Genomic DNA, 57,671 nt, shown 5'->3' with positions numbered 1-57,671 from the left:
TCGCGCTGTGGCAGCGGTCGTCACGCAGGTCGTCGTAGTAGAGCGGCAACTGCATCGTCGTGAGCATGCCCTTGTAGACGATGGTGCGGCTCGACAACGACGGGAAGTACAGCCCGGTGCCCGCCTCCTCGATCTCCGGTGTCATGCGTTCGGCCTGCTTGCGGAATCCGAAGATGTGGCGGTCGAGGTCGAGGCCGCCGATGCGCTGCCCGCCGGCGGCGGGATCGACGGTGACGAAGAGCTGCATCATGAACGGCATGCAGCCCGCCGCGGTCTCGCCGATGTCGGCGCGCGCTGCGTCGACCGGGAGTTCACGCCAGCCGAGGATCGTGATGCCCTCGGCGTCGGCAAGAGCACTCACCCGCTCGATCGCGCGCACGCGCAGGGCGGGGTCGACGGGCAGGAAGCAGGTACCGGCGGCGTAGGTGTTGTCGCCGGCGGGAGTGGGCGCCGGAAGATCGAAATCGACCACCGCGCGCAGCAACTCGTCGGGCAGCTGGATGAGGATGCCGGCACCGTCGCCACTGTTGACCTCGGCGCCCGCCGCCCCTCGGTGTTCGAGATTCTCCAACGCCAACAGTCCGTCGGCGACGATCGAATGCGATCGACGACCGTGGACGTCGGCGACCATGGCGACGCCACATGAGTCGACCTCGGCCTCGGGGTCGTACAGACCCTGCTTGGCCGGGAGCGCAGAAAACAACATCTCGAACCTCCACTCGACTCGGTGACGAATCGCAATGCTCGATGTCCTCAGGGACAACGCTGGCCCGTGGAGCAGTGACGATGCAGGGGTCGAAGGGGCTGATCCCGTGCACCGCGAATCTTCATCGTATCCGACCGAATCCGCTGGTGCGCTCTGGTCGGATGTGATCGATGTCCGATCATGGTGTGAACCGGCCGACCTGTCTGGGCCGGGCGTTACTTGTCGTCGGCGGGGTCGTCAGTGCCCTCGGCGGGGTCGTCAGTGCCCTCGGCGGATTCGGGGATGCCGTCGGCGGGTTCGGGTTCGGGGTTGTCGTCGGCGAGGTCGGGGTTGTCGTCGGCGAGGTCGGGGTTGCCGTGGGCGAGGTCGGGGTTGCCGTGGGCGAGGTCGGGGTTGCCGTCGACGGGAGAGTCGGTGTTCTCGGCAGCCGGGGGGTCTGTGCCCTCGGCGGCGGGGTCGTCGGTGCTCTCGGCGGGATCGGGGATGCCGTCTGCGGGCTCATCGTCCGATTCGAGGACCCAGGCCTCGCCCGACGCGTCCGAGGACACCGGTTCGCCGTCGTCGGTGCGCGGGGTGTGCCGCGCGATGGCCGCGGCCAACGCGGCCTGTGCGACGCTACCGGTGTCGGGCGCGTCACCGTCGGCGCTGTGTGAGGAGGGTACGGATGCCGACCCGACTGCCGGTTCGGACTCCGGGACGGAATCGGTCGTGGTACCGGCGCCCTCGTCACGACCTCGGGCGTCGTCCCGTTCCATGTCGCGGTTCGTGTCGCGGTCGGCGTCGGCCCGGTCGGCATCGGCGTCGAATCTGTCGTCGACGTAGCCGAGCTCTCCGAGTTCTTCGAGTTCCTCGGCGCGTGCGTGGTGATAGATCGACAGACCCTGTTCCCGCCCCTTCGGCGCGAGCACGAAATAGGCAGCAGCGCAGGCGAACACGACGATGGCGGTGAAGACGTTGATCCGCGTGCCGAAGATGTGGGTGGCCGGGTCGGAGCGCATCAGCTCGACACCGAACCGACCGACGCAGTAGCCGGCCACATAGAGCGCGAAGAGTCGCCCGTGTCCGATACGGAACCGTCGGTCGGCGACGACGAGGAGGATCACGACGAGCATGTTCCACAGCAGTTCGTACAGGAACGTGGGGTGCACGATCGCGACGACGGTGCCGTTCGACGAACCGGTGATCAGTCCGGGATCGGCGAAGCCGTCGGAGTCGACGCGCTCGTAGATCTTCAGGCCCCACGGCACGGTGGTCTCCCGGCCGTAGAGCTCCTGATTGAAATAGTTTCCGAGTCGGCCGATCGCCTGGGCGAGCAGGATCGGCGGAGCGAGCGCGTCGCCGAAGGGTGGCAGTTTGATGCCGTGTCGTCGGGCGCCGATCCATGCACCCACCGCACCGAGCAGCACGGCACCCCAGATGCCGAGACCGCCGTCCCAGATCTTCAGGGCGTCGATCGGATCCTTCGGTCCGTCGCCGAAGTAGGTGCGCCAGTCGGTGGCGAGGTGATAGAGCCGGCCGCCGACGAGGCCGAACGGGACCGCCCAGATCGCGACGTCGAGGACCTCGCCCTCTTGTCCGCCACGAGCTTTCCACCGGCGGTTGCCCCACCAGACGGCGATGATGATGCCGGCGATGATGCACAGCGCATACGCACGCAGCGGAAGCGGGCCGAGGTACCACACTCCGGCCGGTGGGCTGGGGATGTAGGCCAGGATCGTCGAACCCGTTTGAGGCGTCGGCACCGTCACGCCTGCCACCCTAACCGACCCGCGCGGACGTCCCGCTCACCCGCCGGGCGCCGGCCCGACCGCGGTCGTCGGCACGGTCGTGGCCGCGTCACCTACGATGCGGCGGGTGCCGCCGAACGGACGCCGTCGGCCAGTTCACCGACGAGTGCCGCGAGGTCCCGGCTACTCTCCTTGGCCGCGCTGACCAGCGCAGAGCCAACGATCACTCCGTCTGCGTACGCGGCGATCTCGGCGGCCTGCGCCTTGTTGCGCACGCCGAGTCCGACGCCGATCGGGATGTCGGAGTGTGCCCGCACACGCGCGCAGAGTTCCGGCGCGGCGTCGGAGACCGCGTCACGGGCCCCCGTGACACCCATCGTCGACGCGGCGTAGATGAACCCGCGCGACGCGTCCACGGTCATCGCCAGGCGCTCGTTGGTCGACGACGGCGCGACGAGATAGATCCGGTCGAGTCCGTGCTCGTCGGAGGCGGTGTGCCACGCGGCCCCCTCCTCCGGGATCAGGTTCGGGGTGATCAGGCCGGCGCCCCCGGCGTTCGCGAGGTCGCGGGAAAACCGATCGATGCCGTACTGCAGCACCGGGTTCCAGTAACTCATCACGACCGACTGGCCACCGGCGTCGGAGATCGCCTGAACGGCGGTGAACACGTCACGCACCCGGACACCGCCGGCGAGCGCCGTGTCGGCGGCCTCCTGGATGGTGGGCCCGTCCATCACCGGGTCCGAGTACGGGACACCGACCTCGATGATGTCGCAGCCCGCCTCGACCATCGCGCGGAAGTACTCGACCGACTTCTCGACGGTCGGATAGCCGACGGGCAGGTATCCGATGAGGGCGCTGTGTCCTTCCTCGCGGCAGCGGGCGAAGGTGGGTCCGAGCTTGGACGGCGTGGTGTGGGTGACCGTCCCGGATGTGGTGGCGCTCATACGGTCTCCCCTGTCTGCTCGCCGCCGGCCGACGCCTCGTCCTGTGATGGCGGCTTGTCGAACAGGTCGAACCACCTGGCCGCGGTGTCGACGTCCTTGTCACCCCGTCCGGAGAGGCTGACGATGATGACCGCTCCGTCCCCGAGTTCCTGCCCGAGTTTCAGCGCACCGGCCACCGCGTGGGCCGATTCGATTGCCGGGATGATGCCCTCCCGTCGGCTGAGCAGCGCGAGCGCGTCCATCGCCTCGGTGTCGGTGATGGGCTCGTAGGTCGCGCGACCGGTGTCCTTGAGGAAGGCGTGTTCGGGCCCCACACCCGGGTAGTCCAGTCCTGCGGAGATCGAGTGCGACTCGATGGTCTGTCCGTCCTCGTCCTGCAGGAGATACGAGTACGCCCCTTGGAAGGCGCCGGGCGTACCACCGGTGAAGGTGGCGGCATGGCGACCGGTGTCGACCCCGTCCCCCGCGGCCTCGTAGCCGACGAGGCGGACCTCGGTGTCGTCGATGAACGGATGGAAGATCCCGATCGCATTGGATCCGCCGCCGACGCACGCGACGACGGCGTCGGGGAGCCGGTCTGTCTGTTCGAGGATCTGCGCCCGTGCCTCCAGGCCGATGACACGTTGCAGATCGCGCACCATGGCCGGGAACGGATGCGGCCCGGCGGCCGTGCCGAAGCAGTAATAGGTGTTGTGCGCGTTGGTGACCCAGTCGCGCATGGCCTCGTTGATCGCGTCCTTGAGGGTGGCCGACCCGTTGTCGACGGCGATGACCTCGGCGCCGAGCAACCGCATCCGAGCCACGTTGAGCGCCTGGCGGTCGGTGTCGACGCGCCCCATGTAGACGACGCAGTCGAGCCCGAGGAGCGCGCAGGCGGTCGCGGTGGCGACGCCGTGCTGGCCGGCGCCGGTCTCGGCGATGACGCGCGACTTGCCCATCCGTGCGGCGAGCAGCGCCTGACCCAGGACATTGTTGATCTTGTGGGATCCGGTGTGGTTGAGGTCTTCGCGTTTGAGGAAGATTCGTGCGCCGCCGGCGGATTCGCGCAGTCGCTTGGCCTCGTAGAGCGGTGAGGGACGACCCGTGTAATCGCGCTGCAGCCGGTCGAGCTCGGCGAGGTAGTCGTCGTCGCGCCGGAGCTTCTGATAGGTGGTGGTGACCTCGTCGATCACCGCCATGAGGGCTTCGGGGACGTGCCTACCGCCGTAGACACCGAAATGACCGCCCTCGTCGGGTTCGATGGACGTGCGGGTGGTGAGGCCGACGCTGGCGGCGGGATAGGACGTGTCTGGGGAATCGGTATGCGCGGTCACGGTCTCTTGTTCGCTATCGGGGTCCGCAGGCGGAAAAGGCTGTCAGCGAACCGGTTTCGGGCAGGACGGGTGGGTACCCGCGGTGACCAGCTCGGAGACGGCGGCCCGGGGGTCGCCGCTGGTGACGAGCCCCTCTCCGACCAGTACGGCGTCCGCGCCGGCTCCGGCATAGGCCAGCAGATCGGCGGTGCCGCGCACCCCGGACTCGGCGATGCGGATCACCTTCGTCGGCAGGCCGGGGGCGATGCGGGAGAAACAGTCGCGGTCGACCTCGAGGGTCTTGAGGTTGCGGGCGTTGACGCCGACGACGGATGCGCCGGCCTCCAGCGCGCGGTTCGCCTCCTCCTCGGTGTGCACCTCGACGAGCGCGGTCATGCCGAGGCTCTCGGTGCGGTCGAGCAGGGAGGCGAGCACGTTCTGTTCCAGCGCGGCGACGATCAGCAGGATGACGTCGGCGCCGTGCGCGCGCGCCTCGTGGATCTGGTACGGACCGACGATGAAGTCCTTGCGCAGGACCGGGATGTCGACCGCGGCACGGACACTGTCGAGGTCGTCGAGCGATCCACGGAAGCGGCGCTGTTCGGTGAGCACGCTGATGATCCGCGCACCGCCGGCCTCGTAGGCGCTCGCCAGTTCGGCGGGATCGGCGATGGTGGCGAGATCTCCCTTGGACGGGCTGGCCCGCTTGACCTCGGCGATGACCCCGATGCCGGGCAGCTGCAACGCCGCCATCGCATCCTTGGGGTCCGGGGCCTTCGTGGACGCCGCCTTGACAGCCGCGTAGTCGACCACGGCTTCGCGCGCGGCGACGTCAGCTTTCACTCCCTCGATGATGGAGTCGAGGACAGTCGGCGAGGTCACGACCGTTGGCCCCCTTTCGATGTTCGTGTGGTCTCAGGGTAGCCGGAGGGCCGAATCGTCCTGTGGCCGGGTTGGCTGCTCAGCGCTGGTCTCCTCGGCGTCGTTCTTCCCCGTGGTCGTCGGGGACGTCGGTCGGATCGATCCCGGTGTCGAGTGCGTCCCACAACATGCGTTCGTTCGCGGGAGGCGCATCGTTACCCGTGCTGCTCGGGCCGGTCGAGGTATCGGCGGCGTCGTCCGGCGACACCGGCTGTCCGGTCGCCTCGCCGGACACAAACGGCGAGCCCTGCGCCGCCCCCGACTTCCGCTTGTCGTGGTCGGCGAAGATCTGACGCTCGATTTCCTCGCGCCGGGCCCCGGGGGTCTTGTACTTCGACGACATCCCCGAGACCCCGCCGGCGACGCGCAGGAGCAGCACTCCCGCCAGCACCGCGCACACCGTGCCGGCCAGCACGACGACCGCCGCCCAGGAGTTGGTGGTGATGAGGATGATCTGGAAGCGGCCGGGGATGTCGGCGGCGTCGGACGCGTAGTCGGAGTCGGCGCCGCCGGTCACGAGGGAGATCGCCGGGATCGCGGCGAGCACACCGGCGGCGGCGACCAGCAGCGCGATGATCCGAAGGCCCCAGCCGCGGACCGAGAACGCCGCGAGGATGGCGGCGAGCAGGACGAGGGCCAGCGGGGTGAGCCAGGGACTCCAGTCCGATCCCCTGACGTCGAAGTCACGCGGTGGGGCGAGGCCGTCGGCGGCCAGCACCCGACACCAATTGAGCCGGGACGCCGTCCAGTACGCCAGCGCGGCCAACGCCAACAGGACTGCGGCGATCATCTGACGACGACGCAGGTAGGCCTTGACCGCGACGGCCGTCTCGTCGCCGGACGGGTTCGGCGTGGTCATGACGGTCCCTTCGTCGTCGCCGGGGCCGCGCCGCCGACGCGACGCATCGTCGCGGCCGCCGCGACCGCGTTGAGGACGGCCGTCGCCTTGTTGCGTGCCTCGTTGTACTCGTATTCGGGTTCGCTGTCGGCGACGACGCCACCACCGGCCTGGACGTAGGCGCGGCCGTCGGCCATCAGGGCGGTACGGATGGCGATGGCGGTGTCCGCGTCGCCGGCGAAGTCGAGGTAGCCGACGATGCCGCCGTACAGTCCGCGCCGGGTCAGCTCACGCTCGTCGATGAGTTCCATCGCCCGGACCTTCGGCGCGCCGGTCAGGGTGCCGGCGGGAAAGCACGCCGACACGGCGTCGAGCGCGTGTTTGTCGTCTCGCAACGTCCCCGACACCGTCGAGACCAGGTGCATGACGTGGCTGTAGCGCTCGACGTGACGGTAGTCGCTGACCTTGACGGTGCCCGGCCGGCAGACGCGTCCGAGATCGTTGCGCCCGAGATCGACGAGCATCAGGTGCTCGGCGTTCTCCTTCTCGTCCTCGACGAGCCCCTTGGCGAGGAGCTGGTCCTCCTCCTCCGTCGCGCCGCGCCAGCGGGTGCCCGCGATCGGATGGGTCGTCGCGACGCCGTCCTGCACGGTCACCAGAGCCTCGGGGCTGCTGCCGACGATGGTGAACGGTCCGCGTCCGGTCCCGCCTGGCATGCGCAGCAGGTACATGTACGGACTCGGATTCGAGGCGCGCAACACGCGGTAGACGTCGACGGGGTCGGCGTCGGTGTCCATCTCGAATCGCTGCGACGGAACGACCTGGAAGGCCTCACCGGCCTCGATCTCGCCGACGAGGTCGACGACGATCTCGCTGTACTCCTCGAGCGTGCGTTGTGACGTGTACTCCGGCGTCGGACGGTCGAAATGGGACACGGTCGACGGTGCCGGTGCGGCGAGCGCCTCGGTCATCGCGTCGAGTCGTGACACGGCGTCGGCGTAGGCCTCCTCTGCGCGCTCGTCCGAACCGTCCCAGTTCACGGCGTTGGCGATCAGCGTGATGGTGCCCTCGTGGTGGTCGACGGCGGCGACATCGGTCGCCAGCAGCATCATCATGTCGGGCAGACCGAGGTCGTCGACCGGGGTTCCCGGCAGCCGTTCGAGCCGTCGGACCATGTCGTAGGCGAAGAAACCGACGAATCCGCCGGTCAGTGGCGGCATCCCGGGGAAGGGGTCGGTCGCGAGCAGGCGCAGCGACTCGGCGAGCGCGGCCAGCGGATCGCCGCCGTCGGGCGCGCCGCTGGGCACCTCCCCCCACCATCGGGCCTCACCGTCGACGACGGTGAGCGCCGACGGCGACCGCGCACCGATGAACGACCACCGCGACCACGATCGGCCGTTCTCCGCCGATTCGAGCAGGAACGTGCCCTCCCGGTCGCCGGCGAGTTTGCGGTAGGCCGACAACGGTGTCTCCGAGTCGGCGAGGACCTTGCGGGTCACCGGAACGACGCGGTGGTCGGCCGCGAGATCCAGGAACTCCTCGAGTGTGGTGGTCGCGCTCATCCCAGCGGCTCGCCGCCCACGCCCCAGTGCTGTCGCGGTACCTCGGTGATGGTCACCCAGACCGAATCGGGGTTCTTCCCGGTCGCCTTGGCGTACGCCTCGGTGACCGCCGCGATGGCCTCGCGTTTGACCCGGTCGGACAGGCCGGGGGTCTGCGAGATCTGGATCAGTGGCATGGACGCCGTCACCGCCTTTCTGCTGGAGTGGTCGGGTTCATTCTCCCCCGCCGTCGGCCGCGGGCAGCAGCGACGGGGTGTCGAAACAGCTGTGGTTGCCGGTGTGGCAGGCCGCACCGACCTGGTCGACGACCAGCAGCACGGTGTCGCCGTCGCAGTCGAGCCGCACGTCGTGCACGTACTGGGTGTGCCCGGACGTCTCGCCCTTGACCCAGTACTGCTGTCGGGAGCGCGAGTAGTAGGTGCCCTGCCGGGTCGCCAGGGTGCGTTCGAGCGCGACGTCGTCCATCCACGCCATCATCAGGACGATGCCGGTGCCGCGCTCCTGGGCGACCGCGGCGAAGAGCCCGTCGTCGTTGCGTTTGAGCCGGGCGGAGAGCTCGGGATCGAGGGCCATCACGGGTGTCCTGTCCTGCTCGTCGGTCTACGGAGATGATCGGGGGGCGTTCGGTGGGGCCAACGTCGCATCAGCGGACGATGATTCCGTCGGCGGCCATCGCCGACTTCACGTCGGGGATGGTCAGCTCACCGAAATGGAACACCGAGGCGGCCAGCACGGCGTCGGCACCGGCCTCGACCGCAGGGGCGAAATCGCCGATCGCGCCGGCGCCGCCGCTGGCGATCACCGGCACGTCCACCTCGGCGCGTACCGCCGCCAGCATCCGTAGATCGAATCCGCGTTTCGTGCCGTCGGCGTCCATCGAGTTGAGGAGGATCTCACCGACGCCGAGTTCCTGGCCGCGGCGCGCCCACTCGAGGGCGTCGATGCCGGTCCCCCGGCGTCCACCGTGCGTAGTCACCTCCCACCCGGAGGGGGTGGGCGCCTCCCCGTCCGGCACGGTGCGGGCGTCGACCGACAGCACGATGCACTGCGAGCCGAACCGCCGGCTCATATCGGCGAGGACCTCGGGTCGGGCGATGGCGGCGGTGTTGACGCTGACCTTGTCGGCGCCGGCACGCAGCATCGTGTCGACGTCCTCGACGGTGCGGATGCCGCCGCCGACGGTGAGCGGGATGAAGATCTGATCGGCGGTGCGCTTGACGACGTCGATCATCGTCGAGCGCCCCGAACTCGACGCGGTGACGTCGAGGAAGGTCAGTTCGTCGGCGCCTTCCCGGTCATAGCGGCCGGCGAGTTCGACCGGATCACCGGCGTCACGCAGATTCTGGAAGTTGACCCCCTTGACGACGCGGCCGTCGTCGACGTCCAGACAGGGGATGACTCGAACGGCAACCGTCATGACCGACCTCCTGGGTTCGCGGGGGGTGTCGTCCCGACGTCACCGGCGGCGCCCCACTCGTCGCCGACGACGTCGGCGATCACCGCCATGATCTCCTCGTGTACCCCGGGGGCGGCGCACACCAGCGACGGCGACGACGCCGTCCACGGCGCGCCGCTCAGGTCGGTGGCCACACCACCTGCCGCCCGCACCAACGCCGCGCCCGCTGCGTTATCCCAGGCGTGACGTCCGAAAGCGATTGCGCCACCGAAGATCCCAGCCGCGGTGTAGGCCATGTCGACGCCGGTGCTGCCGGTCATCCGCAGGCGCGCGACCCGCGAGCTCAGGGCCCGGATGACATCGGCGCGACGCGCCCCCGGGTACCGGCCGCGGCCCGCGGCGTTGAACGGCCCGTAGGCGATCGCGGAGGCCTTCAGGTCGAGTGGTGCCAGCGCGGGCGCGGGCGCGCCGTCGGCGAGCAGCGGACCGTCGACGTGAGCGGCATAGCGTCGACCGAGCAGCGGCAACCAGGTGAGACCGAGCACCGGATCGCCGTCGACGAGCAGGCCGAGCAGGATCCCGGCCATCGGCACGCCGGTCGAGTAGTTGTAGGTGCCGTCGACGGGATCGAGGACCCAGACCGCGCCCTCGGTGACCGGCGGACCCCCGAACTCCTCACCGTGCACCGGGATCTGCGTGCGGTCGGCGAGCTCGGCGGCGAGGCGGCGTTCGAGATCCAGGTCGACCTGCGTGGCGAAGTCGGTCACGCCCTTCTCGACGGCACTCGGGGCGCCGAGGCCGGCGACGAACTCGTCGACGGCGGAGTCGAGGACGGCGCTCGCGATATCGAGCAGACGCTGGTGATCCATCACGTCCCGGCGACGGCCGAGAGTGCCTCGGGCAACGTGAACCGGCCGGCGTAGAGCGCCTTACCGACGATCGCGCCCTCCATGCCCCGGTCGACGAGCCCCGAGATGGCGATGAGGTCGTCGAGCGCGGAGACCCCGCCGGACGCGACGATCGGCGCCGACGTCGCGTCGGCCACCTCGCCGAGCAGTTCGAGGTTCGGGCCGCCGAGCGTGCCGTCCTTGGAGACGTCGGTGACCACATAGCGCGAGCAGCCGTCGCGGTCGAGCCGGGTCAGCACCTCCCACAGGTCGCCGCCGTCGGTGACCCAGCCACGCCCCCGCAGACGATAGGACTCGCCCTCCCTGATCACGTCGAGACCGACGGCGATCCGATCCCCGTACCGATCGATCGCGCGTGCGCACCAGTCGGGGTTCTCCAGGGCGGCGGTGCCCAGATTGACGCGGGTGCAGCCGGTACCCAGAGCCGCGGCCAGCGAATCGTCGTCGCGGATGCCGCCGGACAGTTCCACCTTGACGTCGAGTTCGCCGACGACGTCGGCGAGGAGCTCCCGGTTGTTCCCACGGCCGAACGCGGCGTCGAGGTCGACGAGATGAATCCATTCGGCGCCGTCGGACTGCCACGCCAGTGCGGCCTCACGGGGCGACCCGTAGGAGGTCTCGGTGCCGGCTGCGCCCTGCACCAGTCGGACGGCCTGCCCGTCGGCGACGTCGACGGCCGGGAGGAGTTCAAGGGTGTTACCCATCGGTGGCGGAGTTCCTGTCTGTCGGTTCGATGGTGCGTGGGTCGAGGCTGCCCGGAGGAGCGGTGCCGTCGGGACGCGCGGCGGGTGGGCGGGCGGTCCGGTCGTGTTGCTCGGCGGCGCGCGCAGCCAGGATCTCACGCTCGGCGGTGGCGATCATCCGCCGGGAGACGGTTCCGATCGCGGCGATCATCGCGAGGACCGCGAGGAGTGCGACGACGAGGCCCGCGATCGGCGACCAGTGCGCGATGGCCAGGATGATCGGGATCGACACCACGAGCACGAGGACGCCGGCGCCCAGTGCATAGAACACCAGTTTGCCGAGCGAGAAGCGGGTGCCGTCGACGTTCATCCGAGTGACCGCACCCAGTTGCGCAGCAGGTGTGCCCCTGCGTCGCCGGACTTCTCCGGGTGGAACTGGGTGGCGGACAGCGCGCCGTTCTCGACCGCGGCCAGGAACGGCCCCCCATGGTGGGCCCAGGTCAGTTTCGGCGCGGCGAGAGGCGTGCCGTCGCTGTCCATCTCCCAGCTCTGCGCGGCGTAGGAGTGCACGAAGTAGAACCGCGTGTCGGCGTCGAGACCGTCGAACAGCGCCGTCCCCTCGGCGGCCTCGACGGTGTTCCAGCCCATGTGCGGCAGCACCGGCGCGGGCAGCCGGCTGATGGTGCCCGGCCATTCGCCGCATCCGTCGGCCTCGACACCGAACTCGACGCCGCGATCGAACAGGATCTGCATGCCCACACAGATGCCCAGCACGGGCCGGCCGCCGGCGAGACGCTGATCGATGATGCGGTGTCCATTGACCGCCTTCAGACCCTCCATACAGGCGGCGAAGGCCCCGACGCCGGGTACGACCAGGCCGTCACACTCGGTCGCGGCGTCCCGGTCGTCGGTGACGGTGACGTCGGCGCCGGCACGCTCGAGCGCGCGCTGCGCGGATCGGAGGTTGCCCGAGCCGTAGTCGAGGATGGTGACCGCAGGGGCGCCGGTCATCGGACGCACCACCCCGCGCCGGACAACAGCTTTCCGGAGAAGCGACCCCGGGATCCGCCCTCTGGACGGGTGCCGTCGACGATATGTGCGCGCGTCCTCTGCGCGGGGCGCATCCCCGGGGTGCTTTTCCGGAGCACGCTGCCGGGGATGCTGCCTGCGATCACCGGCCCCATCAGAGCGCACCCTTCGTCGACGGCACGCCGCTGACCCGGGGGTCGTACTCGGTGGCGGCGCGCAGCGCGCGGGCGACGGCCTTGAACTCGGCCTCGGTGACGTGGTGCTGATCGCGGCCATAGAGCACGCGGACGTGCAGTGCGATGCGGGCGTTCAGGGCGATCGACTCGAACACGTGCCGGTTGATCACCGTCGAGTACGGCACCCCCGGATAGCCACCGATGACCGCGGTGAGGAGATGGTCGGGTTCGCCGGTGTGCACGCAGTAGGGGCGCCCGGAGACGTCGACGACCGCGTGGGCCAGCGTCTCGTCCATCGGGATCCACGAATCGCCGAACCGGCGGATGCCCTTCTTGTCGCCGAGGGCCTGTCCGAGCGCCTGTCCGAGCACGATCGCGGTGTCCTCGATCGTGTGATGCCCCTCGACCTCGACGTCGCCCTTCGCCTCGACGGTCAGGTCGAAACTGCCGTGCTGACCGAAGGCCGTGAGCATGTGGTCGAAGAACGCGATACCGGTGGAGATCGAGGTGACGCCGGTACCGTCGAGGTTCAGCTCGACGGTGATCGACGATTCCTTGGTGGTGCGTTCGACACGAGCGATCCGCGGGGCGGGTGAGGTGGTCACCGGGAGTTCTCCAGATCTGTGGGCGCAAGCGTTCGGCTGACATCGAGGAAGGCATCGTTCTCGGCCGCCAACCCGATGGTGACACGCAGATGACCGGCGATTCCGACGTCACGGATCAACACGCCGTGGTCGAGGTAGTGCTGCCAGGTCGCCGACGCATCGCGGAACCGTCCGAACAGCAGGAAGTTCGCGTCGGAGTCGATCACGTGGTGGCCCATGTCGGTCAGCTCGCCGACGACACGCCGGCGTTCGTCGATGATCGCGGCCACGCCCGCCAGCGTGTCGTCGCGGTGGCGCAGGGCCGCGCGCGCCGATGCCTGGGTGAGCACCGACAGGTGATACGGCAACCGCACCAGCTGCAACGCGTCGACGACCGCCGGGGCGGCGGCGAGATAGCCGAGCCGTCCGCCGGCGAACGCGAACGCCTTGCTCATCGTCCGGCTGACCACGACCTTCGTCGGGTACTGCTCGATGAGTTCCACGGCGCTCGGCTGCCGGGAGAACTCTCCGTAGGCCTCGTCGACGACGACGATCCCGGGCGCCGCCTCGACGATCGCGCGCAGGCCGTCGTTCGGGATCGACCCGCCGGTCGGGTTGTTCGGCGACGTCACGAACACCACGTCGGGTCGACGGTTGGTCACCTCGGCGACCGCGTACGGGATGTCGAGGGAGAAGTCCGAGGCGCGGACGGCGTGCAGCCACGTGGTGTCCGTGCCGTCGGAGATGATCGGATGCATCGAGTACGACGGCACGAAGCCGAGGGCACGACGTCCGGGCCCGCCGAACGCCTGCAGCAACTGCTGCAGGATCTCGTTGGAGCCGTTGGCCGCCCACACGTTGTGCACCGACAGCGTGGTCCCGGTGGCCTGGGTCAGATACTCGGCGAGGTCGGCGCGCAACGCGACCGCGTCCCGATCCGGGTAGCGGTGCAGCTCGGCCGCCGCCTCCCGCGCCGAGTCGGCGACGTCGGCGATCAACGCGGCCGACGGCGGGTGCGGGTTCTCATTGGTGTTCAGGACCACGGGCACCTTGAGTTGCGGTGCGCCATAAGCACTCTTGCCCCGCAGGTTCTCCCGCAGGGGGAGATCGTCGACGCAGATCTGTCCACCGGGCACGCCGGAGGTGTCGAGGTCCACCGAATCCGGGGCGCTCACGAGGCACCCGCTTCTGTCGCCGCCCCGCTCGTGACGAAGCGCTGCTTCACCGCATCGCCGTGTCCGGGAAGGTCTTCGGCGTCGGCGAGGGTGACGACCTTGTCGGCGACGGCGCGCAGCGCGTCCTCGTCGTAGTCGATGACGTGCACACCCTTGAGGAACGTCTGCACCGACAGACCCGATGCGAAGCGGGCCGAACCCGAGGTCGGCAGAACGTGATTGGAGCCCGCGCAGTAGTCGCCGAGACTGACCGGCGCATACGGTCCGACGAAGATCGCGCCCGCGTTCTGCACCCGGTCGGCGACCGCGGCCGCGTCGCGGGTCTGGATCTCGAGGTGCTCGGCAGCGTAGGCGTCGACCACGGTCAGACCGGCGTCGAGGTCGTCGACGAGCACGATGCCCGACTGCTTGCCCGACAGCGCGGTCATCACGCGTTCGCGGTGCTTGGTCGTGGCGACCTGCGCGTCGAGGGCGAGGTCGACGGCGTCGGCGAGGTCGGCGCTGTCGGTCACGAGGACCGAGGCCGCGAGCACGTCGTGCTCGGCCTGGCTGATGAGGTCGGACGCCAGGATGCCGGGGTCGGCGCTGTCGTCGGCGAGGATCGCGATCTCGGTCGGCCCGGCCTCCGAGTCGATGCCGACGACGCTGCGGCACAAGCGCTTCGCCGCTGTCACGAAGATGTTGCCGGGTCCGGTCACGAGGTCGACGGGATCGAGGACGGCGCCGTCGGAGTCGGTGCCGCCGTAGGCGAGGAGGGCCACGCCCTGGGCACCACCGACGGCCCACACCTCGTCGACCCCGAGCAGGGCGCAGGCGGCGAGAATGGTCGGGTGGGGCCTGCCACCGAAGTCCTTCTGCGGGGGCGAGGCGATCACCAGGGAGCCGACGCCGGCCTCCTGGGCCGGCACCACGTTCATGATCACCGACGACGGGTACACCGCGTTGCCGCCGGGTACGTACAGACCGACACGTCGGACGGGAATCCACTTCTCGCTGACGACGCCGCCGTCGACGACCTGGGTCCGGGACGTCTCCCGGCGCTGATCGGCGTGCACCTTGCGGGCACGCACGATCGATTCGCGCAGGGCGTCGGCGACCGCGGGGTCGAGTTGATCGAGTGCATCCGCGATGACCGACGGCGGCACCCGTACCGAGTCCGGACGCACGCCGTCGAACTGCTCACCGAACTCGAGGGCGGCGTCCGCGCCGCGCTCGGAGACCTCATGGACCAACGGCGCCACCGTGTCGAGGACGGCATTGACGTCGGTTCCCCCGCGGGGCAGCGCACGTCGCAGTTCAGCGAGCGTGGGCCGGGCACCGCGCAGGTCGGTTCGGGCGAGCATCGGGTTCTCCTGTGAGCCGGGAACGGCGCACTTCGTGCGCACACATCACCCACGAGTTTATGGGGTCCGGCGAAGTGGTTTTCCACACGGTCGGCGGGCGTCTCCGACCACCGGCGGATCCGCGTCAGGAACCGGCCGGCGGCGCGGGGATGTCCAGCCCGAGGTCCAACACGGTGACCGAATGGGTCAGCGCACCGACCGCGAGGTAGTCGACGCCGGTGCGGGCATAGTCGGCGGCCATGTCCAGCGACAACCCGCCGGAGCTCTCCAGCTTGGTCTCCGGGGACCGCGCGTTGCGGCGCTGCACGGCCATCTGCGTCTCCCAGAGCGCGAAATTGTCGAGCAACACCAACTGCGGTCCGAGCGCGAGGACCTCGTCGAGTTGGGCCAACGAGTCGACCTCCACCTCGACCGCCAGACCCGGCGCGGCGGCACGGACCGCCGACAACGCGGCACTCACCGAACCGGCGGCCGCCACGTGGTTGTCCTTGATCAGCGCCGCGTCGCCGAGGCCGAGGCGATGATTCACGCCGCCACCGGCGCGGACGGCGTACTTCTGCAGGTACCGCATCCCCGGCAGCGTCTTTCGGGAGTCACGCACCTTCGCATCGGTGCCCTCGACTGCCTGCACCCACCGCGCTGTGGCAGTCGCGATCCCGGACAGATGACAGACGAGGTTGAGCGCGGTGCGTTCGGCCGTGAGCAAGGCCCCGGTCGGCGCGTGGACGGCCAGGACGACGTCTCCCGGACCGACGTGAGAGCCGTCGGCGACGGACGACGTCACCTCGTAGCGTCCGGCTCCGATCACCTCGTCGAGCACCGCGAGGACCACCGGCAGGCCCGCGATCACGCCGTGTCCGCGACTCACGATCGCGGCGTCGGTGACCGCGTCGGCGGGCACCGTCGCCTGGGTCGTCACGTCCGGACCGTGCCGGAGGTCCTCGTCGAGCGCCGTCCGGATCAGTGATCGGACCTCGTCGGTGACGGTGAGATCGAGGTCGTCGGCCGCGGCGATCTGGCCGACGAACGCCTCACTCACCGGAACCGGGGTTGCCGATCGCGATCATGCGCTCGACGCTCGTGCGAGCACGCTCGGCGACGTCGGGGGCGACGTGCACCTCGTCGCGGCCCTCACGCAGCGAACGCAGCAACGCCGCAGGCGTGATCATCTTCATGTACGGGCACGACGCACGGTCGTTGACGGCCTGGAAGTCGACACCCGGAGCCGCCTTGCGGAGTTGATGCAGCATGCCGATCTCGGTGGCGACGAGCACCTGTTTGGCGCCGGTCTCCCGTGCGGCGTCGAGCATGCCGCCGGTGGACAGGATCTTCACCTTGTCGGCAGGGACTGCGCCCTCGCCGGCGAGGTAGAGAGCCGATGTCGCGCAACCACATTCGGGATGGATGAAGAGGTCCGCATCGGGGTGGCTGCTCGCCTGATCGGCCAGCTCGTCGCCGTTGATCCCGGCGTGGACGTGGCACTCCCCCGCCCAGATGTGGATGTTGTCTCGCCCGGTCTCACGCTTGACGTGCGCGCCGAGGAACTGATCCGGCAGGAACAAGACCTCACGGTCGGGGTCGATCGACGCGACGACGTCGACCGCGTTCGACGACGTGCAGCAGATGTCGGTGAGACCTTTCACCTCTGCCGTGGTGTTCACGTACGACACGACGACCGCATCCGGGTGATCGGCCTTCCACTCACGCAGTTCGTCGGCGGTGATGGAGTCCGCGAGCGAGCACCCGGCGCGTGCATCGGGGATCAGCACGCGCTTGTCCGGGCTGAGGATCTTGGCGGTCTCCGCCATGAAGTGCACGCCGCAGAAGATGATCTCGTCGGCGTCGACCTCCGCGGCGATCCTCGACAGCGCGAGAGAGTCGCCCACATGGTCGGCGATGTCCTGGATGGCGGGCAGCTGATAGTTGTGCGCCAGCAGCGTCGCATTCCGGGCGCGCGCCAGTCGGCGCACCTCGTCGGCCCATTCCCGGGTCGGCTCGACGCCGGTGTAGCCACCAGGGCCGTCGACCCATTCGGCGTCGATCAGACCCAGGGGTGCGGTGTCTGTCGCCGTTGCCGGTCGGTCACTCGTGATGCTCATCGCCACTCCTCTTGCGGTCATGCTCTCCGACACGGGGTCGTATCGGACGACACGAGTTTTCGACTGATGGTCGAAAACGCTGTCCATCGTAACACCGGTCACATCTGCGGCATTCCCGCCGCGATTCGAGTAGTCCACTACGCGTTTGCGCGGGCCACCGGCTCCATACCGTCGAAGACGTACCGAACAGCGTCGATGACGTCTGAGACCCGCCGAGCCGACCGCGGCCGCTGAGAAAGATTGCGAGCATCGTGATGACCGTCTCCCCGCACGACAGCTTCACCCCCGACAGCCTCATGCCCGGCACCGTCACGCGCGGAACCGCCGCCGCCCGGGGCGTCCCGACGCCGTCCTCGCCGGGCGTCGCACGGTCGGCGGCCGCAGCCGCCCGGCGGGAGGCCGCGTTGGCCAGTCTCGCGGCGCGACGCATGCCCCTGCCCGGGATGCCGTCGGCCGGGCCGGCGCATTCCGACGCACGGTCGCACACTGCGCCGGTCTGCGCCGACCCCCGGGCGGGGACCACGCGCCCGCATATGCGGCTGGTGCACAACGCCGAGCAGGTCGTCGCCGGGACTGTGTCGCGCCCCGCCCCACCACGTGCCGCACCCCGACCGGCGACGACAGCGGAATCGACGGCGCGCCGGACACCTGGCGCGCGAAACACCGACGGCGACGTCGCACCCGAGCGTCGGCGGCCCGGACTCACCGACCGGGAGATCCAGGTCCTGCGCACGTGGCTGCTCACCGACTCGAAGATCATGGTCGCCCAGGAACTGTGCATCTCGATCGGCACGGTGAACACCCACCTCACCCGCATCCGCGCCAAGTACACCGCGGTCGACCGGAGCGCACGCACCAAGGCCGCCCTTGCGGCACGCGCGATCCAGGACGGGCTCCTGTCACTCGACGAGCTGTAGGCGGCGCGGGCGGGCCGGCGTCACTGCTCCCCATGGACGTGTCGCGTCGATCCCGGTGGGGACGCCCATACAATCGACGCCATGTCCACGCCCCCGCCGCGCCCGTCCTCGTCCGACGGGGCGTCCGCGGCGCTCCGCGTGGAGGTGCTCGCGGCGGTGTTCCAGGTCCGTGAGGTCGAGCCCGAGGTCGCCCCTGCGCTGTGTGTCCTCCTGTGCCGCACGCCGGATGGGAGCGGGTGGTCGCTGCCAGGTGGTGACGTCGTCGCCGACGAGACGCTCAAGGCGACCGCGCGGCGGCTCGTGGCCGACACCGTCGAGATCGAGAAGATCGCACACCTCGAGCAACTCGCGGTGTTCTCCGCGCCGAACCGTGTGCCCGGCGTCCGCACCATCGCATCCACGTATCTGGGCCTCGTCCCGTCGGATGCCATGGCGACGCTCCCGTCGTCGGCGTCCTGGCAGCCGGTCGACAGCTTGCCGGAGGTCGCGTTCGATCACGCCGAGATCATCGACGCGGCCCGCCATCGTCTCGCCGCGAAATTGTCGTACACGAACATCGCGTTCGCTCTCGCCCCGGAACGCTTCCCGATGTCTCAACTCTCGGAGATCTATTGTGCAGCATTGGGTTACCCGGTGGATACCACCAACCTCCTGCGCATCCTGAGTCGTCGCGCAGTGGTGGTGTCGACCGGAACCGTCGGGAAGACCGGCCGTTCCGGCGGTCGCCCCCCGGCGCTCTACGCGTTCGCCGACACCCGACTGCGCGTCACCGACGAGTTCGCGACCCTGCGCCCGCCCCTCTGAGCGGCCGCACGATCAACGGAGCGTGAGGATCTCGGCGTCGCCGTCGGTGATCGCGATGGTGTGTTCACTGTGCGCGGTGCGCGAGCCGTCCGCGGACCGGATCGTCCAGCCGTCGGGGTCGTAGACGATCTGCGCGGTGTGTCGCGCCAGCCACGGCTCGAGCGCCAACGTCAGCCCGGGACGCAACCGCATTCCCTTGCCGGCACGGCCCACATTCGACACGTGCGGGTCCTCGTGCATGGTGCGTCCGAGCCCGTGACCGCCGAACTCGGTGTTCACCATGTAGCCGCGGGAGATGCACACCTCGCCGATCGCGGCCGAGATGTCGCCGAGCCGGCGATCAGATCGCGCCGCATCGATGCCGGCGGCCAGCGCCAACTGTGTGGTCTCGACCAGGTGCGCATCTTCCGGTCGCGGGTCACCGACGATGACCGTGCGTGCCGAATCGGCGACCCATCCGTCGATCGCGACGGCGATGTCCATACTGAGCACATCACCGTCGGTGAGCACGAGGTCATGCGGAAGTCCATGCAGGACAGCGTCATTGACGGACAAGCAGATCACGTTGCGGAACGGCCCCCGACCGAAGGACGGGGCATAGTCCCAGTAGCACGAGACGGCGCCGCGCTGTTCGATCAGCTCACGCGCCCGCAGCTCCAGGTCGAGCAGGTTGACCCCCGGCTCCGCCCGCGACGACACATCGTCGAGCAGTTCGGCGATGAACCGGCCGGTCACCCGCATCGCGGCGACCTCATCCGGGGACTTCAGTTCGATCACACACACCTCCTGGTGGTCACACCTGGTATTTAAATACCAGCCTACGACACGGTGCCGGTATTTTCATACCGCTGCCGGTAAGGTGTGGACATGGTCCGTTCTCCCCTGACCCCCGAGCAGATCGCCGCCGGACGACGCCTGGGTGCGCTCCTGCGTGAGCTCCGCGCCGAGCGGACGGTCATCGACATCGCCGGAACCGCGGGGATCTCACCGGAGACGTTGCGCAAGATCGAGAGCGGGCGGTTGCTGACACCGTCCTTCGCCACCGTCGTCGCGCTCAGTCGTGCTCTCGACGTGTCGGTCGAGACGCTGGCCGACGCGGTGGTCGCGGACGTGCCCGCTCAGATCGGCTGAGCCACAGGAGGTTCGGCAGCGCGCGGATCGTCGGTGACGAGATCACCGACCCCGAGGTCGGCCGTGCGTGATGCCAGGGCGAAGCCAAGGTAGAAGAACGCCGCGGCGAACGGGGCGCACAGGAAGAGCACCCAGGACCCGCCGGTGCCGCCCCGGACGGCTCCGTCGAGCCAGAGGTCGGGAACGAGGTCGAACGTGGCACCGACCGGTGCCGATCGCGGGTCGTCGAACCGCCAGTCGGCGACACGGGTACCGATCCATGCCGCGAGGAACGATCCGAGCACGGTCGCGACGGCGACCACGCCGAACCCGCCGGGCCCACGCCAGGAGCGCGCCGTGAACCACGCGACGATCACCGACGCGACCCCGTACACAAGCAGGAGCACCGCGAAGGTACCGACCGCGGCGAACTCCTCGGGGAACTCCTGCGCCGGGATGATCGCGGAGTCCGCGCCGACGACACGACCCGACATGGCGGGGGTGACGACGGCCCAGACCATCCCGACGACGGCGCCGGTCAGCACGATCACCGCGAGGACCGCCACCAACGGACCCGCCGGACGGGCCGCTCGGCGGCGGGGTGACGGCACGGGGGTGGCGGTCGTCGGAGCCCCTGAGGTCTGCGCGACCGGGGCGTCGGGTGACGACGGCCCCGTCACCGTCGGCCCAGCTCCGTCGAATCCACGGTCCCGTGCCGAGAACACCGCGCACCCCAACCGTCCGGCCGTACCTGCACGACCATCCGCCGCCCGCACTGGCCGCAGAACCGTGGCGGCTCGAGTCCCATCTGGGCCGACGTCGGGATGGCGTCGGCCGCCTGGAGTTCGAGCTCGATGCCCGTGTAGACCCCGTACCGGCAGGGTTCGGCCAGCGGCCCGGGGATCTCGGATTCTGCGCCGGCCGTGCGCGCCGTGTCCGCGGAGAACGGCGACTTGATGGTCACACTCACGCTCCCGAGCCTAGATGCTGTCGTTGAGTGCCTTGATGGGCATCGACAGATCGGTCAGCAGATCCAGGTCCTCCTCGGCGGGGCGCCCCAGCGTGGTCAGGTAGTTGCCGACGATGACGGCGTTGATGCCGCCGAGGATGCCCTGCTTGGCACCGAGGTCGCCGAGGGTGATCTCGCGTCCGCCGGCGAACCGCAAGATCGTTCGCGGCAGCGCCAGGCGGAACGCCGCCACCGATCTGAGCGCCTCGGACGCCGGCAGGACGTCGAGGTCACCGAACGGGGTCCCGGGACGCGGGTTGAGGAAGTTGAGCGGGACCTCGTCGGGCTCGAGTGACGCGAGGTCGGCGGCGAACTCGGCGCGTTGCTCCAGGCTCTCCCCCATACCCAGAATGCCGCCGCAGCAGACCTCCATGCCGGCATCACGGACCATGCGCAGCGTGTCCCACCGCTCTTCCCAGGTGTGGGTGGTGACGACGTTCGGGAAGTGGCTGCGGGCGGTCTCGAGGTTGTGGTTGTAGCGGTGTACACCCATGCCCTTGAGCTGATCGACCTGCTCCTGGGTGAGCATCCCGAGGCTGCAGGCGATCTGGATGTCGACCTCGTTGCGGATCGCCTCGATGCCGGCGGCGACCTGGCTGAGGAGCCGCTTGTCCGGTCCACGCACGGCCGCGACGATGCAGAACTCGGTCGCCCCGGTCTTCGCGGTCTGCTTGGCCGCCTCGACGAGCGAGGGGATGTCGATCCATGCGCTGCGAACCGGAGACGCGAAGAGTCCGGACTGCGAACAGAAGTGGCAGTCTTCCGGGCACCCACCGGTCTTCAGCGAGATGATGCCCTCGACCTCGACCTCCGGACCACACCACCGCATCCGCACGTCGTGGGCGAGTTGCAACAGTTCGGTGAGCCGGTCGTCGGACAGGCGCAGCACCTCGAGGACCTGGGCCTGATCGAGGGCCTCGCCACGTTCGAGGACCTGCGCGCGGGCGGTGTCGAGGATGCCGCCGTCATGGGCGGGATCGCGCTGCCGGTCGGGTGCGACGGGTGCCTGGGTCACGAGAGAGCTCCTTCTGTGGGCTGATTGTCGAGGTCGATGTCGGTTGCCATCGGCGGGATGTCGGTTGCCATCGGCGGGATGTCGGTTGCCGTCGGCGAGGATCGGGTTGCCGTCGGCGAGAAGCCGGTCTCGCGGGCGAGCCAGTCCGCGTCGATCCAGGACGGCGCCGCGCGACGGAACTCGGCCGGCGCGAGGGCGCCCGCACCGGTGGGGACGACGCCGACGATCGGCACGCCCGTGAGGCGGGGCAGATCCGTGCGGTTGCACTCCATCGCGAGATCCGGGCCCTCGGGCCAGGAGCCGATGATCAGACCGGCCGGGCGCAGGCCGTGGGCGCGGACGGCGTCGACGGTCAGCTCGGCGTGGTTCAGGGCGCCGAGTCCGGCCGGGACCACGACGACGACTCCGGCGTCGGCCACGGTCGCGACGTCGAGCAGGGTGAGATCGGACGCCAGCCGCACGAGCACGCCACCGGCCCCCTCGACCAGGGTGAGGTCGTGTGCAGCCGACAGGCCGGCCACCGCCGACGTCACCGTGGACAGCGCGAGAGCGGGTAACCCGGCACGGCGCGCTGCGGTCTCGGGCGCCAATGGCTCAGGGTAGCGGGCACATTCGGCGGTCGCCTCTGGTCCGGCGAGGTCCTCGACCACGGCCAGGTCACCCGGTTCGCCGGCAGCCATGCCGGTCTGCGCGGGTTTGCACACGGCCACTGTCGATCCGGCGTGGTGCGCTGCTGCGACGAGTGCCGCGGTGACGATCGTCTTGCCGATGTCGGTCGAGGTGCCGGTGACCGCGAAGACACGTCCGGGCGCGCTCATCGGGCCCCCACCCGCACGAGGGCGTCGTTGACGACGCCGGCGACGTGGTCGACGACCGACGTGTCGAGATCGGCACGCACGGTCAGACGCAGGCGCGAGGTGCCCGCGGGCACCGACGGCGGGCGGAAACATCCCACGAGCACGCCCCGGTCGCGACACAGCGCGGCGGCGGCGACCGCCGGCTGCGGTTCGCCGACGACGAGCGAGATGACCGCGGCTGCGGGCGTGTCCGCCCCGATGGAGTCCGCGAGCCGTAGAGCGTTGAGCCGCAACCGCTCCGGCATCGACGGGTCGGAGCGCACGAGGTCGAGCGCCGCCCGCGCGGCACCGACGGCGGCCGGGTTGAGCCCGGTGTCGAAGATGAAGGTGCGCGCCCGATCGGTCAGGTAGGAGCGCAGCAGGCGGGAACCGAGGACGACGCCGCCCTGGGCGCCGAGCGACTTGGACAGGACCGTGGTCACGACCAGATCGGGTGCACCGGAGAGCCCCAGTTCGGCGACCAGGCCGCGCCCACCCGGGCCGCGCACCCCGAAGGCATGGGCCTCGTCGACCAGCAACGCGGCCCCGTGATCGCGGGCCACCCCGTACAGGTCCGCGACCGGCGCGGGCTCCCCGTCGATGCTGTACACCGAGTCCGTCACGACCAGCGCACGTCGTTCCGTGCGCTCGCGCAGGGCTTTCCGCACGGCCTCGTGATCGCCCCGGTCGACCACGACGACCCGCGCACGGGACAGTCGGCAGCCGTCGATCAACGACGCGTGCGTACCGGTGTCGCTCACGATCAGGTCGCCACGGCCGGCGAGGGCGGTGATCGCGCCGACGTTGGCGAGATACCCGGACGAGAACGACAGAGCCGCCGGGAATCCGAGGAATTCGGCGAGATCGTCCTCCAGATCGACGTGCAGCGAAGTCGTACCGACGACGAGACGCGATGCCGTCGAACCGGCACCCCAGGCGTCGAGTGCGGCGTGAGCGCCGGCGAGGACACCGGGATGCCTGGACAAGCCGAGGTAGTCGTTGGACGCCAAGTTGATCATCTCCGAATCCGGTTGCCGGACAACTGGATCACGATGAAGACCGGCGGCCTGAAGTCGGGCGGCCTCCTCGGCGATCCAGTCGAGGGCGCCGACGGGCCGGTCGGTCGCCGTCGGCGGGAACGGTGTCACCGCGGGTACGGCGCGCTCGGTGGTGGTCATCGGCTCACTCCGGCAACGAGATCGGCGGTCAGGCAGGCGTCGACCGCGGCACGGACACCCAGGGCGATCGTCGCGATGTCATCGGCGGTGCAGACGAACGGCGGCATCACGTAGATCAGGTCGCGGAAGGGACGCAGCCACGCGCCGGCCTCGATCGCGGCCTCGGTGGCCGGGGCCATGTCGACGGGGCGGTCGAGTTGCACGACGCCGATCGCACCGAGCACGCGGACATCCACGACACCCGGCCGGTCAGCGAGATCGGCCAGCCCCGAACGCAATCCGGACTCGATGTCGAGGACCCAGGTCCGCCACGGGGAGTCGAGGAGCAGTTCGACGGCGGCGACGGCGACCGCACAGGCCAGCGGATTGGCCATGAACGTCGGCCCGTGGGCGAGCCCGCCGGCCTTGCCACGACTGATGACCTCGGCGATCTCGCCGGTGCACAGGGTCGCGGCGAGCGTGAGGTATCCGCCGGTGAGCGCCTTGCCGAGGCACATGATGTCCGGGGCGACGCCGGCGTGGTCGGCGGCGAAGAGCTCGCCGGTTCGTCCGAATCCGGTGGCGATCTCGTCGAAGATCAGCAGGACGCCCGTGCGGTCACAGATCCGCCGCAGGGCGGTGAGGTAGCGCGGATCGTGGAATCTCATCCCGCCGGCCCCCTGGACGACCGGTTCGACGATCACAGCGGCCAGGCGATCGGCATTCGCCGTCACCGCCGCCTCGAGCGTCCGCACGTACTCGTCGTCGAAAGCACCGGGCGCCTCGAGCGTGCCGGGCAGCGAGGGTGGCGCGGGGACGAAGATCTGCTCGGTCAGGACGTCGGTCCACAGCGAGTGCATGCCGCCGTCGGGGTCGCAGACGCTCATCGGGGTGAACGTGTCCCCGTGATAGCCGCCGCGCCAGGTCAGCAGGCGGGTCTTGTCACCGCGCCCGCGACTGCGCCAGTACTGCAGCGCCATCTTCGTGGCGACCTCGACGGAGACCGACCCGGAATCGCAGAAGAACACCTTCTGCAGCGGTTCGGGCGTGACCGAGACCAGGAGCTCGGCGAGCCGGGCGGCGGGCTCGTGTGTGAGGCCGCCGAACATCACGTGCGCCATCGACCCGAGCTGACACGTGACGGCAGCGTCGAGGACAGGGTGCCGGTATCCGTGGATGGCCGCCCACCAGGAACTCATGCCGTCGACGACCTCCCGGCCGTCCGCCAGCTCGATCTGCGCGCCGTGAGCACCTCGGACCACGATCGGCACCGTGGTCGCGGGCATCGCTCCGTACGGATGCCATACGTGCGCGGCATCGATGCGGCGGATGGTTGCCTCGTCCACGTGGGTGATGTCCTTCGGGTCGCAGGAGGGCCGGGCTGTGGGCTCCCTCACGGTCGGCGTCCTGAACACTGTACAGGCGGTTCCTGGACGGTGTACAGGCGGCGTCACCGGGGCCTCTACCCTGGGTCCGTGAGCAACACCCGAGCCGATGTCCTGCGGGCGGCGCGCGACATCCTCACCCACCACAGCCTCGCGGACCTGTCGATGCGCCGCCTCGCCGCCGACCTCGGAGTCCGTCCGAACGCGCTGTACTGGCACTTCCCGAACAAACAGACCCTGCTCGCAGCCTTGTCCGACGACATCCTCGGCAGCATCGCGGCGGCACCGGACGACCTCGCCTGGGACGATCAGCTGGCGTTCGTGGCCACCGGGATGCGCGGTGCCCTCCTCGATGTCCCCGACAGCGCCGAGGTGGTGTCATCGAGTTGGGCCAGCGGACTGTCGCCGAAATCGATCGCCGGCGAACTCGCCGCCGCGGCGCGCGGGGGCGGGCTGACCGAGCGCGATGCTCAGGCCGTGGCGACCGCGATCTGTCAGCTCGTCATCGGCCTGACCATCGAGGAACAGACCCGCGCGCAGATGGAACGCCTCCAGGTGACCGGCCCGTCGGGGCGGGACTTCGCCGGCGAGTTCAGCGACGGGCTGAGCGTCATCCTCGACGGCGCCCGGATGCGTGCCATCGTCCCGGCACCGATCGCCGAGGTCGCCGAAAGTAAAGAAAAGTAAAGGTCAGCGGGGGTCCGACGGCCGGTGTGTCGCGAAGAACCGAATCGGAATATCACAGCTTCGCCATGTAGATTGCTTCCCGGACAACCAGCCCCGACATCACCGACCACGCCGTCGGGTTCGTTTCGGTGAACCACGACGTTCGAGACAGGAAGACACACCCAAGGTAGTGGCAGCACCGACCCACACCACCGTCCCGGCGTCGCCGGCCCCGGTGGACAACGTCCCCGCGTACCGCACCGACCTCGACGGTCTGCGCGGTATCGCCATCGCGCTGGTCGCCTGTTTCCACATCTGGTTCGGTCGCGTCTCCGGTGGCGTCGACGTCTTCCTCGCCCTCTCCGGCTACTTCTTCGTGGGGTCACTGCTGCGGCACGCGATCCACAGCCAGGCGACCCACGTGGCGTTCCGCGACACGATCGATCCGTGGCCGCGGCTCAAACGGCTGCTGCGGCGCCTATTGCCCGCGTTGTTCACCGTTCTGATCGCGGTTGCCGTGCTCACCGTCATCGTGATCCCGCAGACACGCTGGGTGAGCATCGGCAAGGAACTCATCGCGAGCGGGCTGTACTACCAGAACTGGCACCTCGCATTCAATTCCCAGGACTATCTGGCGGCGAGTTCGGCGAACAGCCCGCTGCAACACATCTGGTCGATGTCGGTCCAGGGTCAGTTCTTCGTCGTGACCCTCCTCGTGGCACTCGCCTTCGCTGCACTCGTCAAACTCGGTGCGCGACTGATCGCGCCGCTGGCCGATCCGCGGGTCATCAAGGTCCTCGTCGGCGGTGCGATCCTCGCGGTCGCGGTGGTGTCGTTCTACTGGGCGCACATGCGGATGGGCGTCAACCAGCAGTTCAACTACTTCGATACCCTGTCTCGTCTCTGGGAGCCACTGGCCGGCGGCCTGCTGGCGATCTGGTTGCCGTCCTGGCGCGTGCCCCGGTGGATGCGCACCGTCGCCGCGGTGGTCGCGCTGGCCCTGATCATCACCTGCGGGTGGTGGATCGACGGCGTCGACTCCTATCCCGGACCGTGGGCTCTGGTCCCGGTGGGCTCGACCCTGCTGATCATCTGGGCAGGCGCGACCGCGGTGGAGCGTCCCCGGCCCGGCTCGACGGAACCGCAGGCACTGCCACCCGTCAACCGGATGCTCGCCAGCCGGTGGCCGGTATGGCTGGGGACGATCGCGTACTCGCTGTACCTGTGGCACTGGCCGCTGCTGATCTTCTACCTGACCTGGCGGGAGAAGGACCACGCCTCGGTCCTCGAAGGTGTCGGGCTGCTCGCCGCCTCCATCGCTCTGGCCTGGCTGACGAAGCGCTACATCGAGGATCCGCTGCGCCGTGGCGGTCGTACCGAACCCGCGCACGCACGTCGTGACGGACGCGCGCGACGGTTGGGCTACACCTCCGTCGTGACCAGCATCCTGGTCGTCGGCACCCTGGTGACCGGCACCGGGATCGTGCTCTGGGACCGCCATGTCGCGACGATGGTCGTGGACACCAAGAACCTCGATCCGCGGCTGTACCCGGGCGCGCGGGCGCTGCTCAACGGCGCCCCGGTTCCCGCCATCGATCCCCAGCCGTCCCCGTTGATGGTGACCCAGGACTTCCCGGAGACCTCCACCGACGGGTACATGAGCAACTTCGAGGACCCCGACATCCACGTCGGCGTCTACGGCGACCCGACGGCGGCCAAGACGGTCGCCCTGATAGGCGGCTCGCACGCCGAGATGTGGATCTCGGCACTCAATCTGTTGGGGCAGCGCAACCACTTCAAGGTGACGACGTACCTCAAGATGGGGTGTCCGATGTCCACCGAACTGGTGCCCAAGCAGAACGGTGTGCCCTACCCGCAATGCCACGATTGGGTGATGCGGGTGAAGAAGAAAGTCATCGAGGACAAGCCCGATGCCGTCTTCACCAACTCCACCCGCCCGCGCGACTACGAGCCCGGAGACTGGGTGCCGCCGACGTACCCGCCGATCTTCGACGAGTTCCTCGCCAACGACATCGCCGTCCTGGGTATCCGCGACACCCCGTGGCCACACAACGCCAAGGGACTGATCGACACCCCGACCTGCCTTGCCGACGGCGGTTCGGCGACCGAATGTGCCACACCACGGGCAGCGGCGCTGGCGCCCGAGGATCCGGCACTCGCCCTGGAGACGACCCGGCCGATGTTCCACGCGCTCGACATGTCGAACGGGGTGTGTGACGTGGACCTCTGCCCGGCGATCGTGGGCAACATCGTCGTCTACAAGGACTGGCACCACCTCAGCGCCACCTACGTCCGCAGCCTGACCGAGGAGCTGGGTCGACAGATGGCACTGGCGTTGCCATGGACCGGACCACCCGCTCGCTGAGCGGCGTCGGACTCGGTCACACCACACCCGGGTACCTGTCTCCGAGATGAATGCGCGACCGTTGGCGGCTAGTGTCGTGACATGAACTCGCCGAAGGTCGACGTGACCCCGTCACCGACCCCCGACTCCGGAGACTCGGCCCCCGCCCAGCCCGCGGAAGTGCTCGATGTGCTCGCTCCGGTAGACCAATCGCCGCCGCCGCCCGACCGCGTCCCGTTCGTCGTGTGGCCGGGTACCCCGTATCCCCTCGGTGCCACGTATGACGGTGTGGGAACCAACTTCTCGCTGTTTTCCGAGACGGCGACCGCGGTCGATCTGTGCCTCGTCGACGGCGCCGGGATCGAGCAGCGGATTCGGCTCGACGAGGTCGACGGCTACTGCTGGCACTGCTATCTGCCGAACATCGGTCCGGGACAGTTCTACGGTTTTCGCGTCCACGGCCCCTACGACCCGTCGCAGGGGCAACGCTGCGATCCGAGCAAGCTGCTGCTCGACCCGTACGGCAAGGCATTTCACGGTGAGTTCGACGGCGACGCGTCGCTGTTCTCCTACCCGATGGTGACCGAAGAGGACCACGGTCACCAGGCCGAGGACGAGAACACCGAGGACACCGCCGGTGCCGAGACGGTGAACAAGGTCACGGAGGACGCCTCGTCGGCCACCGGAGCCACGGACTCGGAGGCCTCCGCCGACGACGCGGTCGGGATCGACGAGACGCCGACCACCGCGGCGCCTCCCCGGCGCACGATGGACAGCGCGACGGCCGACGCCGAGGAAGCGCTCGCGCGGGCCTCCGTCGGCAGCGACGACGCCGCGGATCTCACCGAGCCCCTGCCCGTCGTCGCCCAGCATCCCGATGACATGCCGCAACTGGACTCGCTCGGCCACACCATGGTGTCGGTGGTCGTCAACCCGTACTTCGATTGGCAGCACGACCGGTCACCGAAGTTGCCGTATCACCAGACGGTGATCTACGAGGCGCACGTCAAGGGCATGACGGCCACGCACCCCGACATCCCGGAGCACCTGCGTGGCACCTATGCCGGGCTCTGTCACCCGGTCATCATCGATCACCTGAAGTCGTTGGGCATCACCGCGATCGAGCTGATGCCGGTGCACCAGTTCATGCAGGACTTCGTGTTGCAGGACAAGGGCCTGCGAAACTACTGGGGATACAACACCTTCGGGTTCCTCGCGCCGCACCTCGAGTACGCCTCCAACCCCGATCTGCCGGCGAGCGCGGTGACCGAGTTCAAGGCGATGGTACGGGCGTTCCACAAGGAGGGCATCGAGGTCATCCTCGACGTCGTCTACAACCACACCGCCGAGGGCAATCATCTCGGTCCGACCGTCTCGTTCCGCGGCATCGACAACGGCGCCTACTATCGGTTGGTCGACGGCAACCCCGAGATGTACATGGATTACACCGGAACCGGCAACAGTCTCAACGGCCGCCACCCGCACACCCTGCAACTCATCATGGACTCGCTGCGGTACTGGGTGCTCGAGATGCACGTCGACGGGTTCCGGTTCGATCTGGCCTCGACTCTCGCGCGCGAGCTGCACGATGTGGACCGGCTGTCCGCGTTCTTCGATCTGGTGCAACAGGATCCGGTCGTGTCCCAGGTGAAGCTCATCGCGGAGCCGTGGGACATCGGTGAGGGCGGCTATCAGGTCGGCAACTTCCCCCCGCTGTGGACCGAATGGAATGGCAAGTACCGCGACACCGTCCGCGACTACTGGCGCGGTGAACCGGCGACGTTGGGCGAGTTCGCCTCCCGGCTGACCGGGTCGTCGGATCTGTACGAGGCGACCGGCCGCCGGCCCCTGGCGAGCATCAACTTCGTCATCGCACACGACGGTTTCACACTGCGGGACCTGGTGTCGTACAACGAGAAACACAACATCGCCAACGGCGAGGACAACCGCGACGGCGAGAGTCACAACCGCTCGTGGAACTGCGGTGTCGAGGGCCCGACCGACGACCCGGACATCCTCGCGTTGCGCGCACGCCAACAGCGCAACATCCTGGCGACGCTGTTCCTGTCGCAGGGCACCCCGATGCTGGCCCACGGCGACGAGTTCGGCCGCACGCAGCAGGGCAACAACAACGTGTACTGCCAGGATTCAGAACTCTCGTGGATGGACTGGTCGCTCGCGGAGAAGAACTCCCACCTTCTCGAGTTCACGCGCCGCGCCATCGCTCTGCGCACTGCCCACCCGGTATTCCGCCGACGACGGTTCTTCGCGGGTAAGCCGATCCGGTGGGGTGATCAGGCACTCGACATCGTCTGGCTCACCCCCGGCGGCGAGACCATGACTGCCGCCGACTGGGACAGCGGGTTCGGCAAGAGCCTCGCGGTGTTCCTCAACGGCGACGGGATCGGCGAGAAGGACGAGCGCGGGGAGACAGTGACCGATGACAGCTTCATCATCTGCTTCAACGCGCACGACGGCGACATCGACTTCCATCTGCCCTCGTCCTGGAGTCCGGACTGGGTCGGTGAGCTCGACACCGCCGACCCGACCGGTCACACCGACATCACGGTGACGGCAGGTTCGACGTTCACCGTCGGCGCCCGGTCGGTGCTCGTACTGCGCAAGAACACGTGACCGCCGATCGCACGATGACCTCGGACACCGGATCCCGACACGTGGGCGGACGGCGCGAGCCGCTGGCGACGTATCGCATTCAGCTGACCCCCGAGGTCGGGTTTCGCGAGGTCCTCGACATGCTGCCCGCCATCGCCGGGCTCGGAGTCAGTCACCTGTACCTGTCTCCGATCGGTCGCGCGATGCCGGGGTCCACACACGGCTACGACTGGGTTCCGCCCCCGCAGGTGTCCGACGATCTCGGCGGGATCGAGGGCCTCCGCGAACTTCGCTCGGCAGCAACAGCATCCGGGCTCGGCATCATCATCGACATCGTGCCGAACCACACCGGCGTCGCCGACGCACTGCAGAATCCGTGGTTCACCGACCTCCTGCGCCACGGCTCAGCTTCCCGCTACGCGACGTGGTTCGACGTCGACTTCTCCACGGAGAACGGCGCCGACGGCAAGATCGCGCTACCGGTCCTCGCCGCCGACGGCGATCTGTCACCGCTCACCGTCGCCGACGGCACGCTGCGCTACTACGATCACGTCTTCCCCACCGCACCCGGGTCCACGGATTCCGACGATCCGCTCGAGGTGCACGATCGGCAGCACTATCGCCTCGTCCCGTGGAACAGCGGTCTGATCGGCTATCGGCGGTTCTTCACCGTCAACGAACTCGCCGGGCTGCGACAGGAGGATCCGGAGGTGTACGCCGGGACCCACCGATGGTTGCTCGACCTGATCGACGAGGACCTCATCGACGGTGTCCGAGTGGATCATCCGGACGGACTGTGGGATCCGCAGGCATACCTGCGCAGGCTGAGAACCGACATCGGTGACGGTCGGCTGCTGTACGTGGAGAAGATCCTCGCCGCCGACGAGCAGCTCGAACCCACGCTCCCGGTCGAGGGCACCACCGGCTACGACCAGCTCCGGGTGATCGACGCGGTACTCACCGCACCGACCGGTGTGATCGAGCTCGACGAGATCCACGAGCTACGCACCGGGCAGAAGGGTGACGCGGCGTGGCTGCATTCGGCCGAACGGGCGCGGAAGCTCGCCACCCTGCGCAACATGTTCCCCACCGAGCACCGACGTCTGGTCCGGGCCATCACCCACTCCGACCCGTCGGCCGATCTGGCGGCGGTCGCGGAGGCGACCGCCGAACTCATCGCCGATCTCGGTGTCTACCGCGCCGACTACCCTTCGCTGCGCGGCAGGCTCGTGGTCACAGCCGCCGAGATCGGCAGGCGCATCCCGCGTCTGGCGCCCGTTCTGGACCTCATCGTCCAGGCCACCGCGAGTCCCGGTGCGGCAACCTCGCGCCTCGCACAGACCTGCGGCGCCGTCACCGCGAAAAGCGTCGAGGACAGCCTGTTCTACCGGACCGCGCGCCTGGTGTCGGCACAGGAGGTCGGCGGCGACCCGGCGAACCCAACTGTTTCCCTGCGAGAGTTCCACGCGCACAACGGTCGCCGCGCACGCGACTGGCCATGGGCGATGACCGCGTCGTCCACCCACGACACCAAACGCGGCGAGGACGTGCGGGCTCGGATCGCTCTGCTGACCCAGGTCCCGGAACGCTGGTCACGCCTGGTCGGAGAGATCTGGTCGCGCAACCCACCTCCCGACGACCTCTCCGGGTACTTCCTGTTGCAGAACATCATCGGCGTGTGGCCCACCGATTCCGCGGTCGACGACGACCTGCGCGACCGACTGAAGGCCTATGCGCAGAAGGCCACCCGTGAGGGCGGTCTGCGGACGACGTGGACCGAGGTCGACGAACGGTTCGAGGATGCGGTGGACGAGTGGATCGAGCAGGTGACCCGCGGCGAGAACGCCGCGGCGATCGGCGATCTCGTCGGACGGATCGCATCGAGCTGGCGTTCGGAGTCATTGTCACGCAAGGCCATCGCCCTGTTGGGCCCGGGCGTCGGCGACATCTACCAGGGCACCCAGTGGTGGGACGACTCGCTGGTCGATCCCGACAACCGACGGCCCGTCGACTACGGACAGCCCACTGATCATCCGAAGGCCGCATTGATCCGCGCCGCCCTGCGGGCCCGCGACGAGAACCGCCAGGCGTTCCGTCCCGGCAGCGACTACCTCGCGCTGACATCGGACGGCCCTGCCGCCGACCACGTGATCGCCTTCGCCCGCGGCGACAAGGGCAAGCCGCTGGTGATACTGGTGGCGCTTCGCTTCACCCACAGCCTCACCGACCACGGACGGTCGACAACGACGGTCTCGTTGCCCGACGGCGTGTGGCGTGATGCGATCACCGGCGCGACCGTGAGCGGCTCGATCGCCCTGGCCGATCTCGTCGGCGACGGGGTCGCCATCCTCACGCGCATTCGACCGGACTGAACGCCTCGCCCAATCCGGGCGGTGTCCCACCCCGGGCGGGGGACTCAGCCGGCCGGTGCCGGGGCGGTCGGATTCGCCGGCGCGGCAGGTGTCGTCGGCTGTGCCGGAGCCTGACCAGGGTTCTGGCCACCCTGCTCGGGACCGATACCGGCCTGAGCACCGCTCAGCTGGCTGACCAACCACTGGCCATCCTCCTTGCGTAGGTCCAGCCACAGCAGCATCAAACTCTTGCCGCCGTCCGGTGCGAGCGCACTCTTGCCCGACACCTCCATCAGGACCGACGTCCGCGCCGTCGTCGTGTCGAAGCTCTCCACCGACACCGACTTCACCGTCGACTCCGCGTCCTGCAGATTCAACTGGGTGACCGCCGCAGCGGTGTCAGACTGCTGCTGCTCCAGGTGCTTGCGGAACTCACCCGTCGACAGCGGGCCGAGGAGTTCCTTCATGTCACCCACGCCGTCCTTGGTCATCGTGCCGACCAGCTTGGTGACGAACTGTTCGGATGCCACCTTGCTGTCGTCGAACGCGGACAGCTTCTGAGCCTGCTGGTGATAGCCCCAACCGAGCAGAGCGACACCGACGATGGCTGCCACCACGACGAGGGCCCCGGCGGTCTTGGCGAGTCCGGCGGCGGTGAACGTCAGCGAGATCTGCTTACCGCGTGTCGCCGTCGATGCGTGTGCCGGCGCCGGGGTGTCCGTGTCGTCGGCGTCGTCGCCGGCCGGCGACGACGCCCGCCGGTCCGCCTTCGTGCGAGCGGCCTTGGTCCGCGGGCGCGGTGCGGGAGCATCCGCGCCGGATGCCGACTCAACTCCGTCCGCCGTGTCCGGGGCAGATGCCCGGCCCTCGGCGCCCGTCTCGTCGGCGATGCCGGTTTCGTGTCCTTCCGCAGTGGTGTCGGAGTCGTCGTTCGTCTTGTCCTGCTTGGTCATCCCTGCTCTTCACATCACTTGTCTAGTGGCACGGTCCGCGCGTTCGGGTCATAGTTCGGCGGCGGGCCGGCGGTGTCGTCACCGGGTGGTCGTGGGGCGTTGGCCGATCCGCGGATCTGCTGCGCCGGGTCCTCGGTGACACAGTACAGATTGGTCGGAACGCTGAGCTCAAGGATCTTCGTGGGCCGCACCGGGGTGACCGCATAGTTGCAGCTCGGTCTCGGGAAGACCGAGCCGAAGGCCCACCACGCCCCGTCGTGGAACATCGTGAGGCTCTTGACGCTCGCGTCGCGGATCGACGGCAGCAGGTTGGCGATCGCCGGTGCGCGCAGGGCGCCCTGCCGGGCGATGTCGACGAACTGCTGCAGCACGTCCGACACCGGATCGCGGATCTGGTTGAGCGAGCCGGTGAGACTGGTCAGCTGCGACGGTCCGCGGCCGAGGAGCGTGCGGATCTCTTTGTCGGAGGCGACCGCAGCGTTCACGATGGTGCTCAACGAGTCGACGGTCGTCCCGAAGTCCGGTTGGATGTTTGCCGTGGTCTTGAGGATCGTGCCACTGTCGGAGATGAGCCTCTTGGTCTCCGGCAACACGCGGGCGAGGTCGGCGAAGATGGTTCCGCCCGAGACGAACAGTGCGCGCAGCACGTTGTCGTCGTCGCCGTCGGAGCCGAGCGCGACCTCCAGATTGTCCACGGCAGAACGCAGTTTCACCGGATCGATCTGTTCGACGACGTTCAGTGCCGATTCCAGCATGGTCGGGAACGGTGCGGTGACCCGGGTCTGGTTGACCTGGATCTCGTCGCCGTCGGTGAAGTACGGACCGTCGGCGGTCTGTGGTTCGAAATCGACGTACTGCTCACCCGCAGCGGACAGACCGAGGGCCGCGACGGTCGCGTTCCGATTGATCTTGACGTCGTCCTCGATCGACACGGTCACGTCGACCGATTCGGGTTGCACCCTGATCTTCTCCACGTCGCCGATCCGCGCGCCACGCAGGGTGACACCCGAGGTCTCCTGCAGGCCACCGGAGATCGGGAAGTGCACCGTCAGCTGATAGGTGCCGCGGAACGGATCCCATCGGAGTGCCCCGAAGGAGAGGTAGGCCAGCCCGACGAGCATCACCAGGACGAGACCGATGTTGCCGACCAGAATCGAGTGCCGTCGCACCCAGCTGAACGGTCCGGACAGCGCGCTCATCCGCAGCATCCCTTCGTCCCGGTCAGGCGGGCGAGCAGCCGGGTCAGCGTCTGCTGCAGCGCCTTCGACGCCTCGTCGACGTCACCGACCTCGGGAAGCCGGGTCGCCGAATCGAATCCGGCACCCGGGTTGAGGTAGTAGACCTTCGACGACAACGCCGCCGCGCTGCCCGGCGTCGACTTGACCCACTTGGGTGTCAGCACCGCGACGTTGTCCGACAGTGCCCCCAACGTCGAGGCACCCTCGCGCAGCCCGTTGAGCGCGGTCTGCAGGTGCCCGATCATCTCGACGAGGTTGTCGCCGTCGGAGTTCAGGAAGTCGTTCGTCGCCGCCGTGACCTGATTCGTCTTGTCCAGCGTCGTCAGGATCTGACCGATCTGGGAGTTGATCGCGTTGACTGCCGGACCCAGCTTGTTGATCGACGCCATGATCTGCGCGCGACCTGCCGCAAGTTGATCCGTCAGGACCCGCGTGGTGCGCATCGACTCGTCGACCGCGCCGGCGTTCTGGTTGAACTTGGTGATCGCCGTCGTCAGGCCCTCGATGGAGCCGGACAGCGCATCCGGATCGGCGGACACCGCACTGCTGAGTTCGGTCAGGATCACCTGGACCGAGCTCAGCGAGCCGCTGTCCACCAGACCCGACGTGCTGACGAGCAGATCCTCGACGGTGGCGGCGGCCGACGTCGGCCCGGACAGTGTGTCACCATTCGTCATGTAGCCGCCCTGCTGCCCCTTGGGCGGCAGCAGGGCGACGAACACGTCGCCGAGCGGGGTGGCCTGGCGCAACTCCGCACCCGTCCCCACGGGCAACTTCGACGAGGTCCCGACATCCATGGTCACGACAGCCGAGTAGTCGCGAGCCACGATGTCGGACACCTGCCCGACGTCGTTGCCGTACAGCTTCACCTTTGCCTTGGTAGGAAGGTTGAGGGCGTTGTCGAACTTCGCGGTGAGCTTGATCGAGTCACCGATTCCACCCGGCGCCGGCAACGGGATCTGCTCGACGGTCAGGCCCGGCACGATCCCGCAGCCCGACATCGTCAGCACCACGCCCACCGCCGCCGCCATGAGCCCGCGGCGCCGCAACCGGTGACCCGATTCACCATCGGACTGTGCCCGGAAGGGTGCCGGGCGCGTCTCTCGCACGGTCACGCGTGTCATTTCGTCAACTCCAGGAGTGCCGAGAATACCCCGAGGTCGGGTCCGAAATCCTTCAATTGCCCAGTGCGGCAACCATTCTTCTGCAGGTTGATCGCCTGACAGAAGGTCGACACCGCCTCGGTGTCGATCAGCGACTTGTCCAGGAGCACCTGTGCGCGCCATGCGCCCTGTTCCGCCGACACCGAGTTGCTGAGGTTCTGGAACAACAGCGGCCCGAGATCGATGGTCTCGACGACCTGCCGCGAGAAGTCGCTCAGGTTGGACGCCAGAGCGGCGAGGCGGCCGGTCGACGAACCGATGGTGCCGGCGTTGTCCCTCAAGAAGGCCGTCGTGTTCTGCAGCGCAACATTGAGATCCGCCAACGTCGCCTGCAGACCCGGTGCCTGGGTGCGCAACATGCCCGCCACGTCGTTGATCGACCTGGAGAACGCGGTCATCTTCGGGTAGTTCGAGACGAGGGTCGTCGTGAGTTTCTGCACGGTGCGGATGATGTCGACGAGGGCGTCGCTGTTGCCCGACGCGACCGACCCGGCCTTGCTGAGCTCGTCGAGCGCCTCGCGCATCCGTTCGCCGTTGCCGCTGGTGATGCCCGTGGTGATGTCGATCATGTCGGCCACCGGGCCCTCGCCCGGCGCATCTCCGGACAACGACTTCACCAGTCCGTCGATGGAGTCGAACAGTTCGCCCACCGACACCGGACTCTTCGTCTGAGTGATGACCGAGCCGTCGGTGAGTTTGGGCCCTTCCGAATAGGTCGGCGACAGTTCGACATGCCGCGTGGTCACGATCGACGTGTTGACGATCGCCGCGGTGGCGTTTGCCGGTATCGGGACGTCCTTGTCGACGGTGAAGGTCACCTTGACCCGGTTGCCCTGCTGTTCCACGGAGGTGACTTGCCCGACCGGCATGCCGAGGACCGCGACATCGTTGCTCTTGTACAGACCAGAGACGTCGTCGAAGTAGGCGGTGACCTCGATGGCGGACCCGAAGGCCGTCGTCCATGTCGCCGGGATCAGCGAGCAACCGGACAGGCCGAGCACGACGAGTACCGACATCGCGGTCAACGTCAGCGAGCGTCGAAGAGCGATGCGGCTCAACATCCGTCCACCACCCGTGCCGTGCACAGCCAATTGTCCGGGAAGATGCCCCAGGGCAGATAGCCATTGGCGTACGGTCCGTCGCCGATCACGTTGTTGGTGAGACGTGCGGTGACCGGGAGGACCTCGAGCAGTTTGCGCAGGTTCTGCCGATTCTTCTCCAGCCCCTGCGACATCGTGTTGAGGTTGGCCATGATGGGTGCGAACTGGTTTCCGTTCTCCCGGGCGACCGCCCGGGCCTGCTCGGTGAGCTCGGCGATGCCATCGAGCATGCGGGTGACCAATGCCTCTCGTGCGGCGATCTTCTCGGCGAGCTGGCGGCCCTGGCCGACGATGATCGATAACTGCGTCTGACTGTCGTTGACGATCGAGGTCACCGTCTTGGTGTCGCTCACGAGCTGATTGATCTGATCGCGCCGATTGGTGATCACCTTCGACATCGCGGTCAGCGAGTCCAGCGTCGGCTTGGTGACCGCGGGCGCGCCGGCGAGCTGCTTGTTGAGTGTGCGCAGCCCTTCGGCGAAGTCCTCGTCGTTGATCCCGGCGATGACCGGAGTCCCCGCCTCGATCGTCTTCTGCAGATCGTAGGGCACACTGGTCTGCGAAATACGGCCGTCGGGCGCCGGGGACGTCGAATCCCCCAGGGAGACATCGACATAGCGCTGCCCCAGGAGGGTCGACATCTTGATCTCGGCGGAGCCGTTCGAGGTGACGTCGACATCACGGTCGACCTTCATCGTGACCGTCACGTGGTTTCCGTCGAGCTCGGTGGAACTCACCTCACCGACGTCGATGCCCGCGACGCGCACCTTGTCGCCGGGTCGGATGCCGCCGGCCTGCGCGAAATCACCGACATAGGTCTTCTTGCCGATGTGCGCTCCGGCCAAACCTGTGACGGCCAGCACGAGCAGCACGATGACCACTGCGCCGGCCAGACCGTACCAGACGCGCCGGTTCTCGTCGAAGCTCTTGCGCCACCTGCTCATCGACATACCTCCGAATGTCGTGTGCCGCCGATCTTGTTGATGATCCCCGGCGGGAAGAGGACGTCGCCGATGGCGATGTCGAGGTCGCATGCGTAGATGTTCAGGTAGGCGCCCTGGCCGAGCACGAGCGGGAAGTGCCCGAGGAAGATCGGCAGCTGACCGGCCAGACGATCGAGCTTGGCACCGTTGGAGATCAGCGTGTTCGTGGCCGCCCGTGCGTCGGTGGCTGCGCCCGCCAGCGAATCCCGGCTCTGTGAGAGGACGTCGGCGAATCCGCTGGCGGTCTGGCCGATCTGCGTCACCGACTTGCCGAAGGCGGCGGAGTTGGCGTTGAGGTCGCGGATCAGCGTGGAGATGCTGTCGACGACGGTGGTGACCTGCTTGCCCTGCAGCGACAGGTCACGCATCACCGAACTGAGGTTGTTGATGATCGCCCCGATCACCTGATCGCGGTCGGCCATGTCGCTGGCGAGCGTGCCGACCTCGGCGACGGTGTAGCTCAGCGACACCTGGTTGCCCTGGAATGCCTGGATGAGGCCTTCCGAGAGTGCATTGACCTGTTCGGGTTTCAGCGTCTCGAACACCGGCTGGAAACCGGCGAGCAGGCGCGTCACGTCGAAGGAGTCCTCGGACGGCTGCTGCAGCGTCGATCCGGCCGCCAAGGGCTTGCTCTCCTTCTCCTTCCCCTTGGCCAGGGTGAGCGACAGGTATCGCTGACCGATCAGGTTCTGGTAGCGGATCGCCGCCTGCGTGTTGGTGAACACCGACTGGTCGGTCTGCACCTCGAAGGTGACCCGCGCGCGTCCGTCGTCGAGCGAGATCTCGCTGACCCGCCCGACCCGCACACCCGCCATCCGGACATCGTCGCCGGTGGCGAGTCCCGACGCGTCGTTGAAGAAGGTCGTGTACGAGTTGGTGTTCCCCGGCAGCGATCGTTCCAGGGTCGACCAGATGACATACGTCAGCAGCAGCGCCACGACTCCGAAGACGGTGAATCCGATCAGAGGCTTGCGAATACTGGCCTGGCCGCGACTCATCGGCCACCTCCCTGGCGGTCACGCTGGGTACCGGGTGCAGCGGGGGCCTTCGGCGCGATGGTGCTCGACTGCACCAGAGGTCCGAGCATCAGGGTGTCCGCGGCGGTCGGCTTCCGTTTGAGTGCCGTGTTGAGCGTCTTGTTGTCCGCCCCCGTGGACACCGCACCGAACTTCGCCGCATTGCGCCGCATACCGTCCGACGGATAGATCATCAGCGGTCCCGAGCTCGTCGGACCCGTGCCCGTGCCCGGGCCCACACAGCCGGGTCCGCGGGTCTGGCCGTACCTGCCGCCGTTGTAGACCGGGCAGTTCTGTCGCGTATACCGTTCGAACGCACCGAAGCTCACGCCGATGTTCAACTGTGCGTGACCGTTCACCCCAGTGAACACGGTCAGCACCTTCGCCGCGAGGTTGTTGAGTGCCGTCAGCGCCTGCGGCAGCGATTCGGGTTCCAGGACAGCCGCTCCGATCATCGTGTTGAGATCCCGGACGACTCGCTGCCCGCGGTTCCCGTTCGCGGCGAACAGCGCCTGGGTCTCGTCGAGCACACCCTGCCCGGCAGAGAGCAGCGCGGTGAGATCCTGCTGCTTCTCCGCGATGGTCATCGCCGGGATCACGCTGCGGCCCAGGGTGTCCAGCAGCTCGGGGGTCGACTGCGACAGGCCGCGGACGGCGTTGTTGAAGTTGTCGAAGCCGGACGGCGCGCCCGGCGGGAACTGTGCGTTGATGGTCTGCCAGTAGTTGTTGAGCAGCGGCACGAACGCCCCGAACACCGCGCCGCCGCCCTTGAGCGCATCGGCGAGCGTCCCGAGGACCGACGCGAGCTCCTCCGGGGGTACCGCCTGCAACAGTGTCCGGATCTCGTTCTGCGCGTCCTGCAGACGGAGGGTCTCGAGCGACTCGTTGGCCGGGATCGTGGCATCCGAGGACAGATGCCCGGAAGCCGGTTGCTCAGGACGGACGAGTTCGACCGAGTTGACGCCGAACAGGTTCGACGGCACGGTCCGCGCGGTGACATTGCTCGGGATCCCCACGGCCTGATCCGGAGTGATGTCGATACCGACGTCCTTGTACTGCAGATTTCCCGGTCCGACCTCGTTGCTGAGCTCGATCGACTTCACCGATCCGACGATCAGCCCGTTGTAGCGGACATCAGCACTCGTGACGAGACCGTCGCCGACGTCGGTGAGCTTGGCGGTCACCGGGACCGTCGAGGTGAACGTGCCCTGATAACGCAGGAAGAGCAGGACGAAGAGTATGAGGAGCGCGACGAGGAACGCGACGCCGCGCAGGACATAGGTGAGCAGCGAAGGATCGCGGCCACCGGTGGCGATGTTCAAACTCCTCCCCCTATCCCGAGATCTTGATTCCGGGAGACGTGCCCCAGAACACCAATGTCATGACGAGATTCGCGAAGACGATCACGATGATCGCCATCCGGATCGCGTGACCGGCGGCCACACCCACACCTTCGGGACCTCCAGAGGCGAAATAGCCGTAGTAACACTGGATGAACGTCGTCAGCAGGACGAAGACGATCACCTTGATGAACGAGAACACCATGTCGGAGGACAGCAGGAACTGGTTGAAGTAGTAGAGGTACGTCCCGGCGCCCTGGTCGCTCTGGAGTTGATACATCACCTGACATGCGAGGTAGTTGGCTGCGAGCGAGACCGCGTAGAGCGGCACGATCGCCAGCACCGCAGCCGACATGCGGGTGGTGACGAGGTAGGGCAACGGGCGGATCGCGATCGACTCGAGCGCATCGATCTCCTCAGCGATGCGCATCGAACCGAGTTGCGCGGTGAACCGACACCCGGACTGCGCGGTGAACGCCGTCGCCGCGAGCAAGGGCGCGATCTCGCGCGTGGTGGCGAATGCCGACAGTCCGCCGGTCACCGGCCCCATGCCGAGCAGGTTCAGTGCGGTGTAGCCCTCGATCCCGACGGTGGCCCCGCCCATCAGGCCGAGGATCACCATGACGCCGACGGTGCCGCCGCCGACGATCAGCGCACCGTTGCCCCATGCCACGTCGGAGAGGAGCCGCCACACCTCCTTGCGGTAGTGCGTGAAGGTGAGCGGGACCGACCCGATCGACTTCAGCAGGAAGGTGATGAGGTGGCCCATCGCTGCGATACCGTCGCGCGGACCGCGATACAGGCCCTTGGCAGCCTCGACCGGGCGCAACAGAGGCGGTATATAGCGGGATGCGGTCATCTCACACCACCTTCGCCGGGACGAGCATGGTGAACAACTGGGTCAGCAACACGTTGACCGTGAACAGAAGCAGGACCGAGTTCACCACGGCCGCGTTGACAGAGTTGGCCACGCCGGCCGGCCCACCCTTCGTGTTCAGCCCGCGGTCACAGGCCACGACCGCGACAATCGCGCCGAAGATCACCGCTTTGATGATGGCGAAGGCCAGGTCCGAGGTACTGGCGAACGACGCAAAGGTGCCCGTGTAACTACCCGGCGTCCCGCCCTGGAAGTAGACGTTGAACACGTAGCCGGTGATGAAGCCAACGAAGCAGACGAAGCCGCAGAGGAGAAAGCTGACAACCATCGTCGCGAGCAGACGCGGCGAGATCAAGCGCTGGACGGGATTGACGCCCATGACACGCATCGCGTCGATCTCGTCGCGGATCGTGCGGGAACCGAGGTCCGCGGCGATGGCCGACCCGACCGCTCCGGCGAGCAGCAGCGAGGTCACCAGCGGTGCGCCCTGGCGGATCACACCGAGACCGGTCGCGGCACCGGAGAACGACGTCGCACCGATCTGGCCCGCGATGTTCGACACCTGGATGGACACGATCACGCCGATCGGGATCGCGACCAGGAATGTCGGGAACACCGACGTGCTGGCCATGAAGGCGCACTGCCGGATGAACTCACCGAACGGGAACCGACGCTTGACGATGTCGACGAAGAGGACTTTGAAGACCTCGACGAACATGCCCATCTGGCGCCCGAACGTGTCGAACGAGGCCACGACGTGCTCACGGAACCACCGGCGTATCCCGCCGGAGGTCCGTGCCCCGCCCCCGTTCGACGTCACCGCGTCAGTACTCAATCCCCCACCCTCGCGTTCGACTCCCCACACCCGGAGTAAGTCATATCACATATATGTTCTGGATCGAGACGCATGGTCGACTCCGCGCTGTCGTGTGCATCCCCCCGGATGAGCCGACCCCCCGGCCGGTAATATACCTCGCTTTACTCCCTATGCTGTGTCACGGGTCACACTACCGAGATCTGCGCCTTCAGTACCGGCGACATACCTTGTGTTGAGTGACCGATGAGTCGAGGACTGCCGACACCATAACTGGGACGAGCGACCAGAGGTGGCAAAACCCCTCCATTCCTATCTCGGCGAGTCCCCATGACGTGCCCGAGCCGCCGTCATCACCTGCGGAACTGCGTGTGTGGGCGCCGGACGCCGACACGGTGACACTGCTGCTCGACGAAACCGGCGCCGACGAGCCGCGGCGGATCGACATGCAGCGCGATGTGATCTCCCCAGGCTGGTGGGTCCCCACCGCGGCCCCGGAGTTCGACGCCGACTCGCCCGTCCGGTACCGGTACTCGGTCGACGGCGGCGATCCGGTCCCGGATCCGCGGGCGCCCCGACTCCCAGACGGCGTCCACGGTTCCGCCGCGCTGTATCGCATCGACGAATCGGTGTGGCACGACGACGACTGGTCCGGAATCGACATCCGCGGGGCCGTCCTCTACGAGCTGCACATCGGCACCTTCACCGCCGACGGCACGTTCGACGCCGCGATCGACCGTCTGGATCATCTGGTGGACCTCGGGGTCGACGTCGTCGAGGTCATGCCGATCAACGCCTTCAACGGCACGTACGGGTGGGGCTATGACGGCGTGGCGTGGTTCGCCGTCCACGAACCGTACGGCGGCCCCGACGGTTTCGCCCGGTTCGTCGACGCCTGCCATCGCCGTGGACTCGGCGTCGTCCTCGACGTCGTCTACAACCATCTCGGTCCGTCGGGCAACTATCTGCCCCGATTCGGTCCGTATCTGACCGAGGGCACGACCAGCTGGGGATCGTCGGTCAACCTGTCCGAACCCGAGTCCGACGAGGTACGGGCGCTGATCCTCGACAACGCGCTGCGCTGGTTCGCCGAGTTCCATGTCGACGGGCTGCGGCTGGATGCCGTGCACGCTCTCGTCGACCACCGCGCGGTGCACCTGCTGGAGGAACTGGCGATCGCCACCGACGCCCTCGCAGCCGAACTCGGCCGGCCGCTGTCACTCATCGCGGAGAGCGATCTCAACGACCCACGGCTGATCGTCCCGCGCGACCTCGGCGGGTACGGCCTCACCGCGCAGTGGGACGACGACATCCACCACGCGATCCACACCGCGGTCTCCGGAGAGCGGCAGGGCTACTACGCCGACTTCGGGAGCCTGGACGCACTGGCGAAGGTAGTGCGCGGCGGCTTCTTCCACGATGGCACCTACTCGTCGTTCCGACGTCGCGGACACGGACGCCCGATTCCCACCGACGTCGTCTCCGCCAGTTCGCTACTCGCCTATACCTGCAACCACGATCAGGTCGGCAATCGCGCGATCGGTGATCGCCCGACGGCCTACCTCGACGGTGGGCAACTCGCCGTCAAGGCCGCACTCGTCCTGCTGTCCCCGTTCACGCCGATGTTGTTCATGGGCGAGGAGTGGGCGGCTGCGACACCGTTCGCGTTCTTCACCTCCCACCCGGAGCCGGAACTGGCCGACGCGGTCCGCACCGGTCGGCGCAGCGAGTTCGCCGATCACGGCTGGGACAGTGCCGACGTCCCCGACCCGCAGTCGCCGGCCACGTTCGAACGGTCACGGCTGGACTGGAGCGAGCCCGATCGGCCGGAACACCACCGGATGCTGGCGTTCTACCGCCAACTCATCGCGCTGCGCCGAACCGAACCCGACCTGCGCCGCGGCGATTTCGGCTCCATCAGCACCGCCTTCGACGACGACGCCGGATGGTTCGCGATGTTCCGCGGGGACTGGGCCGTCGTGTGCGTGCTGTCGGCGGACGAGACGGTCGTACCCGTCGGCCTGCGGCCCGAGGTGTCCTGGGCGGAGCCGACCCTCGAGTCCGATCGAGTCCGCAGTCCCGGGCACAACGTGGTGATCGGGCGGCTGTCACGGCGGTGACCGACGACGTGACGGCTTCTCGACGTATGTGGATCGCGGCTGGTGTGCCCCTCAGGTCGTGCTGGGTGTCCATCGTGTGGTGGTGGCGTCTCTCGGCAAACATATGTGCCTCAGTGTCGAAAATGTCCTGAGCTGTCTGACGTTTGAGTCCTGCCTGTAGCTACTGGACAAGGTGCACAGCTGTTGGCTGATCCACGTTCGCGTCGGCGAGGGGGACGCGAACGAGGACCGTAGTACGGTGAATCGGTGGCGGGACTTCGACTTTCACAGGTAGTGTGCGTCACCGCTGCATCGGTGATGTTTGTCTTGACCAGTTGTGACGTCGAGGTCGTCCCGGCCGAGTCGGACCTCTCGCCTCGCCCCCTCGAAGCGAATCAGGCTGACGATGCATTGTCGGCGATCAGGATCGCCCTGCCGGGGCAGTATCGGTTCACTGCGGGGTACTCCGTGCCACCGCCAATGTCGGGGAAGTCGGCCCATTTCCTCCGATACGATCAGGCGGAGAAAGTAGATCTGCGTGCGTTGGCCGAGATGAACGTCGACCGCGAGTTCGGTCCAGTCCTGCAGGCGAAGTGCGGCAGTGACCTATCCAGGTACTCGCTGGGATCAGCGATGGGTCTTCACTGCGAGGGGTCGATGTCGCTGACGGTGATTCGCAACGACGGGTTGGGCGCGGGCGACCTCGTTGCGGCCGGCAGTCAGGCCATAGTCGCGCCTGCAGGTGATGATCCACGTCAGATCTACATCTATTCGGAGGGGACATAGCGGGCTGCGCGATGACCTGGTTGAGCCCGATCACTAATACTCGATACCGAGGTCCGGCCCACCACCAAGGCGATGCAGAACCCAAGGTGATTCGGCATGACTGCGGCGTTCTCGGCGCCGAGGTAGGCATCCGCCGATTATCGGGCATTCCTTCCCGACGTCGGTTGTACGTTGATCTCATGCGGCGCCCCGACAATGAAATACCTGCGATAGCCCCGGTGCGCGGTGTGCTCAACCGCACCCCCGACTTCGTGCTCGCTTTGACGTCGACGACGGTGTTCTCCCGCGCGGTGGAATGGACCGTCGAAGCCTACCGTCGATCGACAGGTGGTGTGCCGATGTCGGGGTGGGGCTTCGGCAAAACCGAAACCACAGGCCATTCCAGCCCGCCGATGCTGTTCGGAATCGAATGGGCCAACGGAGAGTTCGCATCGAACATGCCCGGTCGCCGGATGCATGGCGGACTGTCGAATACCGGGACAAGTCGCGGATCCCCGCAACACTTCCAGGTCACATTCCGGCTCGATCATCTGCCGCCGCCGGGACCTTTCACGGTCGTGACCGCCTGGCCGTTCTACGATGTCAAGCGCAGGTGAGTTTCGACGCGTCAACGATCCTCGAGGCCGTCACCGATGTCGAACAGCTATGGGAACCAGTCGAACCGCCAGTCATAGACTTCGACCAGCCACCCCCACGACTCACCCCAGAACAATCGCTGCTGGTGATGCCGCGGACCGGATGGTTCGGCGAGCACTTCGACCCGACACCACAGCCACCACGCTTTGATGAGCACGGCAACGAACTGCGCTATATCCCCGTCATCGGCGACGAGCACGGAAACCTCACGCCTGGCGGACCGACTCGCCACGGGTGGCGAATGGCACGCGAAGACGAAGAGTGAACAGGCCGCTATCGAGATGACAGCAGAGAGGTGAGGTGCGCAGAGATCGGGGCACGGTCGATCGCCGCAGACGCTCCGACCCGAGTCATCTGGTCTGGCATTGCCTGTCGAGATCTACGGCAGCACTAGCCATGTGGAACGACTACTGCTCGATCACGCCGGCTTCATCGGCTGGCCTCGTGTCAGACCCATGTCGTGAGTCCGACAACGCTCCGAGCCTCGTCATCGACGGTGAGACAGCCCCCAATCGGCCCGCCGGACCGATCCAGGAGATTGCACTCCAGGCGGCAACCCGATGGCTGTACGTCAGACCTACACATCAGTCATCTGTGATGAATCCTGTTTCGGGATCGATCATTTGAAGAAAGTCTCGGATCTTGCGTTCGTGGTCTTCCGTCATCTCGTGAGGTGGAGGCACCGTCCCCCGATCACTGACCGTCAAGGTGTGCTTGATGCAGCGGGTAGTGAATCCATAGTCCGGGTTGGGTCCCGATACCCACTTGTAGATGGATCCGCTCGCACCCTCGACCACATCGAAGGTTTCGCCATCCACGACAACGGTTCGGCGCTTCTTCGGACCGTATCGCCGTGCGATCATGGTTTCCCACTATTCCCGGTCACTGAGTCGAATACAACATTGCTCGGCGCCCCACCAGCGGCCGCTGCGCTGACGATGCGGTGGTGGATGTCGTGGGTGGCTGTCGCTGCGCTCGCTGCACTGACCGTCTACGGGCTGACGCACTGGACCAGTCTCTGGGGCTTGCTGATGGTCGGGGGCGCTCCGATGATCGTGGCTACCGTAACGATCGCGGCGATGCACTTCGCAGTGAACGCGCGGAGACTCCTCCTCCCGCCGTGCCGCCACGCAAGCATCAAGCCGTGAATGTGCGTGTCAATGCTTATAGAGCAGCCGCACCTCAATCGAACAGCTTGCACCTGAAGGGACACAGGAGCCCAGCACTCACGTCAGATAGTCGTAGGCGGGGGTTCCCGGCTCGAGCCGCTCACAGTGCAGCCGCGAATGCGACATCCGATCCATCAGTCCGGCGAGGCCTTCGGGCTCCCCGAGCTCGACGCCGACGAGCGCGGCGCCGGTCTCGCGGTTGTTGCGCTTGACGTATTCGAACAGTGTGATGTCGTCGTCGGGCCCCAGCACGTCGTCGAGGAACCGGCGCAACGCCCCCGGCTCCTGCGGGAAGTCGACGAGGAAGTAGTGCTTGAGACCCTGGTGCACCAGCGAACGTTCGATGATCTCGCCGTAGCGTGAGACGTCGTTGTTGCCGCCCGAGATCAGGCACACCACGGTGGCGTCCGGCGGGAGGTCGAGGTCGGCCAACGCGGTCACCGCGAGTGCGCCCGCGGGCTCGGCGATGATGCCCTCGTTCTGATAGAGCCCGAGCATCGTCGAACAGATGGCGCCCTCGTCGACGTGCATGATGTGCGCGGTTCCGGGGGACGGCGTGTGCCGGACGTCCGCGTCGAGGACCGGCACCGCAGGCCGAGGCGCGACATCGGCGAGCACGGGATGCGCCACGATCGTCGCCCCGAGTTCCGCCATCACCCGATGACCGATGGAGCCGATGCGTTTGACGGCGGCACCGTCGACGAACGGGTCGATCGTCTCCAGCGTGACGGGCCCACCCGCCGCCAGCGCCGCCGACAGCGAGACCGCGCCGGTGGGTTCGACACCGACGATCGCGACGTCGTCGCTGAGCGAACGGAGGTAGGTCGCCATCCCGGCCAGGCAGCCGCCACCACCGACCGGCGCCACCACCACGTCGGGCAACCGCCCGAGCTGGTCGACGATCTCGTGGGCGATCGTGCCCTGGCCGGCCGCGGTACGGGTGTCGTCGAACGCGTGGATCCAGGCGGCCCCGGTACGCATGACGTCGGCCTGAGCGGCCGCCGCGGCGGCGTCGTAGGTCTCCCCCACAGCGATCAGCTTGACGAAATCGCCTCCATGCCAAAGGATTCGGTCACGCTTCTGCTTCGGAGTCGTCGTCGGGACGTAGATCCGACCAGAGACCTGCATGGTGCGGCATGCATAGGCAACGCCCTGTGCGTGATTGCCGGCGCTCGCCGCGACGACGCCGCGGGAGAGTTCCTGCTCGGACAGCTGGGCCATCACGTTGTACGCGCCACGGATCTTGTAGGAGCGGACCGTCTGCAGATCCTCCCGCTTCAGGAAGACACGGGCACCGACGGCCGCGGAGAGTCGCGGTGCGTCCTCGAGCGGGGTGCGGGCAATGGCGTCGGCAATTCGCGGGACGGCGGCGACGACGGCGTCGCCGGTCAACGAGGAATGCTGATGAACCGGTGCCTGCTGGGTACTCACGACCTCTATGCTCTCACCTGCACGTGTCGTCGGCGCGCGCGGTGGTCGACGTGTGGTGGTCGACGTGCGCTGGTCCACGGCCTAGACTCCGCAACAGGTCAACGATCCTGTCGTACACCGCCGACTGCGCGCCGGTCCGGCGATCCGATGGCGGGACGACGCACACCGATATGGGAGGCCCACCATGTTCGGACGCACCTTCTCGACCCCGTCGGCGTCACCCCGGCCCCGTGTTCGCCGCACCCGCCGACGCCGTGTCGTCGCGGCGGTGTCGGCGGCCGCGGTGACCGCGGTGACCGCGGGCCTGGCGACCGCCGTCACCGCCCCACAGGCGAACGCCGCACCGGTCTGCCCCGGCGCGGGCCAACCCGCGCGCCTGGTGGGGACGGTGCCGGGTGCCGCGCTGGAGGGCCTCACCGTCGATGCAGGCGGTCGCCTGTACACCACGGATCTCAACTCCGGGCGGGTGTTCCGGCTGTCGCGCCCGGGTGCACCTGCCGTCCCGATCGCGCGGGTTCCCGACGGGGGTGCGGGTGCTCTCGCGTGGGCGCGCGACGGCGCACTACTCGTCGGCTACGGGGCCGATGCCCGGGTGGTCGTCGGAGATGCGCTGCGGCACGCCGGGATCGCGCGACTCAACACCGCAAACCTGGCGTTGCGACCATGGGTCCGCGGATTGTCCGCCGCCAACGGCATGGACGTCGCGGGCAACGGAATCGTGTATGCCACCAATGATTTCGGCAATCTGATCGGCCGGACATATCCGAACGGGGCAGTACAGGCGAACTGGGGATCGCTGCCGAGCGCGAACGGGGCCGTGCTCGGCCGGGGCGATCGGTGGTTGTATGTGTCGCGGACGTTCGTCAATCCTGGGGTGAGCCGGATCTCGACGGCCAATCCTCGTGTCGTGCAGAGCCTGCTGAACCTCGGCGGTGACATCACCGCCACGCCCGACGGGCTGACGCTGGATTCGCGGGAGCGGCCGGTGGTGCCGTTCAACGCGGCAGGGCAGGTCGTGCGGATCACCGCACCGGGTCGCTACTGCGTCCTGGCATCCGGGCTCCCGCTGTCGAGCGTGCTCTCGTACGGTCGCGGTGGTCAGGGCTTCTCCGCCGGCCACCTCTACCGGGCCGGCTTCGACGGCCGGATCTACGAGATCCCAGGCGGGTTCGACCCGGCCACGACAGCGGCTCACCCGGGAGCCTGACGGCGGAGCCTGCCGTCGATGACCATCAGGGTGCGCCTCGGCGCAGATCGGGTTGCCGTCCACGCGGAGGGATGCGGGTCCGGTGCCGATCAGGGGCGCGGATGCAGCGCATACCAGGCACGCTCGGCCCACCACACGGCGACCAACGCCACACCGGAGGACCACGCGACCGCGGACGCGGAGCCGGTGATCGTCAACGCGATCAGCGCGACGACGAGTGCGGCGATCACGGCGTGCACCTTGTGGGTCGGCCATTCGACACCGGCGATGTCGACGACGGGTGCGTCGGCGGCACGACCGTGTCCGGAACGTACCTCGACCAGTGCTGTCGGATTCGCTGCGGTCATCGTCACTCCTCGATGTCGGCGGTGATCGCGGGCTGGGCGATCTCCACGTCTCCGAGTGTAACTCAGACTGGACTAAAATGTTCGGGTGGCCGAAACCTGGCGTTCGGATATCCGCCGATCGGCGTATCGTCGCAGTTCAGCCACTCATGCAGCTGGGGCCGAGCAAGGCCTTCAGGTCGCCCATGAGGGCTGAACTCGGGGTGACCCGGAGTGCGTCGGTGAGCCGCAGGAGCGTCGAGCGCTGCTCACTGACCAGAGTCACGTGGACGTCGGCGGTACCCGGATGCCGCGACAGCACCTGCTTGAGGGCCTGCACCCGGTCCGGTGTGCAGGCGCGAGCACTGAGGGTCAGCGCGACAGGCTTGGCGGTGCCGACCGCGGCCAGGTCCGGGACGGCGAGGTCGTTGGCACTGATCATGGTGCTGTCGTCGCGGACGTTGACCCGCGCCTTGATGAGCACGATGTTGTCCGCGACGATGTCGAGCCCGAACACGGAGAACGACCGCGGGAAGAAGTAGACCTCGACACCACCGACCATGTCCTCGAGGGTCACGACGGCGTACGGCTCGCCCTTCTTGTTCACCCGGCGGTTCACCGACGAGATGATCCCGCCGATGGTGATCTGCGCGCCGTCGGGGACCGACCCCTCGAGCAGTGCGGTGATGGACGTGTCGGTCTGCGCGGCGATCGCGTGCTCGACACCGCCGAGCGGGTGACCGGACACGTACAGCCCCAACATCTCTCGTTCGAGTGCCAGCTTGTGCTTGGAGTCCCATTCCTCGTCGGGCACCTTGACCGCGAACACCTCGGCCATGGTGTCGTCGGCACCGCCGGCGTCACCGAACAGGTCGAACTGGCCGATCGCCTCGGCCTTCTTGGTGCCGATCACCGATTCGACGGCGTCGCCGTGGATCAGGAACAGGCCCTTGCGAGGATGGGCCAGGGAGTCGAAGGCGCCGGCCTTGATGAGCGATTCGGTGACCTTCTTGTTGCAGGCCGTCACGTCGATCTTGCCCAGGTAGTCGGAGAAGCTGGTGAACTTCCCCTTCTCCTCGCGCGCGGCGAGGATCGACGACACCACGCCGGTGCCGACGTTACGCACCGCGGCCAGGCCGAATCGGATGTCGGTGCCGACGGCCGCGAAGTTGCGCTGCGACTCGTTGACGTCGGGCGGTAGGACGGTGATCCCGAGTTTGCGGCAGTCGGCGAGATAGATCGCCGACTTGTCCTTGTCGTCACCCACCGAGGTCAGCAGACCCGCCATGTACTCGGCAGGGTAATTCGCCTTGAGATAGGCCGTCCAGTACCCGACGAGCGCGTAGCCGGCCGCGTGGGATTTGTTGAACGCGTATCCGGCGAACGGCAGGATGGTGTCCCACAGCGCCTTGATCGCGGCTGAGGAGAACCCGTTCTCCTTCATTCCGGCCTCGAAACCCTCGAACTCGGCGGCGAGCACTTCGGCCTTCTTCTTGCCCATGGCGCGACGCAGGATATCGGCTCGGCCAAGCGAATACCCCGCTACCTTCTGCGCGATGTGCATGATCTGCTCTTGGTAGACGATGAGGCCGTAGGTCTCGGAGAGGATGTCCTCGAGTGGCTCCTCGAGCTCGGGGTGGATCGGTTTGACCTGTTGGCGCCCGTTCTTGCGGTCGGCGTAGTCGTTGTGGGCGTTCATGCCCATCGGTCCTGGCCGGTACAGGGCGTTGACCGCGATGATGTCTTCGAACGCGTTGGGCTGCATCCGTTTGAGTAGTTCGCGCATGGCCGCACCGTCGAGCTGGAACACGCCGAGAGAGTTCCCGCGCGCAAGTAACTCGAAGGTTTTCGCATCGTCGAGCGCGAGCGTGTCCAGGTCGAGGTCGATACCGCGATTGAGTTTGATGTTCTCGATCGCATCGCCGATGACGGTCAGGTTGCGCAGTCCCAGGAAGTCCATCTTCAGTAGGCCGATGGCTTCACACGACGGATAGTCCCAGCCGGTGATGATGGCGCCGTCCTGGGCGCGTTTCCACACCGGGATCGCATCGGTGAGCGGTTCCGACGACATGATCACCGCGCACGCGTGCACGCCCGCGTTGCGAATCAGGCCCTCGAGACCCAGTGCGGTGTCGTAGATCTTCTTGACGTCCGGATCGGTCTCGATGAGCGTGCGCACCTCGGCGGCCTCGTTGAACCGCTCGTGATCCGGGTTCGTGATGCCCCAGACCGGGATGTCCTTGGCCATGACCGGCGGCGGCAGCGCCTTGGTGATCCGGTCGGCGATGGCAAACCCGGGCTGGCCGAACTGAACGCGGGCCGAGTCCTTGATCGCGGCCTTGGTCTTGATGGTGCCGAAGGTGATGACCTGGGCGACCTTCTCGCTACCCCACCGCTGCGTCGCGTACCGCACCATCTCGCCGCGCCGACGGTCGTCGAAGTCGATGTCGATGTCGGGCATGGACACGCGTTCGGGGTTGAGGAACCGTTCGAACAGCAGGTCGTACTTGATGGGGTCGATATTGGTGATCCCGAGTGCCCAGGCGACCAGCGAACCCGCTGCCGAACCTCGCCCGGGCCCCACGCGGATGCCGACCTCGAGCGCGTGGCGGATGAGATCGCCGACCACCAGGAAGTAGGCCGGGAATCCCATCTGGATGATGACGTCGAGCTCGTGGTTGGCGCGCTCCTGGTACTCGACCGGCACCTCGGTCCCCGCGAACCGGCGCTCGGCGAGGCCCTCGGCGACCTCCTTGCGCAGCCAGGTCTGCTGCGATTCCCCCTCGGGCACCGGGAAGACCGGCATGCGGTCGCGGTGGGCGAAGACTTCGGAATAGCTCTGTACCCGCTCCCCGATCTCGAGCGTGTTGTCGCAGGCGCCGGGCACGACGTCATCCCAGAGTGCACGCATCTCGTCGGCGGACTTCAGGAAGTATCCGTCGCCGTCGAACTTGAATCGCGTCGGGTCCGACAACGTCTTGCCGGTCTGCACGCACAGCAGCGCCTCGTGGCTCTTCGCGTGGTCCTTTGTGACGTAGTGGCAGTCGTTGGTGACCAGCGGCTTGATGCCGAGTTTGCGACCGACCTCGAGCAGTCCGTCACGGACCCGCCGCTCGATCTCGAGACCGTGCTCCATGAGCTCGAGGTAAAAGTTCTCCTTGCCGAAGATCTCCTGCCACTTCGCGGCCGCCTCGAGCGCCTCACGCTCCTGCCCCAGCCGCAGGCGCGTCTGCACCTCACCGGACGGGCAGCCGGTCGTCGCGATGATGCCCTCGGCGTGCTCGGCGATCAGATCGGCGTCCATGCGCGACCACTTGCCGAGCTGCCCCTCGATGGAGGCCAGCGACGACAGTTTGAACAAGTTGCGCAGCCCGGTGGCGTTCTCCGCAACCATCGTCATATGCGTGTACGCGCCGCTGCCGGAGACGTCGTCGTCTTTCTGATCGCGGGTGCCCCAGGTGACACGCTTGGTGTTGAACCGCGATTCCGGCGCGATGTAGGCCTCGATGCCGATGATCGGCGTGATGTCGTTGTTGACCGCGGTGTTGTAGAACTCGCTCGCCCCGAACATGTTGCCGTGGTCGGTCATCCCGATCGCCGTCATGCCGAGACGTTTGGCCTCGGCGAACAGCGGCGACACCTTCGCGGCACCGTCGAGCATGGAGTACTCGGTGTGGTTGTGCAGGTGGACGAACGAATTGGACATCGGCAAGTGGGGTCACTTTCGGGTCGCGGGGTCGTGATCACTGTATGACGCGGCACTGACGCTTTCGCGCCTTGTCGGCGTGTCGGTGGCGCGTGTCGGGAAACGCGCCGCCACGCGTCCGAAGGACGGGTGGCTCAGTCCTCGCGCAGGAGATCGAGCGCGGCCTGGAGATCGGCCGGGTACGGGCTGGTGAACTCGACGCGCCGTCCGTCGGCGGGATGGGCGAAGGCGAGCGAGCGGGCATGCAGCCACTGCCGTTCCAGGCCGAGGCGCTGCGCCAGGACCGGGTCCGCGCCGTAGGTCAGGTCCCCGCAGCACGGGTGATGCAGGGCGGAGAAGTGCACCCGGATCTGGTGGGTGCGGCCGGTCTCGAGGTGGACGTCTATCAGCGATGCCGACGCGAACATCTCGAGCGTGTCGTAATGGGTGACACTCGGCTTGCCACCGGCGGTCACCGCGAACTTCCAGTCGCTGCTCCGGTGACGCCCGATCGGCGCATCGATCGTGCCCGACGGCGGGTCCAGGTGGCCCTGCACCAGTGCGCGATATCCCTTGTCGACCTCGCGATCACGGAACGCACGTTTGAGCATCGTGTACGCGTTCTCGGACACCGCGATCACCATGACGCCCGACGTGCCGACGTCGAGCCGGGACACGATCCCCTGACGCTCCGGGGCGCCCGAGGTGGAGATGCGGTAGCCGGCCGCGGCGAGCGCGCCGACGACGGTCGGGCCGGTCCACCCCTGCGACGGATGCGCGGCGACGCCGATCGGTTTGTCGACGACTATGATGTCGGAGTCGTGATAGATGATGTCGAGTCCCTCGACGGGGGTCGGCTCGACGCGGAGCGGCTCGGCCGGCGCCGGCAGCGTGACATCGAGCCAGGTGCCGGCGGAGAGCTTGTGGGACTTGCCGACGACGACCCCGTCCACCGTGACGTCACCGCCCTCGGCGAGTGTCGCGGCCACCGTCCGCGACAACCCCAGGATGCGGGCCACGCCGGCGTCGAGCCGCATCCCGTCGAGTCCGTCCGGTACTGGCATCGAGCGGGATTCACGCATCGGCGTCCCCCACCCGGCGGCCGGGACCACCGGAGTCGTGGGCCCCGTCGGGGGCGGGTTCGTCGGGATCGTGGCGCGCTGCCCACCCGGTGCGGGATCCGTCGTACTCGAATCCGAAGAGCGACAGGGCCACCAACAGGATCGCACCGCACACGACGGCGGAGTCGGCGACGTTGAACACCGGCCACCATCCGACGGACACGAAGTCGACGACATGTCCACGCAGCGGTCCGGGCGACCGGAAGATGCGGTCGGCGAGATTGCCCATGGCGCCGCCGAGCACCAGACCGAGACCGAGAATCCACCAGGGTGAGCGCAGCCGGCCGCTGTACCGCACGATGCCGACGACCACACACAGCGCCACGATCGTCAGGATCCAGGTGTAGCCGGACGCCATGGAGAACGCCGCACCACTGTTGCGCACCAGCCGAAGGGTCACCACATCGCCGATGATGTGCACCGGCCGCATCGGGTCGAGATTCGCGACCGCGAGCGTCTTGGTCAGCAGATCGAGGCCGACCACGGTCGCCGCGATACCGAGCAGGATCGCCACCACGGCCCGCCGACGGCGCCCCTCGTCCGTGCTCGCCGACTCGACGCCCTCGGGTTCCCCACCCTCGCGAGGCCCGGGTGTCGTTTGGCTCATGACTCCATCATCCACCTCACCATCATCCACGAGGCCTGCAATACCCTGGCTGCCGTGTATCCCCGCCGCACCCGTGTCGCCGCCGCCGCAGCCCTCCTGATCGGACTCGCCGGGTGCGGGGCGGACGAGGAACCCGACGTCACGGGGTCCGACGCCACGCAGCAGGGCGGTTGCGCCACGGAGACGACGTCCGGACGCGAGGGCGTCGACCTGCTGGCCATCCCGCCGGCGAAGGTGACGGTGACCGACCCCGGGGCCGGCGAGCGGAAGGTGGCGGCCGCGGCGCCGGACCGGGGCAGCCCACAGGCGGCGACGCTGGTGACCACATCGTCGGTGGCGGCGGTCGGTGACGAGCAGGCCCAGACGGTCGAGATGCCACTCGAGGCGCGGTTTCACTGCACCGACTCGACCGATGTGGAGATGGTGCTGGGCACGGTCACCTCGCCCGACGCCGGGCTCGACGGACAGCTCCGACCCGTCGCGGGCTCGCAGGCGGGTCTCGCCATCGGGCCCGGATCGATGCCCATCTCACTGCGGTTGCTGCCCGCGGAATCGGCCGGACCGGAGGCACGGCTCGCCGTCGAGCAGGCGCTGTTGCAGTCGCTGCAGTTGTCGGTGCCCCTGCCGACCGAGCCGATCGCGGTGGGCGCGAGGTGGCGCGCCGAGCGCACGATCACCTCGGCCGCAACGGTGACCCAGCACATCGACGCCACACTCAGATCCTGGGACGGCAACCGACTGACCATGGACGTGACCGTCGAGGAGACGCCGGTCAACTCCGTGTTCGCGATCCCCGGGTCCGATCAGACACTGAACATCAGCCGATTCAGCAACTCCGGCACCGGACAGGTCACCCTCGACCTCACCCGCGGACTGCCGGTGGCCGGCCGCATCGACGTCGACGGGGCGCGCGAACTCTTCGGAGCAGATCCTGCCCAGCCCCTGATCCAGCGGACCTCGTTGTCGGTCGGCTGGCGCTGACCGACAGCAGACTCCGCGCTGTCCCGAACGGCACCCGCGCCGGATGACGGAACGGGCCGGGACAGACGATGCTGTCCCGGCCCGTTCCGTCGATCTCGTCAGATCAGTTGGGTGCCTTCGACGACGCTCCACCGGCATCGGTGCACATCGGGGTGGTGACGTTGTTCGCGGTGATCAACGGGCACACCGTGTTCCTCGACAGCTTCCACCGTCCGTCGACGTAGACGATGCTCGCGTCGAGCTTGGTCGGCGGGTTGTCGGGCAGCTTCACCTGCACCTTGACCGTCGCCTTGTTCGGCCCGGCCGGGATGACCGGCGGGAAGATCTCGTAGGTGACGTCCGGGTTGTCCTGCTTGGCCTTGACCAGCTCGTCGAAGATCTTCGGGTCCGCCGAGGAACCCTCCACCAGCTCGGTCTTCTGCGAGTTCGGCACGTTCGGATCCAGCGCCGTGTTGAGCATCTCGTTGAGGGTGGCGACCGACGGCCGCTGATTCGGGTTGGTCACCCCGCTGTCCCCACCGCTTCCGG

At 67.9% G+C, this 57,671-nt stretch carries 54 protein-coding genes (2 of these 54 running past the window's edge); 12 read left to right on the top strand and 42 right to left on the bottom strand.

Features of this window, described 5'->3' with window-relative positions; translation table 11 throughout:
* From gltB to nadA, 19 genes are all read right to left on the bottom strand, one after another.
* Nucleotides 1-706: the 5' end (the start) of a glutamate synthase large subunit gene (gltB, locus tag QSJ19_RS02555; RefSeq protein WP_286318111.1), read on the bottom strand. The gene continues 3,866 nt to the left of window position 1, outside the view; the window shows 706 of its 4,572 coding nt (coding positions 1-706); the start codon lies at nucleotides 704-706; its stop codon lies beyond the left edge, outside the window.
* 215 nt (nucleotides 707-921) lie between these two features.
* Nucleotides 922-2,454 carry a prolipoprotein diacylglyceryl transferase gene (lgt, locus tag QSJ19_RS02550; protein WP_286318110.1) on the bottom strand — a complete coding sequence of 511 codons (1,533 nt, stop codon included), beginning with the start codon at nucleotides 2,452-2,454 and terminating at the stop codon, nucleotides 922-924.
* Between the two features lie 92 nt (nucleotides 2,455-2,546).
* Nucleotides 2,547-3,380: a tryptophan synthase subunit alpha gene (trpA, locus tag QSJ19_RS02545; protein ID WP_286318109.1), complete on the bottom strand. Its 834-nt coding sequence runs from the start codon at nucleotides 3,378-3,380 to the stop codon at nucleotides 2,547-2,549.
* The gene (trpB, locus tag QSJ19_RS02540) at nucleotides 3,377-4,693 is read right to left on the bottom strand and encodes a tryptophan synthase subunit beta (RefSeq protein WP_286318108.1); all 1,317 of its coding nucleotides are present in this window, start codon (nucleotides 4,691-4,693) and stop codon (nucleotides 3,377-3,379) included. The genes trpA and trpB overlap by 4 nt, the downstream gene beginning before the upstream one ends.
* Nucleotides 4,694-4,735: 42 nt before the next feature.
* Nucleotides 4,736-5,554, bottom strand: a complete 819-nt coding sequence (trpC, locus tag QSJ19_RS02535; RefSeq protein ID WP_187589267.1) for an indole-3-glycerol phosphate synthase TrpC — start codon at nucleotides 5,552-5,554, stop codon at nucleotides 4,736-4,738.
* Between the two features lie 79 nt (nucleotides 5,555-5,633).
* Nucleotides 5,634-6,452: a TIGR02234 family membrane protein gene (locus tag QSJ19_RS02530; RefSeq protein WP_286318107.1), complete on the bottom strand. Its 819-nt coding sequence runs from the start codon at nucleotides 6,450-6,452 to the stop codon at nucleotides 5,634-5,636.
* A complete protein-coding gene (locus QSJ19_RS02525) occupies nucleotides 6,449-7,993 on the bottom strand; it encodes an anthranilate synthase component I (RefSeq protein WP_286318106.1) in 1,545 nt (514 codons plus the stop codon). The genes QSJ19_RS02530 and QSJ19_RS02525 overlap by 4 nt, the downstream gene beginning before the upstream one ends.
* On the bottom strand, nucleotides 7,990-8,169 hold the full coding sequence (locus tag QSJ19_RS02520; protein WP_286318105.1) for a tautomerase family protein: 180 nt from the start codon (nucleotides 8,167-8,169) through the stop codon (nucleotides 7,990-7,992). Before QSJ19_RS02520 ends, QSJ19_RS02525 begins: the two co-directional genes overlap by 4 nt.
* A gap of 37 nt (nucleotides 8,170-8,206) precedes the next feature.
* Nucleotides 8,207-8,566: a phosphoribosyl-AMP cyclohydrolase gene (gene hisI / locus QSJ19_RS02515; RefSeq protein WP_286318104.1), complete on the bottom strand. Its 360-nt coding sequence runs from the start codon at nucleotides 8,564-8,566 to the stop codon at nucleotides 8,207-8,209.
* Between the two features lie 70 nt (nucleotides 8,567-8,636).
* Complete coding sequence (hisF, locus tag QSJ19_RS02510; protein ID WP_286318103.1) at nucleotides 8,637-9,410, bottom strand: imidazole glycerol phosphate synthase subunit HisF; 774 nt, start codon at nucleotides 9,408-9,410, stop codon at nucleotides 8,637-8,639.
* Nucleotides 9,407-10,258, bottom strand: coding sequence for an inositol monophosphatase family protein (locus QSJ19_RS02505; RefSeq protein WP_286318102.1), 852 nt, complete (start codon nucleotides 10,256-10,258; stop codon nucleotides 9,407-9,409). The genes hisF and QSJ19_RS02505 overlap by 4 nt, the downstream gene beginning before the upstream one ends.
* Complete coding sequence (gene priA / locus QSJ19_RS02500; RefSeq protein ID WP_286318101.1) at nucleotides 10,258-11,001, bottom strand: bifunctional 1-(5-phosphoribosyl)-5-((5-phosphoribosylamino)methylideneamino)imidazole-4-carboxamide isomerase/phosphoribosylanthranilate isomerase PriA; 744 nt, start codon at nucleotides 10,999-11,001, stop codon at nucleotides 10,258-10,260. The genes QSJ19_RS02505 and priA overlap by 1 nt, the downstream gene beginning before the upstream one ends.
* Nucleotides 10,994-11,350 (bottom strand): hypothetical protein, encoded by a 357-nt coding sequence (locus QSJ19_RS02495; RefSeq protein ID WP_286318100.1) that lies wholly within the window; start codon nucleotides 11,348-11,350, stop codon nucleotides 10,994-10,996. The genes priA and QSJ19_RS02495 overlap by 8 nt, the downstream gene beginning before the upstream one ends.
* Nucleotides 11,347-11,991, bottom strand: a complete 645-nt coding sequence (hisH, locus tag QSJ19_RS02490) for an imidazole glycerol phosphate synthase subunit HisH (RefSeq protein WP_286318099.1) — start codon at nucleotides 11,989-11,991, stop codon at nucleotides 11,347-11,349. Before hisH ends, QSJ19_RS02495 begins: the two co-directional genes overlap by 4 nt.
* 172 nt (nucleotides 11,992-12,163) lie before the next feature.
* Nucleotides 12,164-12,790, bottom strand: a complete 627-nt coding sequence (gene hisB, locus QSJ19_RS02485) for an imidazoleglycerol-phosphate dehydratase HisB (protein ID WP_286318098.1) — start codon at nucleotides 12,788-12,790, stop codon at nucleotides 12,164-12,166.
* Entirely contained in the window at nucleotides 12,787-13,944 is a 1,158-nt protein-coding gene (locus QSJ19_RS02480; RefSeq protein WP_286318097.1) for a histidinol-phosphate transaminase, read from the bottom strand. Before QSJ19_RS02480 ends, hisB begins: the two co-directional genes overlap by 4 nt.
* Nucleotides 13,941-15,287: a histidinol dehydrogenase gene (gene hisD / locus QSJ19_RS02475; RefSeq protein WP_286318096.1), complete on the bottom strand. Its 1,347-nt coding sequence runs from the start codon at nucleotides 15,285-15,287 to the stop codon at nucleotides 13,941-13,943. Before hisD ends, QSJ19_RS02480 begins: the two co-directional genes overlap by 4 nt.
* Before the next feature lie 124 nt (nucleotides 15,288-15,411).
* Nucleotides 15,412-16,326, bottom strand: a complete 915-nt coding sequence (nadC, locus tag QSJ19_RS02470) for a carboxylating nicotinate-nucleotide diphosphorylase (RefSeq protein ID WP_286318095.1) — start codon at nucleotides 16,324-16,326, stop codon at nucleotides 15,412-15,414.
* Entirely contained in the window at nucleotides 16,319-17,386 is a 1,068-nt protein-coding gene (gene nadA / locus QSJ19_RS02465) for a quinolinate synthase NadA (RefSeq protein WP_286318094.1), read from the bottom strand. The genes nadC and nadA overlap by 8 nt, the downstream gene beginning before the upstream one ends.
* A gap of 296 nt (nucleotides 17,387-17,682) precedes the next feature.
* On the opposite strand from nadA, the gene QSJ19_RS02460 reads away from it, so the two are divergent.
* Nucleotides 17,683-18,303: a helix-turn-helix transcriptional regulator gene (locus QSJ19_RS02460; RefSeq protein WP_502876078.1), complete on the top strand. Its 621-nt coding sequence runs from the start codon at nucleotides 17,683-17,685 to the stop codon at nucleotides 18,301-18,303.
* 81 nt (nucleotides 18,304-18,384) lie between these two features.
* Nucleotides 18,385-19,107 (top strand): NUDIX hydrolase, encoded by a 723-nt coding sequence (locus QSJ19_RS02455; protein ID WP_286318093.1) that lies wholly within the window; start codon nucleotides 18,385-18,387, stop codon nucleotides 19,105-19,107.
* A 12-nt stretch (nucleotides 19,108-19,119) separates the two neighbouring features.
* Here the strand turns inward: QSJ19_RS02455 and map are convergent, their stop codons facing one another.
* On the bottom strand, nucleotides 19,120-19,884 hold the full coding sequence (map, locus tag QSJ19_RS02450) for a type I methionyl aminopeptidase (protein WP_286318092.1): 765 nt from the start codon (nucleotides 19,882-19,884) through the stop codon (nucleotides 19,120-19,122).
* A 90-nt stretch (nucleotides 19,885-19,974) separates the two neighbouring features.
* On the opposite strand from map, the gene QSJ19_RS02445 reads away from it, so the two are divergent.
* Nucleotides 19,975-20,238 (top strand): helix-turn-helix domain-containing protein, encoded by a 264-nt coding sequence (locus QSJ19_RS02445; protein ID WP_286318091.1) that lies wholly within the window; start codon nucleotides 19,975-19,977, stop codon nucleotides 20,236-20,238.
* Here QSJ19_RS02445 and QSJ19_RS02440 read toward each other — a convergent pair.
* From QSJ19_RS02440 to QSJ19_RS02415, 6 genes are read right to left on the bottom strand one after another with little or no spacing between them, the layout of a single operon-like run.
* Nucleotides 20,226-20,897, bottom strand: a complete 672-nt coding sequence (locus QSJ19_RS02440) for a DUF2567 domain-containing protein (RefSeq protein WP_286318090.1) — start codon at nucleotides 20,895-20,897, stop codon at nucleotides 20,226-20,228. The two genes, QSJ19_RS02445 and QSJ19_RS02440, sit on opposite strands and share 13 nt — an antisense overlap.
* A complete protein-coding gene (gene bsaP, locus QSJ19_RS02435; protein WP_286318166.1) occupies nucleotides 20,894-21,181 on the bottom strand; it encodes a biotin synthase auxiliary protein BsaP in 288 nt (95 codons plus the stop codon). Before bsaP ends, QSJ19_RS02440 begins: the two co-directional genes overlap by 4 nt.
* 16 nt (nucleotides 21,182-21,197) lie before the next feature.
* A complete protein-coding gene (gene bioB / locus QSJ19_RS02430) occupies nucleotides 21,198-22,241 on the bottom strand; it encodes a biotin synthase BioB (protein ID WP_502876072.1) in 1,044 nt (347 codons plus the stop codon).
* Nucleotides 22,238-23,059, bottom strand: a complete 822-nt coding sequence (gene bioD / locus QSJ19_RS02425) for a dethiobiotin synthase (RefSeq protein WP_286318089.1) — start codon at nucleotides 23,057-23,059, stop codon at nucleotides 22,238-22,240. Before bioD ends, bioB begins: the two co-directional genes overlap by 4 nt.
* Complete coding sequence (locus QSJ19_RS02420) at nucleotides 23,056-24,255, bottom strand: 8-amino-7-oxononanoate synthase (protein WP_286318088.1); 1,200 nt, start codon at nucleotides 24,253-24,255, stop codon at nucleotides 23,056-23,058. Before QSJ19_RS02420 ends, bioD begins: the two co-directional genes overlap by 4 nt.
* The gene (locus QSJ19_RS02415) at nucleotides 24,252-25,580 is read right to left on the bottom strand and encodes an adenosylmethionine--8-amino-7-oxononanoate transaminase (protein WP_286318164.1); all 1,329 of its coding nucleotides are present in this window, start codon (nucleotides 25,578-25,580) and stop codon (nucleotides 24,252-24,254) included. The genes QSJ19_RS02420 and QSJ19_RS02415 overlap by 4 nt, the downstream gene beginning before the upstream one ends.
* A 129-nt stretch (nucleotides 25,581-25,709) precedes the next feature.
* Here QSJ19_RS02415 and QSJ19_RS02410 point away from each other — a divergent pair, with 129 nt between their 5' ends.
* The 4 genes from QSJ19_RS02410 (at nucleotide 25,710) to treY (ending at nucleotide 33,635) form a co-directional block, all read left to right on the top strand.
* On the top strand, nucleotides 25,710-26,306 hold the full coding sequence (locus tag QSJ19_RS02410; RefSeq protein WP_286318087.1) for a TetR/AcrR family transcriptional regulator: 597 nt from the start codon (nucleotides 25,710-25,712) through the stop codon (nucleotides 26,304-26,306).
* A gap of 169 nt (nucleotides 26,307-26,475) precedes the next feature.
* Complete coding sequence (locus QSJ19_RS02405; protein ID WP_286318086.1) at nucleotides 26,476-28,671, top strand: acyltransferase family protein; 2,196 nt, start codon at nucleotides 26,476-26,478, stop codon at nucleotides 28,669-28,671.
* 81 nt (nucleotides 28,672-28,752) lie between these two features.
* A complete protein-coding gene (glgX, locus tag QSJ19_RS02400; RefSeq protein ID WP_286318085.1) occupies nucleotides 28,753-31,284 on the top strand; it encodes a glycogen debranching protein GlgX in 2,532 nt (843 codons plus the stop codon).
* A 14-nt stretch (nucleotides 31,285-31,298) separates the two neighbouring features.
* The gene (gene treY / locus QSJ19_RS02395) at nucleotides 31,299-33,635 is read left to right on the top strand and encodes a malto-oligosyltrehalose synthase (RefSeq protein ID WP_286318084.1); all 2,337 of its coding nucleotides are present in this window, start codon (nucleotides 31,299-31,301) and stop codon (nucleotides 33,633-33,635) included.
* Between the two features lie 44 nt (nucleotides 33,636-33,679).
* On the opposite strand, the gene QSJ19_RS02390 is transcribed toward treY, so the two are convergent.
* The 9 genes from QSJ19_RS02390 to QSJ19_RS02350 form a co-directional block, all read right to left on the bottom strand.
* Nucleotides 33,680-34,567 carry a hypothetical protein gene (locus QSJ19_RS02390; RefSeq protein WP_286318083.1) on the bottom strand — a complete coding sequence of 296 codons (888 nt, stop codon included), beginning with the start codon at nucleotides 34,565-34,567 and terminating at the stop codon, nucleotides 33,680-33,682.
* 14 nt (nucleotides 34,568-34,581) lie between these two features.
* Entirely contained in the window at nucleotides 34,582-35,766 is a 1,185-nt protein-coding gene (locus QSJ19_RS02385) for an MlaD family protein (protein WP_502876071.1), read from the bottom strand.
* Nucleotides 35,763-36,836 carry an MlaD family protein gene (locus QSJ19_RS02380; RefSeq protein WP_286318163.1) on the bottom strand — a complete coding sequence of 358 codons (1,074 nt, stop codon included), beginning with the start codon at nucleotides 36,834-36,836 and terminating at the stop codon, nucleotides 35,763-35,765. Before QSJ19_RS02380 ends, QSJ19_RS02385 begins: the two co-directional genes overlap by 4 nt.
* An 89-nt stretch (nucleotides 36,837-36,925) precedes the next feature.
* Entirely contained in the window at nucleotides 36,926-38,029 is a 1,104-nt protein-coding gene (locus tag QSJ19_RS02375; RefSeq protein WP_286318081.1) for an MCE family protein, read from the bottom strand.
* Nucleotides 38,023-39,012, bottom strand: coding sequence for an MCE family protein (locus tag QSJ19_RS02370; RefSeq protein ID WP_286318080.1), 990 nt, complete (start codon nucleotides 39,010-39,012; stop codon nucleotides 38,023-38,025). Before QSJ19_RS02370 ends, QSJ19_RS02375 begins: the two co-directional genes overlap by 7 nt.
* Complete coding sequence (locus tag QSJ19_RS02365) at nucleotides 39,009-40,049, bottom strand: MCE family protein (RefSeq protein ID WP_286318079.1); 1,041 nt, start codon at nucleotides 40,047-40,049, stop codon at nucleotides 39,009-39,011. Before QSJ19_RS02365 ends, QSJ19_RS02370 begins: the two co-directional genes overlap by 4 nt.
* Nucleotides 40,046-41,389, bottom strand: coding sequence for an MlaD family protein (locus QSJ19_RS02360; protein ID WP_286318078.1), 1,344 nt, complete (start codon nucleotides 41,387-41,389; stop codon nucleotides 40,046-40,048). The genes QSJ19_RS02365 and QSJ19_RS02360 overlap by 4 nt, the downstream gene beginning before the upstream one ends.
* 10 nt (nucleotides 41,390-41,399) lie before the next feature.
* Nucleotides 41,400-42,266, bottom strand: a complete 867-nt coding sequence (locus QSJ19_RS02355) for an ABC transporter permease (protein ID WP_286318077.1) — start codon at nucleotides 42,264-42,266, stop codon at nucleotides 41,400-41,402.
* 1 nt (nucleotide 42,267) lies between these two features.
* Complete coding sequence (locus QSJ19_RS02350) at nucleotides 42,268-43,119, bottom strand: MlaE family ABC transporter permease (protein ID WP_286318076.1); 852 nt, start codon at nucleotides 43,117-43,119, stop codon at nucleotides 42,268-42,270.
* A gap of 314 nt (nucleotides 43,120-43,433) precedes the next feature.
* Here QSJ19_RS02350 and treZ point away from each other — a divergent pair, with 314 nt between their 5' ends.
* The 3 genes from treZ (at nucleotide 43,434) to QSJ19_RS02335 (ending at nucleotide 46,884) form a co-directional block, all read left to right on the top strand.
* Nucleotides 43,434-45,218, top strand: a complete 1,785-nt coding sequence (gene treZ, locus QSJ19_RS02345) for a malto-oligosyltrehalose trehalohydrolase (RefSeq protein ID WP_286318075.1) — start codon at nucleotides 43,434-43,436, stop codon at nucleotides 45,216-45,218.
* A 944-nt stretch (nucleotides 45,219-46,162) separates the two neighbouring features.
* A complete protein-coding gene (locus tag QSJ19_RS02340; RefSeq protein WP_286318074.1) occupies nucleotides 46,163-46,579 on the top strand; it encodes a hypothetical protein in 417 nt (138 codons plus the stop codon).
* The gene (locus tag QSJ19_RS02335) at nucleotides 46,576-46,884 is read left to right on the top strand and encodes a hypothetical protein (RefSeq protein WP_286318073.1); all 309 of its coding nucleotides are present in this window, start codon (nucleotides 46,576-46,578) and stop codon (nucleotides 46,882-46,884) included. Before QSJ19_RS02340 ends, QSJ19_RS02335 begins: the two co-directional genes overlap by 4 nt.
* Nucleotides 46,885-47,203: 319 nt before the next feature.
* Here QSJ19_RS02335 and QSJ19_RS02330 read toward each other — a convergent pair whose 3' ends face one another.
* Together QSJ19_RS02330 and ilvA are read right to left on the bottom strand one after the other, a co-directional pair.
* Nucleotides 47,204-47,482 carry a hypothetical protein gene (locus tag QSJ19_RS02330; protein WP_286318072.1) on the bottom strand — a complete coding sequence of 93 codons (279 nt, stop codon included), beginning with the start codon at nucleotides 47,480-47,482 and terminating at the stop codon, nucleotides 47,204-47,206.
* A gap of 363 nt (nucleotides 47,483-47,845) precedes the next feature.
* Complete coding sequence (gene ilvA, locus QSJ19_RS02325; protein WP_286318162.1) at nucleotides 47,846-49,228, bottom strand: threonine ammonia-lyase IlvA; 1,383 nt, start codon at nucleotides 49,226-49,228, stop codon at nucleotides 47,846-47,848.
* Between the two features lie 175 nt (nucleotides 49,229-49,403).
* Between ilvA and QSJ19_RS02320 the strand changes: the two genes are divergently transcribed.
* Nucleotides 49,404-50,426 (top strand): SMP-30/gluconolactonase/LRE family protein, encoded by a 1,023-nt coding sequence (locus QSJ19_RS02320; RefSeq protein ID WP_502876070.1) that lies wholly within the window; start codon nucleotides 49,404-49,406, stop codon nucleotides 50,424-50,426.
* Between the two features lie 89 nt (nucleotides 50,427-50,515).
* On the opposite strand, the gene QSJ19_RS02315 is transcribed toward QSJ19_RS02320, so the two are convergent.
* From QSJ19_RS02315 to lspA, 4 genes are all read right to left on the bottom strand, one after another.
* A complete protein-coding gene (locus QSJ19_RS02315; RefSeq protein WP_286318071.1) occupies nucleotides 50,516-50,773 on the bottom strand; it encodes a hypothetical protein in 258 nt (85 codons plus the stop codon).
* A 136-nt stretch (nucleotides 50,774-50,909) separates the two neighbouring features.
* Entirely contained in the window at nucleotides 50,910-54,455 is a 3,546-nt protein-coding gene (gene dnaE / locus QSJ19_RS02310) for a DNA polymerase III subunit alpha (RefSeq protein ID WP_286318070.1), read from the bottom strand.
* A gap of 134 nt (nucleotides 54,456-54,589) precedes the next feature.
* Nucleotides 54,590-55,516, bottom strand: a complete 927-nt coding sequence (locus QSJ19_RS02305) for an RluA family pseudouridine synthase (RefSeq protein WP_286318069.1) — start codon at nucleotides 55,514-55,516, stop codon at nucleotides 54,590-54,592.
* Nucleotides 55,509-56,162 carry a signal peptidase II gene (gene lspA / locus QSJ19_RS02300; RefSeq protein ID WP_286318068.1) on the bottom strand — a complete coding sequence of 218 codons (654 nt, stop codon included), beginning with the start codon at nucleotides 56,160-56,162 and terminating at the stop codon, nucleotides 55,509-55,511. Before lspA ends, QSJ19_RS02305 begins: the two co-directional genes overlap by 8 nt.
* On the opposite strand from lspA, the gene QSJ19_RS02295 reads away from it, so the two are divergent.
* The gene (locus QSJ19_RS02295) at nucleotides 56,154-57,143 is read left to right on the top strand and encodes a hypothetical protein (protein WP_286318067.1); all 990 of its coding nucleotides are present in this window, start codon (nucleotides 56,154-56,156) and stop codon (nucleotides 57,141-57,143) included. The two genes, lspA and QSJ19_RS02295, sit on opposite strands and share 9 nt — an antisense overlap.
* A gap of 103 nt (nucleotides 57,144-57,246) precedes the next feature.
* Here the strand turns inward: QSJ19_RS02295 and QSJ19_RS02290 are convergent, their stop codons facing one another.
* On the bottom strand, nucleotides 57,247-57,671 hold the 3' portion of the coding sequence (locus tag QSJ19_RS02290) for a WKL family lipoprotein (RefSeq protein WP_286318066.1). It continues 130 nt past the right edge of the window; 425 of the gene's 555 nt are visible here — the last part of the coding sequence; its start codon lies beyond the right edge, outside the window; it ends in the stop codon at nucleotides 57,247-57,249.

Source organism: Gordonia sp. ABSL11-1 (assembly GCF_030315685.1).
GTDB lineage: Bacteria > Actinomycetota > Actinomycetes > Mycobacteriales > Mycobacteriaceae > Gordonia.
The sequence above is the reverse complement of the archived record's forward strand: the minus strand, read 5'-3'. Positions and strand labels throughout refer to the sequence as shown.

Bases quoted from the DNA above. Each gene is read 5' to 3' on its own strand.
- hisI (WP_286318104.1), bottom strand. From the start codon at position 8,566: ATGGCCCTCGATCCCGAGCTCTCCGCCCGGCTCAAACGCAACGACGAC.
- priA (WP_286318101.1), bottom strand. From the start codon at position 11,001: ATGGGTAACACCCTTGAACTCCTCCCGGCCGTCGACGTCGCCGACGGG.
- QSJ19_RS02380 (WP_286318163.1), bottom strand. From the start codon at position 36,836: ATGGCGGCGGCGGTGGGCGTGGTGCTGACGATGTCGGGCTGCGGGATC.
- QSJ19_RS02340 (WP_286318074.1), top strand. From the start codon at position 46,163: ATGCGGCGCCCCGACAATGAAATACCTGCGATAGCCCCGGTGCGCGGT.
- QSJ19_RS02355 (WP_286318077.1), bottom strand. From the start codon at position 42,266: ATGACCGCATCCCGCTATATACCGCCTCTGTTGCGCCCGGTCGAGGCT.
- QSJ19_RS02455 (WP_286318093.1), top strand. From the start codon at position 18,385: ATGTCCACGCCCCCGCCGCGCCCGTCCTCGTCCGACGGGGCGTCCGCG.
- QSJ19_RS02505 (WP_286318102.1), bottom strand. From the start codon at position 10,258: ATGGATCACCAGCGTCTGCTCGATATCGCGAGCGCCGTCCTCGACTCC.
- QSJ19_RS02420 (WP_286318088.1), bottom strand. From the start codon at position 24,255: ATGACCACCACCGAGCGCGCCGTACCCGCGGTGACACCGTTCCCGCCG.
- hisF (WP_286318103.1), bottom strand. From the start codon at position 9,410: ATGACGGTTGCCGTTCGAGTCATCCCCTGTCTGGACGTCGACGACGGC.
- QSJ19_RS02305 (WP_286318069.1), bottom strand. From the start codon at position 55,516: ATGCGTGAATCCCGCTCGATGCCAGTACCGGACGGACTCGACGGGATG.
- nadA (WP_286318094.1), bottom strand. From the start codon at position 17,386: ATGAGCATCACGAGTGACCGACCGGCAACGGCGACAGACACCGCACCC.
- QSJ19_RS02385 (WP_502876071.1), bottom strand. From the start codon at position 35,766: ATGAGCGCGCTGTCCGGACCGTTCAGCTGGGTGCGACGGCACTCGATT.
- trpA (WP_286318109.1), bottom strand. From the start codon at position 3,380: ATGAGCGCCACCACATCCGGGACGGTCACCCACACCACGCCGTCCAAG.
- QSJ19_RS02375 (WP_286318081.1), bottom strand. From the start codon at position 38,029: ATGTTGAGCCGCATCGCTCTTCGACGCTCGCTGACGTTGACCGCGATG.
- lspA (WP_286318068.1), bottom strand. From the start codon at position 56,162: ATGAGCCAAACGACACCCGGGCCTCGCGAGGGTGGGGAACCCGAGGGC.
- treY (WP_286318084.1), top strand. From the start codon at position 31,299: ATGACCTCGGACACCGGATCCCGACACGTGGGCGGACGGCGCGAGCCG.
- hisH (WP_286318099.1), bottom strand. From the start codon at position 11,991: ATGACCGGCGCCCCTGCGGTCACCATCCTCGACTACGGCTCGGGCAAC.
- QSJ19_RS02320 (WP_502876070.1), top strand. From the start codon at position 49,404: ATGTTCGGACGCACCTTCTCGACCCCGTCGGCGTCACCCCGGCCCCGT.
- QSJ19_RS02390 (WP_286318083.1), bottom strand. From the start codon at position 34,567: ATGACCAAGCAGGACAAGACGAACGACGACTCCGACACCACTGCGGAA.
- dnaE (WP_286318070.1), bottom strand. From the start codon at position 54,455: ATGTCCAATTCGTTCGTCCACCTGCACAACCACACCGAGTACTCCATG.
- QSJ19_RS02445 (WP_286318091.1), top strand. From the start codon at position 19,975: ATGGTCCGTTCTCCCCTGACCCCCGAGCAGATCGCCGCCGGACGACGC.
- QSJ19_RS02315 (WP_286318071.1), bottom strand. From the start codon at position 50,773: ATGACCGCAGCGAATCCGACAGCACTGGTCGAGGTACGTTCCGGACAC.
- QSJ19_RS02460 (WP_502876078.1), top strand. From the start codon at position 17,683: ATGCCCGGCACCGTCACGCGCGGAACCGCCGCCGCCCGGGGCGTCCCG.
- QSJ19_RS02330 (WP_286318072.1), bottom strand. From the start codon at position 47,482: ATGATCGCACGGCGATACGGTCCGAAGAAGCGCCGAACCGTTGTCGTG.
- hisD (WP_286318096.1), bottom strand. From the start codon at position 15,287: ATGCTCGCCCGAACCGACCTGCGCGGTGCCCGGCCCACGCTCGCTGAA.
- bioD (WP_286318089.1), bottom strand. From the start codon at position 23,059: ATGAGCGCGCCCGGACGTGTCTTCGCGGTCACCGGCACCTCGACCGAC.
- QSJ19_RS02525 (WP_286318106.1), bottom strand. From the start codon at position 7,993: ATGAGCGCGACCACCACACTCGAGGAGTTCCTGGATCTCGCGGCCGAC.
- QSJ19_RS02530 (WP_286318107.1), bottom strand. From the start codon at position 6,452: ATGACCACGCCGAACCCGTCCGGCGACGAGACGGCCGTCGCGGTCAAG.
- QSJ19_RS02370 (WP_286318080.1), bottom strand. From the start codon at position 39,012: ATGAGCAGGTGGCGCAAGAGCTTCGACGAGAACCGGCGCGTCTGGTAC.
- QSJ19_RS02365 (WP_286318079.1), bottom strand. From the start codon at position 40,049: ATGAGTCGCGGCCAGGCCAGTATTCGCAAGCCTCTGATCGGATTCACC.
- QSJ19_RS02520 (WP_286318105.1), bottom strand. From the start codon at position 8,169: ATGCCACTGATCCAGATCTCGCAGACCCCCGGCCTGTCCGACCGGGTC.
- glgX (WP_286318085.1), top strand. From the start codon at position 28,753: ATGAACTCGCCGAAGGTCGACGTGACCCCGTCACCGACCCCCGACTCC.
- QSJ19_RS02495 (WP_286318100.1), bottom strand. From the start codon at position 11,350: ATGAACGTCGACGGCACCCGCTTCTCGCTCGGCAAACTGGTGTTCTAT.